Annotated in this window: 56 protein-coding genes and 2 pseudogenes (1 of these 58 running past the window's edge); 31 read left to right on the top strand and 27 right to left on the bottom strand. The window is 65.5% G+C overall.

Annotation, left to right across the window (positions count from 1 at the left end):
- Positions 1-222 precede the first annotated feature (222 nt).
- The 3 genes from AC1MLT_RS07530 (at position 223) to AC1MLT_RS07540 (ending at position 3,259) form a co-directional block, all read left to right on the top strand.
- Positions 223-1,905 carry a thiamine pyrophosphate-binding protein gene (locus tag AC1MLT_RS07530; RefSeq protein WP_481034769.1) on the top strand — a complete coding sequence of 561 codons (1,683 nt, stop codon included), beginning with the start codon at positions 223-225 and terminating at the stop codon, positions 1,903-1,905.
- A gap of 187 nt (positions 1,906-2,092) precedes the next feature.
- Positions 2,093-3,106: a hypothetical protein gene (locus tag AC1MLT_RS07535; protein WP_481034771.1), complete on the top strand. Its 1,014-nt coding sequence runs from the start codon at positions 2,093-2,095 to the stop codon at positions 3,104-3,106.
- Positions 3,107-3,127: 21 nt separating this feature from the next.
- Positions 3,128-3,259 (top strand): hypothetical protein, encoded by a 132-nt coding sequence (locus tag AC1MLT_RS07540; RefSeq protein WP_481034772.1) that lies wholly within the window; start codon positions 3,128-3,130, stop codon positions 3,257-3,259.
- A gap of 116 nt (positions 3,260-3,375) precedes the next feature.
- Here AC1MLT_RS07540 and AC1MLT_RS07545 read toward each other — a convergent pair whose 3' ends face one another.
- The 4 genes from AC1MLT_RS07545 to AC1MLT_RS07560 all read right to left on the bottom strand — a co-directional run bounded on the left by AC1MLT_RS07545 (position 3,376) and on the right by AC1MLT_RS07560 (position 8,505).
- Positions 3,376-4,503 (bottom strand): NAD(P)/FAD-dependent oxidoreductase, encoded by a 1,128-nt coding sequence (locus tag AC1MLT_RS07545; RefSeq protein WP_481034774.1) that lies wholly within the window; start codon positions 4,501-4,503, stop codon positions 3,376-3,378.
- 22 nt (positions 4,504-4,525) lie between these two features.
- The gene (locus AC1MLT_RS07550; RefSeq protein ID WP_481034776.1) at positions 4,526-6,046 is read right to left on the bottom strand and encodes an amidase; all 1,521 of its coding nucleotides are present in this window, start codon (positions 6,044-6,046) and stop codon (positions 4,526-4,528) included.
- 25 nt (positions 6,047-6,071) lie between these two features.
- Positions 6,072-7,052 (bottom strand): Bug family tripartite tricarboxylate transporter substrate binding protein, encoded by a 981-nt coding sequence (locus tag AC1MLT_RS07555; RefSeq protein WP_481034778.1) that lies wholly within the window; start codon positions 7,050-7,052, stop codon positions 6,072-6,074.
- 82 nt (positions 7,053-7,134) lie between these two features.
- Entirely contained in the window at positions 7,135-8,505 is a 1,371-nt protein-coding gene (locus tag AC1MLT_RS07560; protein ID WP_481034779.1) for a D-serine ammonia-lyase, read from the bottom strand.
- A gap of 82 nt (positions 8,506-8,587) precedes the next feature.
- Between AC1MLT_RS07560 and AC1MLT_RS07565 the strand changes: the two genes are divergently transcribed.
- The 3 genes from AC1MLT_RS07565 (at position 8,588) to AC1MLT_RS07575 (ending at position 12,322) form a co-directional block, all read left to right on the top strand.
- The gene (locus AC1MLT_RS07565) at positions 8,588-9,643 is read left to right on the top strand and encodes a LysR substrate-binding domain-containing protein (RefSeq protein ID WP_481034781.1); all 1,056 of its coding nucleotides are present in this window, start codon (positions 8,588-8,590) and stop codon (positions 9,641-9,643) included.
- A gap of 7 nt (positions 9,644-9,650) precedes the next feature.
- Complete coding sequence (locus AC1MLT_RS07570) at positions 9,651-10,322, top strand: nitroreductase (protein WP_481034783.1); 672 nt, start codon at positions 9,651-9,653, stop codon at positions 10,320-10,322.
- Positions 10,323-10,402: 80 nt separating this feature from the next.
- On the top strand, positions 10,403-12,322 hold the full coding sequence (locus tag AC1MLT_RS07575; RefSeq protein WP_481034937.1) for a potassium transporter Kup: 1,920 nt from the start codon (positions 10,403-10,405) through the stop codon (positions 12,320-12,322).
- A 22-nt stretch (positions 12,323-12,344) separates the two neighbouring features.
- Here AC1MLT_RS07575 and AC1MLT_RS07580 read toward each other — a convergent pair.
- From AC1MLT_RS07580 to AC1MLT_RS07590, 3 genes and pseudogenes are all read right to left on the bottom strand, one after another.
- A pseudogene (locus tag AC1MLT_RS07580) lies at positions 12,345-13,751 on the bottom strand (GDSL-type esterase/lipase family protein).
- 52 nt (positions 13,752-13,803) lie between these two features.
- Positions 13,804-14,112: a hypothetical protein gene (locus AC1MLT_RS07585; protein WP_481034784.1), complete on the bottom strand. Its 309-nt coding sequence runs from the start codon at positions 14,110-14,112 to the stop codon at positions 13,804-13,806.
- Positions 14,113-14,173: 61 nt separating this feature from the next.
- Positions 14,174-14,656, bottom strand: coding sequence for a hypothetical protein (locus AC1MLT_RS07590; RefSeq protein ID WP_481034786.1), 483 nt, complete (start codon positions 14,654-14,656; stop codon positions 14,174-14,176).
- Between the two features lie 257 nt (positions 14,657-14,913).
- On the opposite strand from AC1MLT_RS07590, the gene AC1MLT_RS07595 reads away from it, so the two are divergent.
- The 5 genes from AC1MLT_RS07595 (at position 14,914) to AC1MLT_RS07615 (ending at position 22,255) form a co-directional block, all read left to right on the top strand.
- Positions 14,914-15,570 (top strand): hypothetical protein, encoded by a 657-nt coding sequence (locus tag AC1MLT_RS07595; protein WP_481034787.1) that lies wholly within the window; start codon positions 14,914-14,916, stop codon positions 15,568-15,570.
- A gap of 1,157 nt (positions 15,571-16,727) precedes the next feature.
- Complete coding sequence (locus AC1MLT_RS07600; protein ID WP_481034789.1) at positions 16,728-19,022, top strand: hypothetical protein; 2,295 nt, start codon at positions 16,728-16,730, stop codon at positions 19,020-19,022.
- A gap of 395 nt (positions 19,023-19,417) precedes the next feature.
- Positions 19,418-20,758 carry a tyrosine-type recombinase/integrase gene (locus AC1MLT_RS07605; protein WP_082370866.1) on the top strand — a complete coding sequence of 447 codons (1,341 nt, stop codon included), beginning with the start codon at positions 19,418-19,420 and terminating at the stop codon, positions 20,756-20,758.
- Between the two features lie 33 nt (positions 20,759-20,791).
- Positions 20,792-21,430 (top strand): DUF2026 family protein, encoded by a 639-nt coding sequence (locus tag AC1MLT_RS07610; RefSeq protein WP_054470674.1) that lies wholly within the window; start codon positions 20,792-20,794, stop codon positions 21,428-21,430.
- Positions 21,431-21,439: 9 nt separating this feature from the next.
- On the top strand, positions 21,440-22,255 hold the full coding sequence (locus AC1MLT_RS07615; protein ID WP_240503010.1) for a TIGR02391 family protein: 816 nt from the start codon (positions 21,440-21,442) through the stop codon (positions 22,253-22,255).
- An 83-nt stretch (positions 22,256-22,338) separates the two neighbouring features.
- Here AC1MLT_RS07615 and AC1MLT_RS07620 read toward each other — a convergent pair whose 3' ends face one another.
- From AC1MLT_RS07620 to AC1MLT_RS07665, 10 genes are all read right to left on the bottom strand, one after another.
- Positions 22,339-23,268: a phosphotransferase family protein gene (locus AC1MLT_RS07620; protein ID WP_047219835.1), complete on the bottom strand. Its 930-nt coding sequence runs from the start codon at positions 23,266-23,268 to the stop codon at positions 22,339-22,341.
- A gap of 15 nt (positions 23,269-23,283) precedes the next feature.
- The gene (locus AC1MLT_RS07625) at positions 23,284-25,086 is read right to left on the bottom strand and encodes an ABC transporter ATP-binding protein (RefSeq protein ID WP_296737825.1); all 1,803 of its coding nucleotides are present in this window, start codon (positions 25,084-25,086) and stop codon (positions 23,284-23,286) included.
- The gene (locus AC1MLT_RS07630) at positions 25,083-26,909 is read right to left on the bottom strand and encodes an ABC transporter ATP-binding protein (protein ID WP_054470671.1); all 1,827 of its coding nucleotides are present in this window, start codon (positions 26,907-26,909) and stop codon (positions 25,083-25,085) included. Before AC1MLT_RS07630 ends, AC1MLT_RS07625 begins: the two co-directional genes overlap by 4 nt.
- Before the next feature lie 34 nt (positions 26,910-26,943).
- Positions 26,944-27,366 (bottom strand): hypothetical protein, encoded by a 423-nt coding sequence (locus tag AC1MLT_RS07635; RefSeq protein ID WP_239009612.1) that lies wholly within the window; start codon positions 27,364-27,366, stop codon positions 26,944-26,946.
- A complete protein-coding gene (locus AC1MLT_RS07640; RefSeq protein ID WP_046987173.1) occupies positions 27,363-28,265 on the bottom strand; it encodes a DUF1259 domain-containing protein in 903 nt (300 codons plus the stop codon). The genes AC1MLT_RS07635 and AC1MLT_RS07640 overlap by 4 nt, the downstream gene beginning before the upstream one ends.
- A gap of 72 nt (positions 28,266-28,337) precedes the next feature.
- Positions 28,338-28,718 carry a hypothetical protein gene (locus tag AC1MLT_RS07645; RefSeq protein ID WP_046987172.1) on the bottom strand — a complete coding sequence of 127 codons (381 nt, stop codon included), beginning with the start codon at positions 28,716-28,718 and terminating at the stop codon, positions 28,338-28,340.
- 24 nt (positions 28,719-28,742) lie between these two features.
- Positions 28,743-29,201, bottom strand: a complete 459-nt coding sequence (locus AC1MLT_RS07650) for a chromate resistance protein ChrB domain-containing protein (RefSeq protein WP_046987171.1) — start codon at positions 29,199-29,201, stop codon at positions 28,743-28,745.
- 4 nt (positions 29,202-29,205) lie between these two features.
- Positions 29,206-30,114 (bottom strand): Fe-Mn family superoxide dismutase, encoded by a 909-nt coding sequence (locus AC1MLT_RS07655; RefSeq protein ID WP_046987170.1) that lies wholly within the window; start codon positions 30,112-30,114, stop codon positions 29,206-29,208.
- Between the two features lie 61 nt (positions 30,115-30,175).
- Positions 30,176-31,372: a chromate transporter gene (locus AC1MLT_RS07660; protein ID WP_296737803.1), complete on the bottom strand. Its 1,197-nt coding sequence runs from the start codon at positions 31,370-31,372 to the stop codon at positions 30,176-30,178.
- A 39-nt stretch (positions 31,373-31,411) separates the two neighbouring features.
- On the bottom strand, positions 31,412-32,374 hold the full coding sequence (locus AC1MLT_RS07665) for a chromate resistance protein ChrB domain-containing protein (protein WP_017406218.1): 963 nt from the start codon (positions 32,372-32,374) through the stop codon (positions 31,412-31,414).
- 428 nt (positions 32,375-32,802) lie between these two features.
- Between AC1MLT_RS07665 and AC1MLT_RS07670 the strand changes: the two genes are divergently transcribed.
- The 5 genes from AC1MLT_RS07670 to AC1MLT_RS07690 all read left to right on the top strand — a co-directional run bounded on the left by AC1MLT_RS07670 (position 32,803) and on the right by AC1MLT_RS07690 (position 37,399).
- Positions 32,803-33,153 (top strand): DUF2958 domain-containing protein, encoded by a 351-nt coding sequence (locus AC1MLT_RS07670; protein WP_017406217.1) that lies wholly within the window; start codon positions 32,803-32,805, stop codon positions 33,151-33,153.
- A gap of 52 nt (positions 33,154-33,205) precedes the next feature.
- Positions 33,206-33,484: a hypothetical protein gene (locus tag AC1MLT_RS07675; RefSeq protein WP_054470669.1), complete on the top strand. Its 279-nt coding sequence runs from the start codon at positions 33,206-33,208 to the stop codon at positions 33,482-33,484.
- A gap of 701 nt (positions 33,485-34,185) precedes the next feature.
- Complete coding sequence (locus AC1MLT_RS07680; protein WP_296737777.1) at positions 34,186-35,010, top strand: DUF932 domain-containing protein; 825 nt, start codon at positions 34,186-34,188, stop codon at positions 35,008-35,010.
- 78 nt (positions 35,011-35,088) lie between these two features.
- Positions 35,089-37,119: a ParB/RepB/Spo0J family partition protein gene (locus AC1MLT_RS07685; protein WP_296737776.1), complete on the top strand. Its 2,031-nt coding sequence runs from the start codon at positions 35,089-35,091 to the stop codon at positions 37,117-37,119.
- Positions 37,120-37,180: 61 nt separating this feature from the next.
- Positions 37,181-37,399 (top strand): hypothetical protein, encoded by a 219-nt coding sequence (locus tag AC1MLT_RS07690; RefSeq protein ID WP_126313142.1) that lies wholly within the window; start codon positions 37,181-37,183, stop codon positions 37,397-37,399.
- A gap of 100 nt (positions 37,400-37,499) precedes the next feature.
- Here AC1MLT_RS07690 and AC1MLT_RS07695 read toward each other — a convergent pair whose 3' ends face one another.
- Positions 37,500-37,751 (bottom strand): hypothetical protein, encoded by a 252-nt coding sequence (locus AC1MLT_RS07695; RefSeq protein WP_126313143.1) that lies wholly within the window; start codon positions 37,749-37,751, stop codon positions 37,500-37,502.
- On the opposite strand from AC1MLT_RS07695, the gene AC1MLT_RS07700 reads away from it, so the two are divergent.
- The 4 genes and pseudogenes from AC1MLT_RS07700 (at position 37,750) to AC1MLT_RS07715 (ending at position 40,248) form a co-directional block, all read left to right on the top strand.
- The gene (locus AC1MLT_RS07700; RefSeq protein ID WP_126313144.1) at positions 37,750-38,022 is read left to right on the top strand and encodes a metal/formaldehyde-sensitive transcriptional repressor; all 273 of its coding nucleotides are present in this window, start codon (positions 37,750-37,752) and stop codon (positions 38,020-38,022) included. The genes AC1MLT_RS07695 and AC1MLT_RS07700 overlap by 2 nt on opposite strands.
- Before the next feature lie 46 nt (positions 38,023-38,068).
- Positions 38,069-39,028, top strand: a complete 960-nt coding sequence (gene dmeF / locus AC1MLT_RS07705; protein ID WP_296737759.1) for a CDF family Co(II)/Ni(II) efflux transporter DmeF — start codon at positions 38,069-38,071, stop codon at positions 39,026-39,028.
- 2 nt (positions 39,029-39,030) lie between these two features.
- Positions 39,031-39,138: pseudogene (locus tag AC1MLT_RS07710) on the top strand (VOC family protein); the annotation flags it as partial.
- A gap of 801 nt (positions 39,139-39,939) precedes the next feature.
- Positions 39,940-40,248, top strand: a complete 309-nt coding sequence (locus AC1MLT_RS07715; protein ID WP_296737755.1) for a DUF736 domain-containing protein — start codon at positions 39,940-39,942, stop codon at positions 40,246-40,248.
- A 46-nt stretch (positions 40,249-40,294) separates the two neighbouring features.
- On the opposite strand, the gene AC1MLT_RS07720 is transcribed toward AC1MLT_RS07715, so the two are convergent.
- Positions 40,295-40,591, bottom strand: a complete 297-nt coding sequence (locus AC1MLT_RS07720; RefSeq protein ID WP_296737753.1) for a helix-turn-helix domain-containing protein — start codon at positions 40,589-40,591, stop codon at positions 40,295-40,297.
- 442 nt (positions 40,592-41,033) lie between these two features.
- Here AC1MLT_RS07720 and AC1MLT_RS07725 point away from each other — a divergent pair, with 442 nt between their 5' ends.
- The 4 genes from AC1MLT_RS07725 (at position 41,034) to AC1MLT_RS07740 (ending at position 43,801) form a co-directional block, all read left to right on the top strand.
- The gene (locus tag AC1MLT_RS07725; RefSeq protein WP_296737750.1) at positions 41,034-41,384 is read left to right on the top strand and encodes a DUF2958 domain-containing protein; all 351 of its coding nucleotides are present in this window, start codon (positions 41,034-41,036) and stop codon (positions 41,382-41,384) included.
- Positions 41,385-41,756: 372 nt separating this feature from the next.
- Positions 41,757-42,551: a DUF2285 domain-containing protein gene (locus AC1MLT_RS07730; protein ID WP_296737747.1), complete on the top strand. Its 795-nt coding sequence runs from the start codon at positions 41,757-41,759 to the stop codon at positions 42,549-42,551.
- A gap of 84 nt (positions 42,552-42,635) precedes the next feature.
- On the top strand, positions 42,636-42,920 hold the full coding sequence (locus tag AC1MLT_RS07735; RefSeq protein ID WP_371434474.1) for a helix-turn-helix transcriptional regulator: 285 nt from the start codon (positions 42,636-42,638) through the stop codon (positions 42,918-42,920).
- A 26-nt stretch (positions 42,921-42,946) separates the two neighbouring features.
- A complete protein-coding gene (locus tag AC1MLT_RS07740; protein ID WP_371434473.1) occupies positions 42,947-43,801 on the top strand; it encodes a replication initiator protein A in 855 nt (284 codons plus the stop codon).
- 162 nt (positions 43,802-43,963) lie between these two features.
- Here the strand turns inward: AC1MLT_RS07740 and AC1MLT_RS07745 are convergent, their stop codons facing one another.
- Positions 43,964-44,092 (bottom strand): hypothetical protein, encoded by a 129-nt coding sequence (locus AC1MLT_RS07745; protein WP_371434472.1) that lies wholly within the window; start codon positions 44,090-44,092, stop codon positions 43,964-43,966.
- Between AC1MLT_RS07745 and parA the strand changes: the two genes are divergently transcribed.
- The 5 genes from parA (at position 44,091) to AC1MLT_RS07770 (ending at position 48,588) form a co-directional block, all read left to right on the top strand.
- Positions 44,091-44,729: a ParA family partition ATPase gene (gene parA, locus AC1MLT_RS07750; RefSeq protein WP_371434471.1), complete on the top strand. Its 639-nt coding sequence runs from the start codon at positions 44,091-44,093 to the stop codon at positions 44,727-44,729. The genes AC1MLT_RS07745 and parA overlap by 2 nt on opposite strands.
- Complete coding sequence (locus AC1MLT_RS07755; RefSeq protein ID WP_371434470.1) at positions 44,726-44,989, top strand: chromosome partitioning protein ParB; 264 nt, start codon at positions 44,726-44,728, stop codon at positions 44,987-44,989. Before parA ends, AC1MLT_RS07755 begins: the two co-directional genes overlap by 4 nt.
- A gap of 32 nt (positions 44,990-45,021) precedes the next feature.
- The gene (locus AC1MLT_RS07760) at positions 45,022-45,531 is read left to right on the top strand and encodes a DUF2840 domain-containing protein (protein WP_371434635.1); all 510 of its coding nucleotides are present in this window, start codon (positions 45,022-45,024) and stop codon (positions 45,529-45,531) included.
- Entirely contained in the window at positions 45,528-46,091 is a 564-nt protein-coding gene (locus AC1MLT_RS07765) for a S26 family signal peptidase (protein WP_296737729.1), read from the top strand. The genes AC1MLT_RS07760 and AC1MLT_RS07765 overlap by 4 nt, the downstream gene beginning before the upstream one ends.
- A gap of 550 nt (positions 46,092-46,641) precedes the next feature.
- The gene (locus AC1MLT_RS07770; RefSeq protein WP_371434469.1) at positions 46,642-48,588 is read left to right on the top strand and encodes a DUF3363 domain-containing protein; all 1,947 of its coding nucleotides are present in this window, start codon (positions 46,642-46,644) and stop codon (positions 48,586-48,588) included.
- Between the two features lie 35 nt (positions 48,589-48,623).
- Here AC1MLT_RS07770 and AC1MLT_RS07775 read toward each other — a convergent pair whose 3' ends face one another.
- Genes AC1MLT_RS07775 through AC1MLT_RS07790 form a run of 4 tightly spaced genes read right to left on the bottom strand, consistent with a single transcriptional unit; the run spans position 48,624 to position 51,396 of the window.
- Positions 48,624-49,574, bottom strand: coding sequence for a metal ABC transporter solute-binding protein, Zn/Mn family (locus tag AC1MLT_RS07775; protein WP_296737727.1), 951 nt, complete (start codon positions 49,572-49,574; stop codon positions 48,624-48,626).
- 2 nt (positions 49,575-49,576) lie between these two features.
- Positions 49,577-50,446, bottom strand: a complete 870-nt coding sequence (locus tag AC1MLT_RS07780; RefSeq protein WP_371434634.1) for a metal ABC transporter permease — start codon at positions 50,444-50,446, stop codon at positions 49,577-49,579.
- A gap of 14 nt (positions 50,447-50,460) precedes the next feature.
- Positions 50,461-51,234, bottom strand: coding sequence for a zinc ABC transporter ATP-binding protein AztA (aztA, locus tag AC1MLT_RS07785; RefSeq protein WP_296737715.1), 774 nt, complete (start codon positions 51,232-51,234; stop codon positions 50,461-50,463).
- 3 nt (positions 51,235-51,237) lie between these two features.
- Entirely contained in the window at positions 51,238-51,396 is a 159-nt protein-coding gene (locus tag AC1MLT_RS07790; protein ID WP_371434468.1) for a hypothetical protein, read from the bottom strand.
- Positions 51,397-51,526: 130 nt separating this feature from the next.
- Here AC1MLT_RS07790 and AC1MLT_RS07795 point away from each other — a divergent pair, with 130 nt between their 5' ends.
- On the top strand, positions 51,527-51,997 hold the full coding sequence (locus AC1MLT_RS07795) for a Fur family transcriptional regulator (protein WP_296737705.1): 471 nt from the start codon (positions 51,527-51,529) through the stop codon (positions 51,995-51,997).
- Positions 51,998-52,012: 15 nt separating this feature from the next.
- Here AC1MLT_RS07795 and AC1MLT_RS07800 read toward each other — a convergent pair whose 3' ends face one another.
- The 3 genes from AC1MLT_RS07800 to AC1MLT_RS07810 are packed head-to-tail and all read right to left on the bottom strand — an operon-like array spanning position 52,013 to position 54,101.
- Positions 52,013-52,450 (bottom strand): YqaA family protein, encoded by a 438-nt coding sequence (locus tag AC1MLT_RS07800; protein ID WP_296737702.1) that lies wholly within the window; start codon positions 52,448-52,450, stop codon positions 52,013-52,015.
- The gene (locus AC1MLT_RS07805) at positions 52,450-53,775 is read right to left on the bottom strand and encodes an MFS transporter (RefSeq protein ID WP_296737699.1); all 1,326 of its coding nucleotides are present in this window, start codon (positions 53,773-53,775) and stop codon (positions 52,450-52,452) included. Before AC1MLT_RS07805 ends, AC1MLT_RS07800 begins: the two co-directional genes overlap by 1 nt.
- A gap of 47 nt (positions 53,776-53,822) precedes the next feature.
- Entirely contained in the window at positions 53,823-54,101 is a 279-nt protein-coding gene (locus AC1MLT_RS07810) for a metal-sensing transcriptional repressor (protein ID WP_296737697.1), read from the bottom strand.
- Between the two features lie 545 nt (positions 54,102-54,646).
- On the opposite strand from AC1MLT_RS07810, the gene AC1MLT_RS07815 reads away from it, so the two are divergent.
- A protein-coding gene (locus AC1MLT_RS07815; RefSeq protein WP_296737694.1) for a HupE/UreJ family protein crosses the window boundary here: on the top strand, positions 54,647-54,721 show its start. Its footprint extends 663 nt past the window's final position; only the first 75 of its 738 coding nucleotides appear in the window; its start codon is at positions 54,647-54,649; the stop codon falls past the right edge of the window.

The raw sequence follows: 54,721 nt of genomic DNA on the forward strand, positions 1-54,721 counted from the left end.
CCCGCTGTCGGCGGATGGCCTCAGTCTGTCACACAGGCGAGTCATCGACGTACCCGGATGTAAAAGCGGCGGCGTCGACGTTGCTCGCGCATCGAGTCGTGACGGCCTGTCGCGAAACCTCACGGTGAGACATGATGCGCATTCCACCGACGCCGATCCCGCCGGCCGAGGCCTGGCGCCACGACGTCGCTCCCCATGAATCCGATCCTCATGCCTGTTCCGATGAACACCACCTCCCCAGCGCGTACCGGTGGCCAGATCCTGGTCGACCAACTCATTCTCCATGGCGTGAAGCAGCTCTTCTGCGTGCCGGGCGAGAGCTTCCTGGCGGTCCTCGACGCGCTGCACGATGCCGCCATCGACGTCACGGTGTGCCGTCAGGAAGGCGGCGCGGCCATGATGGCCGAGGCGCAGGGCAAGCTCACCGGCCGTCCCGGCGTGTGCTTCGTGACGCGCGGACCCGGCGCCACCAACGCCGCCGCCGGCATCCACATCGCGCACCAGGACTCGACACCGATGCTGCTGTTCGTCGGCCAGGTGGCGCGCGGCGCACTCGGGCGCGAAGCCTTCCAGGAGCTCGACTACGGCGCGGTCTTCGGCACCATGGCCAAGTGGGTGGTGGAGATCGACGATCCGGCGCGACTGCCCGAACTGGTCTCGCGCGCCTTCCACGTCGCCTGCTCGGGCCGGCCCGGCCCGGTGGTGATCGCCTTGCCGGAGGACATGCTCACCCAGGCCGCCACGGTGGCCGATGCCCTGCCCTTCGCCATCGCCGAGACGCACCCCGGCCCGGACGACATGACGCGATTCCAGGCCCTGCTCGAAGGCGCCGAGCGGCCGGTGGTGATCCTCGGCGGCAGTCGCTGGTCGGAAGCCGCCACCCGCGACCTCGCCGCCTTCGCCACCGCATTCGACCTGCCGATCTATTGCTCGTTCCGCCGCCAGATGCTGATGAGCGCGGAGCACGCGTCGTACGCGGGCGACCTGGGCCTGGGCGCCAATCCGAAGCTGCTGGCGCGCATCCGTGCCGCCGATCTCGTCGTGCTGCTGGGCGGGCGGCTGTCGGAAGTGCCCTCCCAGGGCTACGAACTGCTGGAGATCCCGGTGCCGCGCCAGACGCTGATCCACGTCAACGCCGATGCCGACGAGCTGGGCAAGCTGTACCGGGCGACGCAGGCCATCCACGCGACGCCGCAGGCCATGGCCCCGGCACTGGCCGCCCTGCGCCCGACGACGGCCACGCCGCGCTGGTCGGACCACACGCGGTCCGCGCGTGCCGAGTTCCTGGCCTGGAGCGATCCGGCGCCGATCCGCATCCCCGGTACGCTGCAGATGGGCGAGGTCATGCGGCATCTGCGCGAGGTGCTGCCGGCCGACACCATCTTCTGCAACGGCGCGGGCAACTTCGCCACCTGGGTGCATCGCTTCTGGCCGTTCCGCGCCTTCGCGAGCCAGCTCGCGCCCACCAGCGGCTCGATGGGCTACGGCCTGCCCGCCGGCGTCGGCGCCAAGCGGCTGTGGCCGGCGCGGGAGGTGGTGGTGTTCGCGGGCGACGGCGATTTCATGATGCATGGCCAGGAGTTCGCCACCGCCGTGCAGTACGGGCTGCCGATCATCGTGGTGCTGCTGGACAACGCCATGTACGGCACCATCCGCATGCACCAGGAGCGCCACTATCCCGGCCGGGTCAGCGCCACCCGGCTGCGCAATCCCGACTTCCGCGGCTATGCCGAGGTCTTCGGCGGCCATGGCGAGCGTGTCGAGTCCACGGGCGAGTTCGCGCCCGCCCTGGCACGGGCCCGGGCCAGTGGCAAGCCGGCCGTGCTGCACTGCCTGCTCGACGCCGAGGCCATCACGCCCGGCAGCACCCTGCAGTCGATCCGGGACGCCGCGCTCGCGCGCTAAACATGCACGACGGCCGGCGTCGGGCGAAAAACCCCACAGCCGCGAGGCCGAATTGCCTTGCCCGATGAGCGACGCGGGCCTACGTGAGCAGACGCTCGCGCAGCCAGGTCGCGGGGAGGGTTCGACGTGATGATGCGCCCTGTTCCCAACCAGGGCCACAGAGCCTCAACACAACGTCGATCCATCCATGAACACTCCCTACGCCTCCACCACCGCCGCCAACCGCGCCATCGAACCACCCGCCTGGAAACGCGTGTCCTGGGGGGCCATCCTGGCCGGTGTCGTCATCGCGATCGTCGTCCAGATGGTCCTGAGCCTGCTGGGCGCGGGCATCGGGCTGAGCACCATCGATCCGCTGCGTTACAGCAGCCCCGATGCGTCCACGTTCGGCATCGGCGCCGGTGTGTGGTGGGCCGTGAGCAGCATGATCTCGCTGTTCGCCGGCGGCTGGGTCGCCAGCCACCTGGCCGGCGTGCCCGAGAAGGCCGACGCCCTGCTGCACGGTCTGGTGACCTGGGGCCTGGCCGCCATCGTCACGGCCTACCTGCTCGCCTCGGCCGTGGGCGCCGTCGTGCGCGGTGGTGCCAGCGTGGTCGGCACGGCCGCCTCGGTCACCGCCACCGGTGCCGCGGCCGCCGCCGCGCCGCTGGCCGGCATGGCCAAGGAGCAGCTGCAGTCGAGCGGCATCTCCTTCGACGCCATCAAGAACGAAGCCGAAAAGCTGCTGAAGCAGACCGGCAAGCCGGCCCTGCAGCCCGAAGCCATCGCCAACAAGGCCGAGAACGCGGCCGACCAGGCCACCGGCGCTGCGTCCAGCGCGGCCAACGGCCAGGCCTCGGGCGAAGACCTGAAGACCGTGATCCAGCGCATCATCGATTCCGGCAAGGACACCGTCGACCAGGTCGATCGCGATGCCGTGGTGAATGTCGTGATGGCACGTGCCGGCGTCGACCGTGCCGAAGCCGAGTTGCGCGTCGATGGCTGGATCAAGAACTACCAGCAGGCCCGCGCCAAGTTCGAAGAGCAGAAGGCCGCCGCCGAAGCCAAGGCCCGCGAAGTGGCCGATGCCACCGCCAAGGCTTCGTCGCAAGCCGCGCTGGCCGCCGCCGTCGCGCTGATCCTGGGTGCCATCGCCGCTGCCCTCGGTGGCCTGGCCGCCCGTCGCGATCCGATGCTGCGCACCACCCGTGCCTACAACTGATTCACTGAAAGGAAGCTCACCATGTTCGGAAAACTCTTCAAGATCGCGACCGTCGGCTGGATGGCGCTGAAGTGGTATCGCTCGCGCAACGGCGGCGTGCGTGGCGCCACCCGTTCCACGACGGGCGTGGACTCGCCATTCCGGCGCCGCTGAGCGCGGACCGCGTGGCCCCGCCACGCACCTGACGAGAAAAAGCCGGCGCCATCGCCGGCTTTTTTTTCGTCTGTCGGTATCGCGCTTCGCGAATCGGAGGAGCGGAGGAACGGCGGCTAGCGCAGGCGCTGCGGCGACAGCATCGCCGCCGCCAGTCCCTCGGCTCGCAGTGCCTCGGGCAGTTCCTGACCCAGCAGCAGGCTGCGCGCCAGCAGGGCCGCGCCGGCGGCGCTCTGGATGCCATAGCCGCCCTGCCCGGCGAGCCAGAAGAAGCCCTCGCGCTCGCCGTCCCAGCCGATCACCATGTCGCCATCCGCGACGAACGATCGCAATCCGGCCCAGACGCGATGCGGGCGGCGGATGGTCAGGGTGGTCGCCTGCTCGATGTGGTGGATGCCCAGCGCGACATCGAGCTCCTCGGGCACCACGTCGTGCGGATGCACCGGATCGGCATTGGCCGGCGAGCCGAGCAGCTGGCCGGCATCGGGCTTGAAGTAGTAGCTCTCGTCGATGCCGACCACCGCCGGCCAGCGCGCGGCATCGACGCCCTCGGGCGGGGCGAAGGTGAAGGCGGTGCGCCGGCGCGGCTCCAGGCCGATGCGCCGGGCGCCCGCCAGGTCGGCCAGTTCGTCGGCCCAGGCGCCGGCCGCGTTGACCAGATGGCGCGCCCGCACGGCGCGGCCGTCGGCCAGGGTCACGGTCCACAGACCGGCGTCGCGCGTCAGACCGGTGACGTGCGCATCGGTCAGGACGCGGCCGCCGTTCTGGCGGAAGCCGCGCAGGTAGCCCTGGTGCATCGCATGCACGTCGATGTCGCTGGCGCCGTCCTCGGCCAGTCCGAAGGCGGCCGCCTCCGGCCGCAGGCAGGGCACGGCGGCCAGCATCTCGTCCTGGCCCAGGCGGCGCACGTCGCGCGAGCGTCCGGACAGCTCGCGCCAGGCGGCTTCGAGGAGATCGGCCTGCGCGGCCGCGGCGACATGCATGACGCCGCGCGGCGTCAGGATCGGATCGTCGCCGAAGGCCGCCGGCGGTTGGTCGAAGAAGGCCCGGCTGGCGCGCGTCAGGGCCCGGATCGCCGGCGTGCCATAGGTCTCCATGTAGAGCGCGGCCGAGCGCCCGGTGGTGTGGTAGCCCGGCTGGCTCTCGCGCTCGAGCAGCACCGTGGGCGCGCGGGCCGACAGCTCCCAGCCGGTGGAGGCGCCGGCGATGCCGGCGCCGACGATGGCGAAGTCGTAGGTGTCCATGAACGGGGCTCCGGTCGGGGGTTCAGACGGCCGAGGCGCTGCCGTCCGAGGCGGCACCGGCGTGGATCGGCGGCGCGGTGACGATCGAGTCGAATGCCGGCACCGGGGGACGCAGCCGGCTCGCGTCGGGACGCGGGCGGCGCAGTTCGGGCGAGCCGGCGAAGGCCTGCTCCATCGCCTGGGCCACGCCCAGGGTGTGGCGATCGGCGCGGAAGCGGCCGACGATCTGCAGGCCGAACGGCAGGCCGGCCGCGTCGGTGCCGCACGGCAGGCTGAGCGACGGATGCGTGGTCAGCGTGGTGACGTAGGTCAGCGACAGCCAGCGGTAGTAGTTGGCCTGCGCCCGGCCCTCGACATGCGTCGCGTGGGGCTCGGTCCAGGGGAACGGCGAGACCGGCGTGGTCGGCGCCAGGATGATGTCGAACTCGCGATACGCGGCCTGGAAGCGCGCCAGGATGCGGGTCTGCTCGGCCTGCGCCCAGGCGCAGTCGAGCAGGCTCATGGCGGCGCCCATCTCGTAGTTGGCGCGCGGGTTCGCCCCCAGGCTGGCCGGATCGCGCTCGTAGGCCGCGCGCGTGCCGGCGACGAAGGCCTCGGCGCGCAGCACGTCGAAGCAGCGGTGCACCTCGCCCAGTTCGAGGTCCACCGGCTCGCAGCTGCGGAACAGGTGGCGCATGGCGGCGATCCTGGCGCGGAAGGTGGCCCGGATGCCGGGGTCGACGTCGCAGGCGCCGAAGTCCTCGGTCCAGCCCACGCGCAGGCCGCCCAGGTCGACCTCGGGCGGTCGCAGGAAGGACAGCGGATCGAGGTCGTAGGTCAGGGGGTCGGTGGCCGAGACGCCGGCCGTGGCGGCCAGCTGCAGGCAGGCATCGGCGACCGTGCGACCCATCGGCCCGACCACCGAAATCGGCGTCCAGCCCAGCGGCTTGCGCGAGCTGGGGACCACGCCCGGCGAGGGCCGGAAGCCCACCACGCCGCACTTGGCCGCCGGTATGCGCAGCGAGCCGCCGGTGTCGGAGCCCGTGCACACCGGCAGCATGTCCAGCGCCAGCGCCGCCGCCGAGCCGCCGGAGGACCCGCCCGCGTTCAGGCGGTTGTCGAACGGATTGCCGGTGGCCCCCCAGACCGGGTTGCGCGTGTTGGCGCCGGCGCCCATCTCGGGCACGTTGGTCTTGGCCGCGACGATCGCGCCGGCCGCGCGCAGGCGCTGCACCAGCACGTTGTCGGCCACCGGCACGTTGCCGCGATGGATCGGCGAGCCGAAGGTGGTCAGCAGACCGGCGGTGTCCTCCACATCCTTCACGCCCAGCGGCAGGCCGTGCAGCAGGCCCAGCGGCGCGCCGGCCGTCACGGCGGCCTCGGCGGCGCGGGCCTCGGCGCGGGCGCGATCGAAGCAGGTCGCGGTCACGGCGTTGACGAGCGGATTGACCGCCTCGATGCGCGCGATGCAGGCGTCGAGCAGTTCGACGGGCGAGAGTTGCCGGGCGCCGATCAGGCGGCGCAGTTCGGTGGCGGGCAGCGCGATCAGGTCGCTCGGATTCATGGTGCGGTGGTCTCCCGGGGCTGGTTCATTCCGCCTTGATGTTGGCACGCGCGGCGATGGCGCGCATCACCGGCAGCTCGCGCTCGATCAGTGCGGCCACGGCCGCGCCACCCTCGAACTTCGGCTCCAGGCCGGCGGCCAGCAGCTTCTGGCGCACCTCGGGCACGGCCACGGTGTCGGCCAGGGCCTTCTCCAGGCGGGTGCGCACGGCCGGCGGCAGGCCGCGCGGCGCGACGATGGCGATCCAGGTGTCGGCATCGACGTCGAAGCCGGACTCGGCGAAGGTCGGCACGTCGGGCAGCAGCGCCGAGCGCTTCGCGGTGGTCACGGCGATGGCCTTGATCTTGCCGGTCTTGAGCTGCGGGATGGCGGCCGAGACGGTGTCGACCGAGAACGGCACCTGCCCGCCCATGAGGTCGGTCATGGCCGGCGCGCTGCCCTTGTAGGGGATGTGGACCAGCTGGGTGCCGGTGGCGCGCAGGATCTGTTCGCCGGTGAACTGCGATGTCGTGCCGGTGCCGTAGGAGGCATACGAGTACTTGCCCGGCGCCGCCTTGGCGAGCGCGGCGAACTCCTTCGGATTGGCGGCCGGCACGTCCTGATGGGCCAGCAGCACGAGCCCGGTGCGACCGACCATGCCGATCGGCTCGAAGCCCTTGACCGGGTCGTAGGGCAGCTTCGGCTGGATCGCCGGATTGACGGTGAAGGTGGTGCCCGAGCTGATCAGCAGCGTGTAGCCGTCCGGCGCCGCCTTGGCGACATAGCTCGCGCCGATGATGGTGCCGGCGCCGGCGCGGTTGTCGGCCACCACGTTCTGGCCGAGCTTCTCGCCGAGCGTCTTGCCGATCAACCGCCCCACCACGTCGGTCGCGCCGCCCGGCGGAAACGGGATGACCAGTTGCACGGGCTTCGACGGATAGGCGTCATCGGCCCGGGCGGCGTGTGGAGCCAGCAGGGTGGCGGCGACCGACAGCGCGGTACCGGCCAGGAACAGGGAGGATTTCATGGGGAGGTTCTCGCGATCGGAAGAAGGTGGGGTGGGAGGTGGGGGAGCGAAGCGGACGAGCTGGGCGCCGGGTGGATGGGCGTCAGGCGGGAGGTCGGAGCGACGCCGCGCCACGCGCCCGGAAGCGCGCGTATTCGTCGTCGGGCACGAACAGCCCGCCCGTGGCCCAGGCGATGTGCGTGGACCGCGCCAGGTGGCCTTCGAGCCCATGGCGCAGCAGGTACTCGCGGCCAGCGGCGGTTGCGGTCACCAGGCCCGGACCGCCGAGGCCGGCCGCGGCCGAGGGCTCGATGCGCAGGTCCTCGGTCGCGGCGGCGAGTTCGAGCCACGGGAACAGCGCCTCGTCGTCGACCGTGTAGACACCCGAGAGCAGCGGCGCCATCGCCTCGGCCGCCAGCAGCGAGGCGCGTGGCACGGCCAGGCCATCGGCCTCGGTGCGGTTGTCCAGTCCGATGTCGTAGACCGAGGGATGCGGCCCCAGGTGCGCGCCCTCGGGCGTGCCGGCGAGCATCTGCACCAGGAAGCATGGGGAGCGCGTCGGTTCGGCGAAGAAGCAATGCACGTGGGGGCCGTAGATCCGTGCCAGTCCCAGCGCGATGCCGCCCGGTGCGCCGCCCACGCCGCAGGGCAGGTAGACGAACAGCGGATGCGTCGCATCGACGCGCCGGCCCAGCGCCTCCAGCTGATGCGCCAGGTGCGGCGCCGCCGCCGCATAGCCCAGCAGCAGCGACAGCGAACGCTCGTCGTCGACGAAATGGCAGCGCGGGTCGGCGGCGGCGGCCGCGCGGCCGGCCGCCACGGCCTGCGCGTAGTCGCCAGCGTGCTCGACCACCGCGACACCCCGGCGGCGCAGGCGCTCCTTCTTCCACGCCTTGGCATCGGCCGACATGTGCACCACGGCCCGGAAGCCCAGCGCCGCGGCCATGACGCCGATCGACAGACCCAGGTTGCCGGTCGAGCCGACGGCGATCTCGTGCGCGGCGAACAGCGCCCGGGCGGCCGGCGACACCAGGGCCAGCGGGTCGCGGTCGACCGGCAGCCCATGGCGCAGCGCGAGCGTCTCGGCATGCTCGAGCACCTCGTGGATGCCACCACGCGCCTTGATCGAACCCGCCACCGGCAGCGCGTGATCGCCCTTGACCAGCAGCATGCCCGAGGCGGCGGGCAGGCCCAGCGCGGCCTGCAGGCGCGGCACCGGCCGCAGCGCGGATTCGATGACGCCGGCGCTCGACGCCAGCTCCGGAAACAGGTGCGCCAGCGCGGGCGCGCAACGGCGGAATCGCTCCACGGCCGCATCCACATCAGCATCGCTAATGATCGAAGGTGTCGCGGCGGGGGCGGCGTCGGCGGTACTGCGACGGTCGGCGCGGGAGGTCCACAGCACCGGCCTGCCGGCACCGAGAGCGGACAGGGAAAAATCCACGACGGCGGGAGTGAGGGAGGAATGAGGCATAAGGTGGAGGAATTCTGCGTTCCGACTCCCAAGCGCACAACGCATTCCTGATGCGTTGGCCATTAGCCAGACTCATCGATCCATGGACATTCGCCTCACGCCCTCGCTGCTTGCATGGTTACGGTGCTTCGAAGCCACCGCACGGTGCCACAGCTTCACCCGCGCCGCCTCGGAGTTGTGCGTGACGCAGGGCGCGGTCAGCCAGCAGGTCAAGCATCTGGAGGACTGGCTCGGCCGCGCGCTGCTGCTGCGCACGCCGCGCTCGCTGGTTCCCACGCCCGAGGGCCAGTGGCTGGCGGTGGTGCTGCGCGAGTCGTTCCAGGCCATCGAGGGCACGCTCGGCCAGTTGCGGGAAGTCCGGCCCGACCAGCCCACCGGACTGAGCTGCGCGCCCTCCTTCGCCATGGGCTGGCTGACGCCGCGGCTGGGCGACTTCTATCGCGCCCACCCGGATGTCGGCCTGCGTGTGGTGGGCGAGTTCCACGCGCTCGACCGCGAGCGCATGGCGCGCGACGACGTCCAGGCGGCGGTGCGCTTCGACCTCGGCGACTACCGCGACCTGCAGGCCGTGGCCTTCCTGGACGAGTGGCTGGTGCCGGTGGCGAGCCCGGCCTTCCTGGCCGCCCATCCCGACCTGCGCGAACCCGGCGACCTGCGTCCCGCCATGCTGCTGCACGACGACAGCCCCTGGGCCGGCGCCGGCCCGACGGAGGAGTGGCGCGACTGGCTGCGGCATGCCGGCGTCGAGCCGGCCGACCTGGCGGCCGGCCACCATTTCAATCTCTCCCAACTCGCCGTCGGCGCGGCGCTGGCCGGCCAGGGCATCGCCATCGGCCGCGCCGCGCTGGTGCTCGACGACCTGGACAGTGGACGTCTGGTGGCGCCCTTCGGCCGGCCGCTGCGCGCGCGCGCTTCCTACTTCTTCGTCACCGGCATGGCGCCACCGCCGCAGGTCCTGCAGGTGCAGGCCTGGCTCACCGCGCAGGCGATGCGATTCCGGTTGCGACGCGATGCCGTGTTCGCCGGGCTGCGGCCCCGGGCTGTCGCGCACGCTACCGGCGAGCCCGCACCCGGCGGCGCCGTCGCGCCTACGATCGCCCCTCCCTTCCCCTCCGTCCCGCCACCCGTTCCCCGATGAGGCGCCCATGAACATCCAGGAAGCCGTCGCCAGCCGCCGTTCGGTGCGCAATTTCCTCGCCACGCCAGTGCCCGCGCCGGTCATCCGCCGCGTGCTCGAACAGGCGCTGCGTGCCCCCTCGGGCGGCAACCTCCAGCCCTGGCACCTGCATATCGTGGGTGGCGAGCGGCTCGACGCACTCAAGGCGCTGATGCGCGAGCGCCTGCAGGAGACACCGCGCGGCGAAGGCAGCGAATACGACATCTATCCGCGCGAGCTGGCGCCACCCTATCGCGATCGCCGCCATGCCGTGGGCGAGCAGATGTACGAGCGCCTGGGCGTGCCGCGCGAGGACCGCTTCGCGCGCCTGCGCTGGTTCGCCCGCAACTACGAGTTCTTCGGCGCGCCGCTGGCATTGTTCTGCAGCGTCGACCGCCGCATGGGACCGCCGCAATGGTCCGATCTGGGCATGCTGCTGCAGACCGTGATGCTGCTGCTGCGCGCCGAGGGGCTCGACAGCTGCGCGCAGGAATGCTGGGCAGCCTTTCCCAAGACGGTCGGCGAGTTCCTCGCGCTGCCACCCGAGCGCATGCTGTTCACCGGCATGGCGATCGGCCATGCCGACCCCGGCCACGTGCTCGATGGTTTCCGCGCCGAGCGCGCGCCGCTCGACGAGGTGGCCGAATTCATCGGCCTCTGAAGCGGCGGCCGCGGCGCATCGCCACTATCCTCGGCGCCATCTCCCGCATTCCTGGTGCATCCATGACCTCCTCCCTCCCGGTGTCCGAGCCCTCGTCGCCCCAGGACGCCCACATCGCCGGGGCATCCGCGCACGCGCGCGCGGGCATCGGCGTCACCGTCACGGCGCTGGGCGTGGTGTTCGGCGACATCGGCACGTCGGTGCTGTATGCCTTCAAGGAGACGCTCAACCCCGCGCATGGCGTCGGCTTCTCGCCCGGTGCGGTGCTGGGCCTGCTGTCGCTGATCTTCTGGGGCCTGATGGTGGTGGTGACGCTCAAGTACGTGGTGTTCGTGCTGCGCGCCGACTACGACGGCGAAGGCGGCATCCTGGCCCTGCAGGCGCTGGCGCGGCGGGCCCTGACCTCGCGCGAGGCCCATCCCCGTCTGTGGCGCCTGGTGGGGCTGCTGGGACTGGTGGGCGCGGCCATGTTCTATGGCGACAGCCTCATCACGCCGGCGATCTCCGTGCTGTCGGCGGTCGAGGGCCTGGAAGTCCAGGCCCCGCAGTTCGAGCGATTCGTCATCCCGGTGACGATCGCCATCCTCGTGGCGCTGTTCGCCGTGCAGCACAAGGGCACCGAGCGCGTCGGCCGGGTCTTCGGCCCGGTGATGCTGCTGTGGTTCGGCCTGCTGGCGCTCAGTGGCGTCCTGCAGATCGTGCAGGAGCCGCGCGTGCTCGCCGCGCTCGATCCGCGCCACGCCATCGGCTTCCTGGGAACGCACGGGCCGCAGGCGCTGGCGGTGCTGGGGGCGGTGTTCCTGGCCTTCACCGGCGGCGAGGCGCTGTACGCCGACATGGGTCATTTCGGCGCCCGGCCGATCCGCCTGGCCTGGCTCTTCGTCGCGCTGCCGGCGCTGGTGCTCAACTATTTCGGCCAGGGCGCGCTGGTGCTGGCCGATCCGGGCGCGGTCGACAACCCGTTCTTCCGGCTCTTTCCGTCCTGGGCCGTGCTGCCGATGGTGGTGCTGGCCGCCATGGCCACCGTCATCGCCTCGCAGGCGGTGGTCTCGGGCGCCTTCTCGCTGACCGCGCAGGCTCTCCGCATGGGGTATCTGCCGCGCCTGCGCGTGGTGCAGACCTCGAGCGCGGCGATCGGCCAGGTCTACGTGCCGGCGATCAACTGGCTCCTCATGACCGGCGTGATCCTGCTGGTGCTGGGCTTCGGCAGCTCCAGCGCCCTGTCCGCCGCCTATGGCATCGCGGTGTCGATCACCATGGTGACGACCACGCTGCTGGCCGGCATCGTCGCCTTCGGGCTGTGGCGCTGGAACCGGCTGGCGGTGGCTGGCGGCGTGGCGGTCTTCGTCGCCATCGACCTCGCCTTCGTCACCGCCAACAGCCTGAAGATCGCCGATGGCGGCTGGCTGACCCTGGTCGTGGCCATCGGCGTGATGGCCATCTTCACGACCTGGGCCAAGGGCCGGCGCATCGGCCTGGGGCTGGTGGCGGCCGACAGCATCGCGCTCGCGCCGTTCGTGGCCTCGCTGGCGGCCCAGATGCCGCATCGCGTGCGCGGCACTTCGGTGTTCCTGCATCCCGACGAGGATTCGGTGCCCTATGCCCTGCTGCACAACCTCAAGCACAACCAGGTGCTGCACGAGCAGGTCGTGATCCTGGTGGTGAGATCGCGGCCCGTGCCGCGCGTGGATGCGCGCGACCGCATCCGGGCCCATACGCTCGGCCATGGCATCTGGGTCGTGACGGCGCGCCACGGCTTCATGGAGACCCCGGACGTGCCCGAGTTCATCCGCGTCTTCGCCTACCAGCAGGGCCTGGCCTGCGAGGCCATGACCACCTCGTACTTCATCTCGCGCGCCTCGCTCACGGTCGGCGAGCTGCCCGGCATGAGCCGGCTGCGGCAGGCATTGTTCGGCTGGCTGCAGCGCAACGCGGGACGCGCGTCGGACCACTTCCGGCTGCCGGGCAACCGGGTGGTCGAGATGGGCCAGCGGGCCTGAACCGGCGCCGTGGCCCGCTCGCTCAGGGCCGGCCGAACAGCACCCCGAGGTCGATCGCGCGACCCATCGCCAGATAGCCCGTGCGATTGGGATGGAGCCTGTCGCCGGGTCCGCCCGTCGTGCTCTCGGGAACGAATTCGTCGCGCATCGCGCCGGTCGCCGGATCGAGCGTGGCGGCGTCGAAGTCGGCCACGCCGTCGAACAGGCCGGAGGTGCGGATGAAATCGTTGAGCATCCTGCGCCTGTCGTCCTGCTCGACATGGCCATGGGCGGCGCTGCTGCTGCCCAGTGCAGAGGTCAGCGTGGCGCCGATCGCGCGCACGCCGGGCAGTCCGGCGCGCAGCCGCGCCACGCCCTCGACCATGCCGTCGCGCACGGTCTCGAACGAGGCATTGCCGTTGCGGCTGAAGTCGTTGATGCCCTCGAACCAGATCACCGTCGAAACGCCCGAGAGCGAGAGCACGTCGCGCTGCAGCCGGTCGCGCGCCGACGGCCCGCCGGGGAACGGCTGTGCCGGCGAATAGGTGGCCGGCCCGACCACCTAGTTGCCGCCGATGCCGGCGTTGGCGACCGCGACGCGGTTGCCATGGAGGGCATGCAGCCGGCGCGCCAGCACGTCGACCCAGCGGTCGTCGCCGTCCAGGGTACTGGCCGTGCCATCGGTGATCGAATCGCCGAAGGCCACCACGACCCGCGCGTCGGTCGATGCGCGCATGTCCACCGCATCCAGGAAGTACCACGATGTCGTGCTGAACGGAAAGGCCGACTCGTCCTCGGCGGCTCCGACCGCCCCCGCGCCCGGCCGGCTGACATGGGAGGTGTTGAGCGCCTTGGCATGCCACGTCATGGGGCCGCTCTCGCCGGCCACGTGGAAACTGACCGCCAGGCGGCGACCCGCCAGCATGGCCATCCCGGCTTCACTCTCCGGATCGCGTACGAACGGCAGGGTCACCGCATCGCTCCAGACCGATTCGCCGGGCGGTACCGTCACGGCCCTCCGGCCACCGAAGGTCACCGGCCGCTGGGTGCCGGCCACGACCGCCGCGCTGCCGCGCTGCAGTCCGACGAACGCGCCATCGAAGGTCACCGGCCGGGTGCCCAGCGCGTTGGAGAAACGCAGGCGCGCCTGACGGCCCCAGAGATCCGGTCGGACGATCAGGCGGAAGCTCTGGTCGCGCGCGCCACTGGCCGGCACCGGAAAGGCGAAACGCATGTCGGGCTGCGCGGACGGATTGCCGACCGGATAGGGACCCTGCACCGATCCTGTCCAGGCCGTGACCCATATCCCGGCCGATGCAGACCCCGGTCTTGGTGCAGCGCCCTGCGCCAGGGCGGCCGAACCGATCAAGGCGGTCATCGCGATGGCGAAGCGGCGCGTGAACCATGGAGACATGGCGTTCTCCTCTGTCGAAAGGAAAAAAGGGTCCATGACGCATCGTCATGGACCCTGGACCGGGTTGTACCGACCTGGCGACCGATCGTCAGTTGATCTGCTTGAGCGAGGACAGGTCGACGCTGCCGTTCTGGCTGGTGAAGCTCGGCGAGCCGTCGCCGGAACCACCCTGGGACTGGCTGACGCCGGAAATCTGGTGATCACCCGTGTCGTACTGGGTCACCTTGCCATTCTGGTCGATGGCCAGACGATGCTGATCGGGGAAGAACGCATAGCGCATGCCATTTTGCGAACCACTGCTGGAAGGGTTCGACAGGCCTTGCGGCCACCAGCTCGAATCGGGTGGATCCATCGGTTTCATGGGCTTCATGGGAGCCATGGGCTTCATCGGTTCCATGTCGTTTCCTTGACTGTCTTGGATGTTGGAATGGAGAAGGGAGAACGGGCGCGAGGTCGCGTCAGTAGCGGCGGCCACCGCCGAGGAATTTGATGAACAGGGCCGTCAGCAAGGCACCGCCCGCGGCGGCGATCAGCACCGATTTCACGGGCTCGTCACCGACGTACTGGACGCTGGCGCTCTGCAGATCGGCCGCCTTGTGCTTCAGGTCGGTGATCTTCTTGCCAGCGGCGTTCACCGCGTTGGCGGCATAGGTCCGCGTGCTGTCGGCCGCATCGCTGGCGATGTCCTTGGCATCCGCGGCCAAACCCTTGGCCGTGTCGACGGCTTCGCGACCGGTCGCCTTGGCGTCTTCCACCACCGGGCGAAGGGATTGAGCGGCATCGGCTCCCAGCGCCCTGGCTTCGCCTGCCAGACCATTGACGGCCTGTGCGGCATCGCGTCCCACGTGCCTGGATTCGTCGGCAAGTTGCGAGGGTGTCTTGAAATCGTCTGCCATGAAAATCCTTTGAAGTGTTTGTTTCTGATGACGCGTGAAGGTCAAAGCTTTTTTTTACATCAAAGTCAAATCTTCCGTGTGAGGGATTTCAATAGATGGATGTAGGCAAACACCAACTAAAAGCTTTGCTCAAAATATCAATTCATACATTTTTGACAGAAGTCACAATTTATTTCAGGAATCTGTGCGATTCACCACATGTCCTCCGAAAACGCTCTTTCATCGGGTTGCAAGCACGCACCCGTCGCTGGGCGACAACGCATTGTCAGAATTCGGGCGTTGTCCAACACAAGGGGTCTGACTTGAAAAAAGCATTGAAGAGTGCCGGTCTAAGCGCATCTTTTGTCATGGCAGGCCTTTCCTCCCTCCATGCGAGCGCGGCAGATTTTCTGGAACTGACCGTGGAAAATCAGAAATTCACTCTGGTTGCGACCACGGTAGTGAGCTATGGCGCCAATGACGTCTTCACGCAGAAGACATTGCAGCCGGGCACCTACTCATGCAGCAATGATTTCTTCGGAGATCCTCTCAGAGGCGTCAGCAAGGCATGCTTCATGCCCAATTCGCCACAGAATTCCCAATTGCAGCGCCTGGTGGGCCAGCACTCCGAGTTCACCCTGACGAAGACGACGGTGGTCAGTTATGGCGCCAATAATTCCTTCAATCAGAAAACGCTGGCGCCTGGCAGATACGTGTGCAGTGACAAATTTTTTGGCGACCCGATCTTGGGTATCGTCAAATCCTGCTATGCCCAGATCGACAGCGTCTCCCTCCGACAGATCATCGGGGAGGCGGGCTCGTTTGAGTTGACCGTCCCTATGCTCGTCAGCTACGGCGCCAACAACATATTCTTCAAGAAATTGCTTCAGCCGGGCACTTATCTATGCGGCAACGCATTGTTCAACGATCCACTCTGGGGTGTTGCCAAGGCTTGTTATATCGGTGTCGCGGCGACCTGATGGACACCTGCGTGATCCTGCAGGTGCTGGGCTTGGGCAGTTCCAGCGCCCTGCCGCCCCATATGGCATCGCGGTGGCGATCAACAGCGTGACGATCATGCTTCTGGCTGGGTGACGCGCTCGGCGAGACACCCTCGACTGACTGGCGCCGGAAATCAGGTGGTCTCCCGCGTCATATGACCCGACCTTGCCGTTCCCGTCGATGGCCAGACGACGGCCGTCGGAGAAGAACGCATCGCGCATGCGGTTCTGCAAGCCGCTGCTCAACGGCTTCGACACGAGTCCGACCCGCCTTGCGATCACCCGCTCGAGTCGGGCGGACGCATCGACTTCATCGGACCATGGGCTTCATCAATTCCATGTCGGCTCCTTGATCGTCTTGCGTGTTGGCAAGGAAGGAAAACCGCGTCGACAGCGGCATCCATCCCTCGGGAACTTGATGAACAGGGCGGCCGGCAAGGCACCCGCCCATGGATTTCTCCAACGGCAGCATCCACCGCATTGGTGGCACAGGTTCGTGTGCTGTGCCCCCATCGCTGACGATGTCCCTGCCATCTGCGGCCAGGACCTTGTCTGAGGCTTCGCGGCCAGTGGCTTTTGCATTCGCCATCCCTGAACGCAGGGATGGTCATGAATCGACGCAAAAAAATGAAATAGAAATATTTGACCAAGGCATCAATTCATACATTTCCAACAGAAGTCACAATGAATTTCATGAATCTGCGCGATTCGCCACATGTCGTTCCAGACGGCTCTTTCATCGGGTTGTAAGAAGTCGCCCCTCTCTTCGTCAGACAGCACCCCGCCAGAATTTGGGCATTGTCCAACACAAGGGGGTCAAATTGAAGAAAGCACTGAAGCGCACATGCCTGAGCGCATCCTTATTCATGGCAGGCCTTGCATCCACCGCCGCATGGTCGGCGGATTTCTTGCAACTGGCCGTGGAAGGTCAGAAATTCACCCTGGTCGCGACCACACTGGTGAACTATGGCGCCAATGACATCTTCACGCAAAAAACGCTGCAGCCAGGCACCTATTCATGCAGCAATTCCTTATTCGGAGATCCCCTCAGAGGGGTTGGCAAGGCATGCTTCATGCCCAGTCCGCCGCAGAATTCCCAATTGCAACTTCTGGTGAATCAGCACCAGGATTTCACCTTGACGAAAACGACGGTGGTGAGTTATGGCGCCAGTAATTTCTTCAATCAAAAAACACTGGCGCCTGGCAAGTATTCGTGCGACGACGGCTTCTTCGGCGACCCGATCTGGGGCATCGTCAAGGCTTGCTACGCACAGGTCGATACTGTCGCGCTCCGGCAGATCGTCGGAGAGTCGGGCTCGTTCAAGCTGACCGCCTCCACCATCGTCAGCTATGGCGCCAATGGCGTGTTCTTCAAGAAAGTGCTGCCGCCAGGCACCTATTCCTGTGGCAACGCGTTGTTCGGCGATCCACTGTGGGGCGTCGCCAAGGCCTGCTACACCAGTAGCGTGGTCACCGAAGAGCCGACGGGCAATCCGACATCCGGCACGCCGGACGGCACGATCTCGGGCGACGTGATGATCAATGGCGCGGTCTCCAATGCCGAGTACCAGGCGATGGCGCGCCAGATGGGCACCGAGGCGTCGATCGCCTACCGCTACGGCCCCTCCTCGGCCGAGTACGGCACGGCGTCCCAGGGCGGCCTGCCCACGTACGCCAAGCGGGCGAGCCAGTCGTTCAACATGATCTCGATCCAGAACCCCAACGGCCAGGGCAACCGCGGCTGCGGCTGGACCAGCTGGTGCGGCAACTGGCAGGTCGGCGGCGCGCTGGAGTACTACTGGGGCGACTACAGCTCCAACATCATGAACTTCGCCTACATCGCCGACGCGACGCCCGAGGCGAGCTTCTTCAAGCGCTCCTACGCGGCGGCCGTGGGCTCGATCCAGACGCTCAACGTGGGCCACAACACCACCTCCATCGAGCCCGAGCCGAGCTGGACGAGCTACGAGGGTGCGCCCAGCGACGGCGGCACGATCGACTCCAACATCGAACGCTACATTGGTCGCCGTGGGGGATTCGCCAACCCGGTGACGCTGGAGAAGCCGGTGGCGCTGGCCAAGTGCTACGGTCGCGGCGGCTGGTGCACCAACTCGCTGGCGGTGTATGCCGACGGGCGCATCGTCGGGGTGGGCAGCAACACCTCGCACAACCTCTTCACCACCCAGCTGCCCGCGGGCAAGGTGCCCACGGCCCTCACGATCACCAACAGCGGCGAGTTCGCCCTGGTGACGGTCTGGGACACCGCCGCGATGCGTGGCCAGATCGCCGTGCTGGCGCTGGGCGACGGCTGCCAGGGCTGCAGCCCGGCCAACGAGGGCAGCGCCTGGTATGCCAACTGGGGCAACTGGAAGCGCACCTACCCGGGCGCTCCGGGCCTGGGCAACTACAACTACGCCAAGCTGATCGGCTTCGTCGACCTGCCCGACACCCTGAAGGCACCCACCGAGATCTCCGCATCGACGGGCCTGTTCTGGCGCGACTACGAGAACGTGCAGAACTTCTGGAACACCGATCTGGACAACCCGAGCGTGCGGGCCCGCTACGCCAGCGGCAACCTCTCGAACGCCTATGCCCGCGCCGGCATGGCGGTGGTGATCTCCAAGTCGGAGAAGCGCGCGGCCTTCGTCGACCTGCGCCCGCTGTTCGCCTACTACAAGCAGCAGTACTTCGTGCAGCCGCAATCGGACTTCAACGCCATGATCGCCAACCGTGGCGACGGCCCGAGCCAGTGGCCCTACACCTTCGACGCCGCCCCGGCGCAGAAGCCCGGCGTGATCAAGGTCGTCGACCTGCCCAATCGCCCGACGGCCGTGCGCCTGAGCCTGAGCGCCCCGCACCGCGCCTACATCGCCACCCAGGAGGGCAAGCTGCGCGTGTTCGACCTCGGCACGGGCTACCTCAACCAGGCCGGTGGCGGATCCCCCTCGGACATCGCGGAGAAGTTCGCCGTCGACGTCGGTCGCAACCCCACCCACCTGGGCTACCTCAAGGAGCACGCCACGGGCAACAACTCCTCGGTCAAGACGATCTTCCCGAACACGCCCCAGCGTGAGATCCTGGTCACCTCGCGTGGCGACCGCAAGGTCCAGTGGGTGCGCTTCGACAACGACATCGCCTCGGGCTCGGTGGTGCGCACCTTCCAGGAGAGCCGCGTGATCGACCCCATCGCCACCGAGGACGGCGAGAACCACGGCACCGAGAGCTACATGGTGAGCATCGCCGACTACGCCGGCAAGGGCATCCACAGCTTCCTCTACGGCCCGATCATCTGGCACACCTACGACAGCTCCAAGGCCTGCGCCCCGGCCAAGGGCGGCTGCCAGATGCTCAACGGCGCGCCCTACGAGTACGGCGGCACCTTCAAGGTCCCGGGCAAGCCCTTCCACGCGGCGCTGGCCAACATCAACTGAGACTCCGGGCCTTTCCAGGCCTTCTTCGGAAAAGCCGCTGCATCGTGCCGCGGCTTTTTCGTTGGCGCTCCATGCGCCCCCATGCGCGCGCTCGATGCCTTCTCATGGCGGAGAACACGGAGCGGTGCCGATTCTGGTTAGGATTTTGGTCCGGTAAGCCTCCCATAACCGCGAACCGTCTCGCGACCGGACCGGCTCCCGCCACCCCATGAAAATCGCCACCTGAAGTATGCATTGGTGTTTCATGCGATCTCACAAATTCTCAGAAGGCACGAAAATATCAATAGCGACAATGACTTATCGTCCATCTATGTCTCAAGCGATCTAAGGATTTTTCTTGACAGCGCGACCATTTGGGGGCCTCATTGGGGGCCTCGCCAATCAAAAGGCCCCCAATGCTCACTACCGTCAAGATCAAGACAGCCAAGCCCCAGGAGCGCCCCTACAAGCTTGCGGATAGCGGCGGGCTCTACCTGCTCGTCCAGCCCAATGGCTCGAAGCTGTGGCGCTACAAGTTCCGCATCAACGGCGTCGAAGGTAAACGCGCACTGGGCGCCTTTCCGGAAGTCAGCTTGGCGGATGCCCGTGGGCTCCATGCAGAGGCACGGCTGTTGGTAGCCCAAGGCACCACCCCCTTGCAGGCACAGCAAGACAAGGAGATCGCACAAGCGCAAGAGCAGTTGGAACGAGTCAAAGGAACGTTCTCTGCCATCGTGTCGGACTGGAATACAGCGACGTCGGCAGACCTGCGAGCGTCTACGGTGAAGCAGCGCAACCGCGAGATCGACAATGACTTGCTGCCGACACTGAAGAATCGAGCGATCGGCAGCATCACGCGGCTCGAACTGACCGCGCAGTTGAAGGTGGTCGAGCAACGCGCGCCGGAGGTCGCACGCAACCTGCGCAATCACTTGTGGGGCATCTTCGAGTACGCCATCGATTCAGGACTGATCGAGAACAATCCGGTTCCACCCGTGCGCGTGATGAAGAAGCGCACCCAGACCAACCACCCTGCCCTGTCCGAAAAGCAGATCGGCGTCTTTCTGCGGACGCTGGATGGCAGCGGCAGGATTAACGAGGAAACGCGCATCGCGATGCTGCTGGTGCTTCTGACCGCCTGCCGCAAAGCCGAAGTCATCGAGGGCCGATGGGATGAAGTGAATCTGAAAGGCGCGCAATGGGAAATTCCTGCCGAGCGAATGAAGGCCAAGCGCGCTCACTGGATACCGCTGTCTACACAGGCAGTTGCGCTGCTCACTCGTTTGCATGAGCTTGTGCCCGCAAACAGGGAACACCTGTTCCCCAACCGCGTGGACCCGCATCGGCCAATGGCCAATCGCAGCCTGAACGCCTTGATGGAGCGACTGGGCTTCAGCGGGGAAGGAACGCCGCACGGCATGCGCGCGTCGTTCAGCACCCACTTCAACAGCCTCGGCGGCAACATCGACGTGATCGAACACTGCCTCGCGCACGTGCCGGCGAATGCCGTGCGTGCGGCCTACAACCGCCATGCCTACCAGGATGAGCGGCGCGCGATGCTTCAAGAATGGGCGAACCGTCTGGACCAACTGCGCAGGGAATGCGTCCCCATCGAACATGAATGCGGCTCAGCCGCTCCCTTGAATCCCACGAACACGACCGAATCCAAGCCGCGCCACACCCGCACTCGTTCTGCGAGAGCCGTTGCGCGCCCAAGCGTCAAAGCCGTATCGTTGCCGGCCACGGTCGTAGCCTAGCCACGTCGGCGCTCCCCGCAAAAAACAAATCCAATGAAGACCAAACCACTTATCCCGCTGCTCGACTATCTGCGCATTCATGCGGTCATCAGGTCAGTCCTGGACAGCGTCGATGCGCATACAGCCCACGCTTGCATGTTCTTCAGCATCGCGGGCGCTGCCATCCTGCGCGAGTTCTACAAGAAGGATGCCGTGCAGCTCGCCGGTGCTGCATTCTTCCTCGTCAACGAACAACAGCGGAATGTCATCTCTTTCGCCACATTGACAGAAGGACAGGTTCAAAGCTCGGACACGTCGTTTCACGCGTGGATACAGTGCGATGAATATGTGATCGATTTCATGGCGCCGATGTTCCCGGAAGCCTGTACGTCCGCCGGCCACCCGTTCATCGCACCGCGGCGCATGTTTCAGAAGAAGTGGGCCGACATGGCTCCCAGCCATGAGCATCTGGATCAAGAAGGTGATTTCCACCTGGTGCCAAATCCCGAACTGACCGTCAACCTCCGGCAATCGTTTCTGAAGAAGCCTGCCGGGGCAGATCTCGTCAACGTCTGCCTGCACTGGTACCGGAGACCACCGAAATCGATTCTTCCCGAGTTGCGGATGCAAAACGACTTGGGGGAAGTGACTCGGATCAAATTGAACAACAGCGCGGTTTCAGGCGCTTGGTGAATTCACTCCGTGGCTCACATCGATCCCTTTAGTTCGCAGCACATGGAGGCAGCTTGCCGGGTGCTTGCAGACACCGAACGAGGTCTGACGGGCGCGCAGATCGAGCGACTGCTGCAGGAAATCAAAATCGCCGATGTGTCGCCTGGCATCACCAAGTGGAAGCGCCTTTTCAACGCGCTCGCGGAAGCACAAAACCAGCACCAAATCGGCAATCACTTGATCTTGCTGATCAACCTTGCCATGAACCCCGTCAACTACGCGCGCGACCCGGGCGCTTTCCGATGGCGGCGCGATGAGCTGAACGTGGTGCTTGCTTTCTCGGGCTTCTTCGTGCGCGACGATGGCCGCGTGGGTTACGCTGACAAGGCCACGACCCTGGACGCAGCGCGTGCCCGCGCCGGTCGGCTGAAGGCAGCACTGGAAAACCGCAACGTCCATGTCGAAGTGCTCAACTACTGCCGCGCCGAACTGCTGGATGAAAACTACTTCCATGCCGTCTTCGAGTCGACCAAAGGCGTCGCCGAGCGCATCCGTTCCATGTCGGGCCTGACCATGGATGGAGCCGAGTTGGTGAACCGGACGTTTTCGACGCAAAACCCGATCCTGGTTCTCGGTTCTCTCGCCACCGAATCTGAGAAGAGCGAGCAAAAAGGCTTCGCCCATCTGCTGGTAGGCCTCTTCGGCGCCGTGCGCAACCCACTCGCCCATGCCCCCAAGACAAACTGGCCGATGTCCGAACAAGATGCCCTGGACATCCTGACACTGGTATCACTCATTCACCGCAAGCTGGATCGCACGCTGAAAGCGAATACCGCGGCGTTGTAGCGGCTCCCCGTGTCTCCAGAGGATGGGGGTACTACTCTTTCGCGGGTGATCGGCCGGCGCCAAGACAGCCATCACGTAAGCCGTCAGTGCAACTGCTCGACAAGCTCTTCCAACTCGACGAGCCCTGCAGCGCGGCATTCCAGATCCTGCGCAATGGCGAGCATGTCGGTGAGCACGCAGGCCACGCGCCATGTCTGATTGAAGCTCTCGCTCATCTCCGCCTCGCTGCAGTACCCAGCGTGAACTGCGGCCCGATCGATGGGCCGAGGCCATCGGCGCAGATCGAGCGCCGGGTGGCTGAAATACGCATCGCCGAAGTCGATGATGCCAGTCAACTGCCCGGTCTGCGGATCGACGAAGACGTGCTCGAGGCCGGGGTTGCTGTGCAAGGCCACCCAGGCGTCTGCGTCCGGCAAGGCGCGCATCGCGAGGCGCGCCAACTGCAACGGGTCGACCGCAAATGGCCAGGGCTGGGCCGCCCGAGCCACGGCTGCGACAGCGTCGTCGAAGAGGCCGCCGAACCGTGTGCGAACGTCGGCCGCCGTGTGGTCGCCGGGGATCAGGCGCGCCTCGAACACGGGTTGCTGAGGGATTGCGTGAATGCGACGCAACATGCGCCCCAGGTCAACCAGCGTACGCCGGCGGAGGTCACCGTCGAGCCTTGCCGAGTGTATCGGCTCGCCGGGCATGCGCGTCATCAAGGTGTACTCGATCCCGGGCTTGGCAACGCCCCCACCGAGGACTCGTGGAACGCATACGCCCTCCAGGCCTGCCAACTGCTCCAAAAGGAAACGCTCCTTCGCCAGGCTCGTTCGCGCGCGCAGCTGTTGTGGTCGCTGAACCTTCAGGATCAGGCCGTTGTCGATGGCATAGGCGCGCGCTTCGCCGCCGCTCTCGTCGACGGCCCTGACGGCCTTCGCGCCCGCCGCATGCAAGCGCACGATCGCGAGCACCGCGTCGGGATCGAGCACCGGGTCGGCCGCGTCGGGTTGTATGTAGAAGTCCTTGCCCATGTCTGTCCTCCAACGTCAACGTTGATGCCAATCCCAGCCTGCCGTCTCCATGGCCAGCAGCGCGGCGAAGCGACCCCGGCACCGAATCAACTCGTCCGGCGCGCCTTGTTCGAGGATGCGACCGTCCTCGATCACGATGATGCGATCGGCCTCCAGCGCCGTTGACAGCCGATGCGCCACGATCAGAACGGCACGGCTCGAGTCGTGCGCGTCGCGGCGAAGAGCGGCGCGGAACGCAGCGTCGCTGGCGTGGTCGATCGCGGCTGTCGCTTCGTCGAGCAGCAGCACGCGAGGCTGGCGCACCAGCGCGCGCGTGAGCGCGAGCAATTGCCGTTGGCCCGCGGACAACGCGGCGCCGGCCTCACCCGCGTCCAGGGGCGTGTCGTAGCCCTGCGGCAGTGCCCGGATGAACGCATGCGCGCCCGTTGCCTTGGCCGCGGCTTCGCAAGCAGTCCGGGTCACGAGGACGTCGCCCATCGTGAGGTTGTCGAGCACGCTGCCGCTGAACAGTTGCAGCGTCTGCGGCACGACGCCCAGGCGCTGACGGCGTTCCTCGTCCGTCATGGCGCGTGGATCCGCGCCCGCCACGTGAATTTCACCGGACCAGGGCGCATACAGGCCACCGGCGAGGTGCATCAGGCTGCTCTTGCCAGCGCCGGTGCGTCCGACCAGCGCGACGTGCTCGCCTGCGCGAACGCTCAAGGAGACGCCTTTCAGCACGAGGCGATCGGCGACGTAGCCGAAGATCACATCCTTCAACTGGATCAACGGCTCGGGTTCGCTCCTGGCCTGTTGCACGGAATGGGCGGCCGGTGTTTCCTCGACCGGCAGCGCCAAGACCTGGAACACGCGCTCAGCCCCGGACAGCGCGCTCTGCACGGTCTGCCATTCCTCGCCCAGCGTCGTTATCGGCGCGAAGAAACGGCGAAACAGCAGCACGAAGGCCGTGAGCGTACCGATGGAGACACCCGAGTCCGTCAGCGCGCCCTCGGCACCTGCCCACAGCAGGCCGCAGACGATCAGCGACGCCAGCACGGCCATCAACGGCGTGTAGACCGCCGAATAGCGTGTGGCCGCGAGATAGGCGTATTGCGTGGCCTGCAGGGCGCCACGGAAGCGGTGCTCGAAGAATTCCGTTTGCCCGAATGCACGAATGACCTCCGCGCCACCGAGGGTCTCCACGAGTGCGGTGTTGACGCTTCCAACGGCCTCCCGGCTGGCCCGTTCAGCGGCCAATACCCGCAGTTGGAACCGGCGCGTGAACCACAGCAGAGGCGGCGCGGCCAGGCCGCAGAGCAGCGTCAGCGAGGGACTGAGCACGAGCATCGTCACCGTGATCGTGACCAGTCGCACGAGGTCGGCAACAAGGCTCGCGATGCCCGACGAGAAAAGGCGGTCGATGGTGTCGATGTCGGCGGTGCAGCGACTGACGGTGTCGCCCAACGGGGTCGTGTCGAAGTAGCGCGCAGGCAGCCGTTGCAGATGGCCGAACAGGCGCGCGCGCAGGTCGCGCAACGCCCGTTGGGCTGCGATCGCGGTGCCGTACGCAGACGCGAAGCCCAACGCCTGCTGCCCGGCTACGACCAGCAGGTAGAGCACGCCCAGCAGCATCAGGCCGTCGCCACGGCCCCCGGCCAAGTGCGCGTCCACGGCCTGCCGTACGAGGAGCGGCGGCAGCACCTCCAGCGCCGCACCGGCGAGCACGCAGGCTGCGATGGCCACGAGCAGGCGTCTCTGCGGCGCCAGCAGCGAGCCCACCTGGGCGGTCGTGAGTCCTTGGCGTGCTGTCGGTGCCCGCGATGACTGTGTTGCCGTCATGCCTCCTCCGGCTGCGCCATCGCGGCCTGCGCCGCGTAGATCCGCGCATACAGGCCGCCCGCCAGCATCAGCTGTTCATGCGAGCCTCGTTCGACGATGCGTCCTCCATCCAGCACGACGACGAGATCCGCCTGCGGGAAGGCCGCCAGCCGGTGCGAGCACAGGACGATGGTGGCCTGTCGCGCGGCCGGCGCCCCGCGGCCGAACTCCGAGCGCAGGCTGGCAATGATCTGTGCTTCCGTCGCGACGTCGACCGCCGAGAACGGATCGTCCAGCACCAGCAGCCGGGGCCCCGCCGCCGCCGCGCGCGCCAGCGCAACGCGCTGGCGCTGCCCGCCGGAAATGCGGATGCCGCGCTCGCCGATCTCGGCATCGACGCCGTGCTCGAAGCCCGCTACGTCCTTCGCAAGCGCGGCGATTTCCAGGGTGCTCATCGTGGCGAGGTCGGCCTGCTCACGTCCCATGGCGATGTTCTCGCGCACCGTGCCCGAGAACAGGAAGGGCTCCTGCGGCAGGTAGCCGATGTCACCGCGATGTCGTGCGGGCGCGTCGCCGTCCAGGGAAACGGTACCGCCGGCGAGCGGGTACAGCCCCAACAGAGCCTTCGCCAGCGCACTCTTGCCCGAGCCGACCGGCCCGGTTACCGCCACGAACGCGCCTGCCGGAATCTCGAGCGAGACCTGGTTCAGCGCAGTGAGGGTGGCGTCGGCGTTGCCGTGAGAGAAGCTCACGTCGTGCAGGGAGACGGCGATCCCTCGTTCGGCTCGTGACGCCGGCTGGGTGAGGGTCGAGCGCGGAGTCGTTCCGGCCAGGTAGCCGGCGCGAAACGACGCGAACCGATGCTCCACGCGAGCAGGCACGGCCGCAGCGAGCAAGGGGGCGAGCCGCGCGTAGGCTGCGCCGCCTGCTTGCACCGAGTTCACCAGCTGCGGCACCCGAAATCCGCGCCCGGTGAAGCGCAGAAAAAGGTCCAGATAGGTCACGAACGCCCCCAGCGTCCACGCGCCTGCGATGACTTTTTCGCCGCCTTGCCACAACACCAGCACGATGCCGGCCGCCATCAGCGTGGTGTAGACCGCGGGCAGGCCGGCGCGGGGCCGCGCCACCGCGAGATTGGTGTGCGCCTGTGCATCTGCGAGCCGCTCGATCCGCGTCTGTGCGGCCTGCTTCATCCCCAGTAGCCTCGCGACGCGGATGCCGGACAGTTGCTCCTGCAGTCCCGCGGTCAACGCGCCGTTGGCTTGTCGAGCCGCCGTCGTACGTTGGTGAATAAAGCGTCCGGCGGCCCAGGCCAGCACCATCGCGAAGGGCACGGGAATCAGCGCCTGCAGGGTCAACGACCAGTCCAGCACCAGCATGGCGACGAAGAACGACATCAAGAACAGGAGCGTGTCCCAGGTCTCGACGATCACCTCGCGGATGCCGATGCCCAGCACCTCGACGTCACCGATGACGCGCGCCATGGTGTCGCCAACAGGCGTGGCAGTCAGCTTTGCCATCGGCCAGGCGAGCACCCCGCGCAGCGCATCCGCGCGCAGATTGGCGCGGATGCGCGCGTTGGCCGTCATCAACCACCAGCGCTTGCCCAGTCGAGGCAGTTCTGTGGCGAGGGTTGCCGCGGCGAACAACGCGACGGCCTGCAGCAGCGTCGCGCGCGTCGCCTGGCCATGCGCGAAGTGCGTCGCGGCGTCGATCGCGCGCCCGAGGCACACGGCGGGCAGGACCACGGCTGTGTTCATGACGACGCCTGCCAGGGAGCCGAGGACAAGCTGCCCGGCGGTCTGCCGGTAGTAGGGACGCAGTGTCCAGAGGTAGTGCGCCATGTCAGTCGCCTGCGTGCATGCAATCCCTAACCGTTCACGGCTCTCGTTTGGGCATGGGCCGCACCAGCCCCCGATACACAACGAACTGCGCATCGTCCTTGTATTGCAGCTTCTGTCCGTCGCGCAGGACTTGGTAGCAGATCGGTTCGTCCTTGCTGATTTCCGGCTGCAGCAGGCATAGCTGATTGCCTTTGACGGACCAGCGCGCAGACCGCTGGCGGCCGTTCTCTAACCGTTCGACGCGCCCGTCCGCGAAATACTTGTGCCCCCAATGGTGTTCATCAGTCACGTACTTGCCGCTGATGGCGGCACGGATCTGCGGGCCAGTCAGCGGCACCTCCTTGGCAGTCGCGGCAAGTGCGCAGAACACGGCTCCGGCGGCGGTGAGGCGCGCGAGGTGCCGGGTGGGGCTGCTTGGGAGGCGCTGCGGCACCGAGCTGAAGGTTTTCTTCGTCATTTCGCAGCCTTCTGCGCGTCCAATGCCTTCTTTACCGCCAGGGCCAGATCCACGGCTTTGCCCTTGCCCCAGTAATGCAGAAAGACGTAGCGCGGTTCCTCGTGGGTCATGTGCTGGTGGATTGCCACGATGTTGATGCTCTGGCCACGCATGGTCTTCAGGACCGTCTGCAGTTCGTTTTCATGCATGGCGAAGTCGCCATCAACCACCGCATGCTCATCGTCGCCGGCAAAGGCCGCCCAGGTATTGATGCCCATTTCATTGCCGACGGTGGTTCCATGCATCTTGGCTGTGCGGCCAAGGGTTACTTTCACCATGCCATCCTTGACCTGCGCCTTGCTGCCCAGAATCTCCTCGATGGGTGCAGCAGTCACATGGCTTGGCGATGCGATGTCACCCGCGAAGCTGCTGGCCGGCGTGCCTTGGGCGGCGCGCACCTGCGCGATGCGGTCGTACACCGCCTTCACGCCTGTGGCGAGCTTGCGTGCATCCCCCATGCCGCCGATGTGCATGAAGAAGACCTTGGGTTGGTCGAAGAAGAAGTGGTTGTGCAGCGCAGTCACTTCCAGGCCGTTGTCCAGCGCGGCGCTCATCGCCGGGTTGACTTCATCCTCGAACAGCACCGTATCGCCCATCATCATGGTGGACGAGCCCATTGGCGTGAACGCGGCCCAGGAGGTGAGCCCCATGAACGGTGGCATGGTCCAGCGATCGACATTGATCTTCACGTCGTCGCGTGGCTTGCTGACCTTGAAGACGTTTTCCGCCCGGTTGTAGCTGCCCTTGAGGCCGGTGGCCGTTTCGATGGCAGCCGTGTCGATGGCCTGGGCCATGGCCGGGGCGCCTGTAGTAAGCAGGCCCGCGGCCAGGGCCAGTGTGGAGAGGGTTAGACGCAGCATGGTGTTTCCTTGGTAGTTGGCGGGATGCAGCTCCGGGGGCTGGCCGGAGCGGGTAATCGAGGCAGGTGCCGGTCAATCGAACGGATATTTCGACGACAGAGGTTCCGGAGTGACCTCGTAGAGGTCTTGGCCGTGGGCGCGCAGCAGATAGGCCTTGCCTTTGCGCAGTACCGTCCAGCATTCGGGCTCTACACCCGTGCTGATGCTTACGCACAATTCCTTGCCCACGATCTTCCAATGCCCCTGGTGCGGCCGCCCCAGTTCAATGGACTTCGTGCGTCCATCGGGAAGGAGGTAAGCGGACCAGTGCGCGCCTTCGGATATGACATTGCCGACGAAGACTGTCTTGATCTGCGCGCCGGTGAGTTCGCTGGGGCCGGGCGCTGCCGATGTCGCCACCAGGCTCAGGGACTGAATGAGTGTGGCGAAGGCAAGACGGGGGATTGCGGACATTTAGTGCATTTTCAATTGGGCGGATCAGGCTGGCATGACCGGCGGCCAGTTGTGTGTCTCGGCCTGGCATGCGCGGCACCACGCATAGAGGGCGTCGTACATCACCATGCCGTGCTGGAGCATTTCGTGGTCGTCGCTAAAGTTGTGCGACAGCCCGAGCGAGAGCGCATAGAGCCCTGCTGATTGCGGCGTCAGGTCAAGCCGGGAGGTGTCGGCGCCGCGCACGATCTCGGCTAACTGGCGCAGCGCTGGGTCGTCCAGGTGGTACTTCGACAGGAAGGCATCGAAACTGCACAGCTCACCCACATGGCTTAGTTCGACATTCGGGATGTCGTAGGGGATGGCGCCGGTAGCGTTGGCGGTTTTCAGCACCTCGCTGGCCGGCACATAGAGAAATTCCGCCTGCTGGTCGATGAAGCGCGCAACCAGCCAGGGACAGGCGATGCGGTCGATCTTGGGGCGTTCGCGTGTAATCCACTTCATGGTGCTACTCCTTTGCTTCAAATGTCACGCCAGCAGCGCGACAGGCTTCGATGCCTCCGGCCACGAAGCGTGCATCGAGGCCATGCGCTCGTAGCGCGAGCGCCACCGACTGGCTGACTTCATGGCCGTGCACGCAATACACAAGGACGGGTTTAGAGGAATCGATTTCACGGCTCCAATTTGCCAACTGCACGGGATCGCGCCGAATGGCCCCGGCGATGCGATCAGGCGCTTGTGCGTAGCCTGCCGTGCGTCGCACGTCGATCAGTTGGAGGTCACCGCCGACTTTCTCTGGTGCGGCCGACCAGGGCAGTGCATCAGCCTCGATGGCGGCAGCGTAGCGCTGCATCACGGCATTCCAGCGGATGTTTTGCATGAATGCGTCAACATACGCGGCCGCCTTGGCACCGAAATCCATGTGGTAGGCGTGCTCGTACATGTCCAGTGCCAGCAGCGGTGTGGCGCCGGCCAGCAGGTTCGTATGGTCAGCCGCCCAATGGTTGATCAGCCGCGCCTCGCGTGTGGACCATGACAGCAGCGCCCACCCCGAGCCGCCGCCCATGGCCTTGGCCAGTGCGGAGAATTCCGTGCGCCAGCGGTCAACGCTGCCAAAGTCGCGGGCCAAGGCAACTGCCAGGCCGGAGTCCGGCAATGCACCGTCGCCTCCCAGCGTGTCGAAGTACAGCTCGTGGAGCCAAGCGGAATTGGCGGCGATCAGCTCTTCGCGCTTCAGGCCATTGATCATGAAGACCGGAGCGGTCGGCCAATCCAGGTGCGCCAGTTGCTGGCGAATAGCATCCAGGCGCTTGACTGCACCGGTGTAGTTGTTCGCGTGATGGCTGAGGATGAGTTCCTCGGACAGCCCGTTGAGGGCAGCGAGGTTGATGGTAAGGGGGCGTAGTTGTAAATCCATTGGAGTGTTCCTAGAAATGTGGCAAGTCATGGGTTAAGGCGTGGACTCCTCTCGCTTCTATTCAGCTGTGGGTCACCAGCGGGTAGACGACCAGCCCAATCAGTGCCGCGGCAGCGACAACGATCGGCTCCGGCAACTTCTTGAATTTCCAAAGCAAGGCAGCAGTCCCCAGGGCGAGTAGCGCCGTGGGAACGTCCTTGATCGAGCGCACCCCGATAACTACCACGGCTCCGGCCAACGATCCGATGGCGGCTGCCGTCACGCCATCGACGAATGCCACGATTCCCGGTTTCTTTCCGTATTTCTTGAAGTACGGGGCTGGCAGGACTGTGAAGAGATAGCACGGCAGGAAGGTTGCCAGCGCCGCAGCAACCGCGCCCCAGAAGTCCGCGACCAGAAAGCCGATGAACCCGGTAGTGATGACGACAGGACCGGGAGTGATCATGGCGACTGCGACAGCGTCTAGGAACTGGTGATCGGTCAACCATCCGTACTCTTTGACTACTCCGCTATACAGAAACGGGACGATAGCTAGGCCGCTACCAAAAACAAAACTGCCCGCGTAGAAGAAATACTTGGTGATCTGCCACAGCTTGGTCCAGTCGACGTTGGACAAGCCAAGCAAGGCCAGCAAAGGAATAGCACTGCTGTGCAGCGTGCTGGACGGCTTAATAAATTTCGGCGGCGCGCGCAACAACCACACGAGAACGCCTGCGCCCAGGAACAGCCACAGTTCCTCGGATTGGGTGATGATCGTCACCGCCGCCGCTACTGCAAAGATGGCCCATTGCAGTTTGTCTTTGCCGATGTTCTTGGTAGAGAGCTTCCAGGTGCTGATAGCAATGATCCCAATGACAGCGGAACTCACGCCATAAAACACGGCCTGCATCCAACCCAGACCGCCGAAATGCGTATAGGCCCAACCCAGTCCGATCACCATCAGAAACGAGGGCAGCACAAAAGCGAGGCCCACCAGGGTGGCCCCTAGGAAGCTGTAGTGAACAAAGCCCAGGTAGATGGCCAACTGCGCGGCTAACGGTCCTGGCGCGAGCTGCGCCAAGGCCAGCCCTTCCTTGTAGTCTGCCTCGGTGAACCATTGGCGCCGCTCCACCAAGTCGCGGTCCATGTAGCCAGCCAGGGCCACGGGTCCGCCGAAGCCCAGTGCTCCGAGCCGTAGGAAATAGGCAACCAATTGCCACAGCGTATAGCTGCGAGGCGCCCCACTGCTGATGGCTGCGGCTGGAATGGTTTCATTCATGACGATTCTTTCTACAAAAAAGTGATCTGAGGTGAGCCGTCAAGTTTTGCGGCTGCTGGAGAAGTGGGCGTGGAGCGAATCCAGTACCCCGCCGATGTCGGCCAGTAGTGCGTCGTCGTCTGGCCAGCGTCGGCGTGCGCCGGCCAGAACGGCCTCGAAGCCGCTGGCCTCCGGCGTGGCCGTCCCGCCCACATCGAGCGCATGCACCATCGCGCTCAGGCGCGAGAGGCCGCGATCGTTCTCCAGGCCGAAGCTCGCCAGCAGTACCTCGAACGTCACCCGCTCGCCCACGTGCGAGAAGGTCGCACCGTCGAAGTCGAACCCCAGTGCATCGGCTGGGCTGTCGGCCGGGGCGTCCAGCCACAGAAAGCGCGCATGCGGGTCGATAAAGCGCTGGATCAGCCAGGCGCTCGCCACGCGGTCCACCCAGAGATGGCGGCGCGTGGCCCAGACTCGTCCCTGGTACTGCATGCGATCACGCCGAGCAATGTTGCCCGCTGTTGGCTGCGGCTCACCGGGTGACTGCATGGCTTCGAGGGCGTTGGCGAAATCGCGCCACTGGGCGTCGGCGCGGATCGACGTCTCACCGGGAAAGAAGTCGATTTTGCGGATGACCTCATAGGCACGCGCATGCTTGCGCTGTGTACGCTGGAGTTCGGCTGCGCTCAGGGCGGAGAGCGTCTGGCGTGCTTGCGCCAGTTCCTCTAGCCAGGGGGTGTAATCGGCCGCCCGGTCGAACAACGCCTGAAAGGTGGCCTGTTCGGTCATGTTCCGGGCTTGCACCTGCAGCAGCCAGGCTTGCCCGCCTTCCTGCAGCGCCTCGTCGGCCAATACCTGCAGTTGCGCAGCCTGTTCGGCTTGGGCGGGCAGTAGATAGGCGCCGTCGCGCAAGGCGGCACAGCCGAGCGTCTTGACCGCGCGCCAAATCCGCATGCGTGCCGTGGCGCTCGCGGAGGGGAGGCTGACGATGAGGGTCAGCCAAGAGTCGGAGGTGAGAGTCATGGCAACAGCTTAAATCCATGTCACGGTCGTTGCAATGATGTAGCGATCTCTACAAAATAACTGCTACTGGGTTCAGAAGATTTGCACCCCGCGCTGGGGCGTGTCGGCGCGCGGCGCCGTCAGGCTCTCGGGCGTTGCCCCGTGCTTCGTGCCGAATCACGGCCATGCGGCGTCGATCCTTCACGCAACTGCGGCCCTGATCGCAGATCCGGGCCTGCGCGCTGCGCTTGCTAATACCGGGTGTGCCTGGGTGGCGGGGTGTGGCGGCTTGCTGCTTCTCCATCGTGCCACGGCGTTCTCGCCGTGCAAGGGCGGCGCGTGCTCGCACGCTTGCGGCCTGCGGCCGTCGTTGACCCTTGACTGCTTGCGCTGCGCCGTGCCCCGAAAGGGTCGGGCAATTCCGCCCGGCAACCTTTCAGGAGTTCACCATGAACAACGCACTCATCACTGACGAGCAGCGCATCGTGCTGCTGGCCAACGGCCGCGAATCTTTGGAGAACCCGGACTTCGATCCGGCGCCCGTGGTCAAGCTGTTCACGCCGGACGCCGGCGCGACCTGGCTGCCGACCGAGATTGATCCCTATGACCATGACCACGCCTTCGGTCTTTGCGACCTGGCCCTGAGGATGCCGGAAATCGGTTGGGTCAGCCTGGACGAGTTGACGACGGTGCGCGGCGGGCTGGGCCTGCCGATCGAGCGTGATCTGTCGTTCCGGGCCGAGAAGCGGTTGAGCGCCTACGCGCGCGATGCGCGGCTGGCCGGGCGGATCGCTGTCTGAGCGCCGCAAGGCGCTCCTTGCGCTTTCTCAACCATCGAAGGAGATCAATGCCATGAGCAGCCATCACGACTACATCATCGAAATCACGGCGCAGCACGAGGCGCTCAAGCCGTTCGCGCCGGAGAACGGCCAGCCCTTGCGCTTCAAGATCGGCGACGCGGTGATCTACACCAACGAGTTTGGCGCACAGTTCCGGAGCCGCGTCACCGGGTTCTACCGGCCCGCCGGTCTTTCGGGGCTGTACGCGCGCGGTGCGCGTTATCTGGTGAACTCGTCATCGTCGTGGATGCCGGTGTCGGAATCCAGCCTGCGCCCTGACGACTCGGCGTGATGCCTTCGCGCCCCTAACGGGGCGCTGCGCGCTTTGCTTGCCTCCAGGGGAAAGCCCTGCGGGCTATCCCCGCCGCGCGAGCCTGGCGCCCCTCAAAGGCCGCCGAACCGGCTGCGCCGGATCGGCCAGACCACAGCAGCCGCTGGCCCAATCGAGCCTGCTTCCCGATGCCTGGAGCATGAGCTTGTGCATCGAGCCTTGAAGTCCGGGCGTCCCCGGCCAGGAAACATGGCCGGTCGCGCTGTCGTGCTGCGCATCGAACCCCCTGCGGGGTTTCGCCCCTGTCGGGCTTCCATCATTCCCTCGCGCTGCTCGGCTGACGCCTCCGGCCCGGCTTCCAGCTTCGGACCTGCGCGCTTCGCTTGCCGTGCGGTCGGCGCATGGGGAAGGCCGTTGCCTTGTCCAGCCGTCTCCCCTGACTTCATCACCTTGTCCGCGACTGTAGCCCGCTCCCGTGCGCCGTCAAGGCGCGCAGGGCCGTGTCCTCGCTGCGCTGCGGGCCGCACCAACCCTGCGCTTGCCTCCTTGACGGCTCCCGTCCGCGCGCTCCTGACCGTCGCGGGCGATGAACTCAGGAAAGACGGTGGCAACAGGGCCAACCGGGTTCCTCGTGCCGACCGCACCGAACAGCCGAAAGGCTGGGCTCCGAATCTAGGAATCCGGTGTGCGGTTTTCTTCAACAGCCAAGTCAGGAGAAAGACATGCTTGCATCCCGTTTTGCTTCCCATTCCCCGGCGCTGCGTTCCGATTACCCCTTGTCGGATGACCAAATCCGGCGCGTGGCCCCGTCCATCTTTGCAGATGCCCCGCATGAGAGCCGTTCCGAGCGGTACAGCTACATCCCTACTGCCACGGTCTTGACCGAGCTGCGCAAGGAAGGGTTTCAGCCGTTCATGGTGACGCAGACCTGCGTACGCCGCGAAGACCGACGCGACTTCACCAAGCACATGATCCGCCTGCGCCACGCCAGCCAGATCAACGGCGCCGAGGCCAACGAAATCATCCTGCTGAATTCGCACGATGGCACGAGCAGCTACCAAATGTTGGCGGGTCAATTCAGATTCGTTTGTGCCAATGGGCTGGTGTGCGGTGACACCGTGGCCGATGTGCGTGTGCCCCACAAAGGTGACGTGGCGGGCAAAGTCATCGAAGGCGCGTTCGAGATGTTGCACGGCTTTAACCGGGTGAAGGAATCACGCGACCTGATGCGCGGCATCACCTTGGACGATGGCGAATCCGAAGTGTTCGCCCGCGCCGCGCTGGCTCTCAAGTACGACGACCCCGACAAGCCCGCACCCATCACGGAATCGCAAATCCTGATGCCGCGCCGCTTTGAAGACCGCCGCCTCGACCTGTGGAGCGTGTTCAACCGCACGCAGGAGAACCTGACCAAGGGCGGCTTGTCCGGCCGCTCTGCCAATGGCCGCAGGCAGCAGACCCGTCCGGTGCAGGGCATCGACACGGATATCCGCCTAAACCGCGCCCTATGGCTGCTGGCCGATGGCATGCGCCAACTCAAGGCTTGATTTCTCCGGAGGGGCGCAGCCCCTCCATTCATTCCCTTTCTTTCGCCGTTTTCTTTTCGTACCAATAGGAGTTACATCATGAACGCCGTTACCCATCAAGAAACCCAAGCCCTGCATGCCGTCATCCCGGCGCAGCCCTCGCAAAACATGCTGCTGGTGCCGCTGTCGCAGCTTCGCCCCTCGCGCCGCAACGTGCGCAAGACCGGAGGCCAATCCATCGACCCGCTGGCATCGAGCATCGAGCGCGTGGGTCTGCTGCAAAACCTGACTGTGATTCTTGCCAGCGATGGCGAGCATTACGAAGTGGTGGCCGGTGGCCGTCGCCTTGCCGCCTTGAAGCTGCTGGCGAAGAAGCGCCGCATTGCCAAGGATTGGCAAGTGCCTTGCCTGCTGGTGGCCGATGCGTCCGCCCGCACCGTGAGCCTGACCGAGAACGTGCAGCGCGAAGCCATGCACCCCGCCGACCAGTTCGAGGCCTTCGCCGCCTTGATCGCGGAGGGTCGCCCCATCGAAGACATTGCCGCAGACTTCGCCGTCACGCCGCTGGTGGTGCAGCGCCGTCTCAAGCTCGCCAACGTGTCGCCCCGGCTGATGGCCGACTATCGCGCCGATGCCGTGACGCTCGATCAGTTGATGGCCCTTGCCATCACCGACGGCCACGCCGCGCAGGAAAGCGCGTTCTACGATGCGCCGCAGTGGCAGCGCAGTCCGTCCGCCTTGCGCGAGCGCCTGACCGAGCGCGAGATTGGGGCATCCCATGCGCTGGTGCGTTTCGTGAGGCTGGATACCTACGAAGCCGCAGGCGGCGGCATCCGCCGTGACCTGTTCGCGGAAGGCGATTCGGGCGTGTATGTGACCGATACCGCACTGCTGGAAACACTGGTGCGCGAGAAGCTGGGAAGCCACGCCGCCGCCGTCCGCGCCGAGGGCTGGGCATGGGTGGACGCCACGCCTGCCATGACCTATGCCGATCTGCAAGCCTTCCAGCGCGCACCGAGGGAACGGCGCACGCCGAGCAAACGCGAGGCGCAGCGCATCGAGAAGCTGGAAGCCAAGATGCAGGCCATTGGCGAGGCCGTGGATGCCGCGCTGGAAGCCGACGACGAGGACAAGGCCGAAGTCTTGCAGGAGGAAGGCGAGCGCCTGGGCCAGCAGTTGCAGGCGCTGGAAGATGGCTTGATGGACTACAACGCGAACGCCCGCGCAGCCGCCGGGGCCATCGTCACCATCGACCGCAACGGGGAGGCAGTGATTCATCGCGGACTGTTGCGCGAGGCCGAGGCGAAGGCTCTGCGCACCTTGGAAAAGCTGCGCCAAGGTTTTGGCAACGCGGAAGGCGAAGCCGAGAACGATGATGAAGGCGAGGCTGCCGAGCAGCCCAAGGCCGTCAACTTGTCCGACCGGCTGGCCCAACGCCTGAGCGCCCACCGTACGCCGGCGCTGCAAATCGAGATGGCCCGGCATCCGCATGTGGCGCTGGCCGCGCTGGTGCATGGCATGGTGCAAACCGTCTTGCAGGACGGCTACGGCCATGATCTGCCGCTGGGCGTGCGCCTGACGGTGCAGGACAGGCTGGAAGGCGTGGCCCCGGACTGGCCGGAGTCTCCCGCCGCCGTGGCTTTGCGTGAACTGCAGCAGGCATGGGGCGAGAAGCTGCCCGAGAACAGCGCCGAACTGTTCGCCGTACTGCGGGCAATGGAGCAAAGCGAACTGGTCAAGCTGCTGGCGGTATGCGTGGCATCCACGGTGGACGCGGTGACGCCCCGCGCCACGCTGCACCAGCCCGGCGAGGAACTGGCGCAGGCCGTGAGACTGGATATGGCCGCATGGTGGAAACCGACCGCCGAAGGCTACTTCAAGCACGTGTCCAAAGTCGTGATTCTGGATGCCGTGGGCGAGTTCTCGCCGGAGCACGTCAACCGACTGGCGAAGCTCAAGAAGGCCGACCTTGCCGGCGAAGCCGAGCGGCTGGCCAAGGGGACAGACTGGATGCCTGCCCCTTTCAAGGCCGAAGGCCTGCAAGAGGTGGCGCAGAAGGACGCGGCAGCAGATGCGGAACCGAATTCCACCGCAACGGCAGATAAACCGGCCGAGGCATTGGTCGCTTGACCCTCATCACAGGACAGCGCCCCAATGCAAGCCGGGGCGCTTGCCTGCAAGGAGCCAGACCATGCCCGACACCAGCCCCACGACCATGAGCCGCCCGCGCATGGCGGCGATCTATGCGCCCGGCACGGTGCGCGCCCGCCGCTGGCACGGTGAGGGCGATGTGCGCGGCCACCGTCCGCCTTCGGGCTGGAAGGCACGCGCCGACCTGACCGACATTCATCCCATCACGGGCCACGCTTTGCCGCGTGCCGTGTGGTGGATCATCGAGACGAAGGAGTAAGGGGTCAGCACCGGCCCGAGGGCGTGGTGCCCTCGGGCCGGTGGATTCAAAAAATCCGGGCGCGGCAGTGGCCGCGCCCGGTGTTGAAGCCCAAACCACCCTACCGCCGCCTTCGCTTCTGCTCGGGCGGCGGCATTGAAGGCATCGCTGTATTGGCGATGCTCTCTGGCACTGGCACGTGCAAGGCCAGTTTCATGAAATGCGCAGGCGGCAACACCGCGCGCTGGCGCTTGCTTTCGGACATCAACCCGAAACCCATCGGGGTCACCATGCTTTGCCGAAACTTGAATGCAGCATCTGTCACAGGTGATTTAATATAGTCCCCTAGACTATATTGATTGCTCTCTGCCATGTCCCACACGTCCCGTGAAAAAGCCAAGTTGATCGCGCGTGTGCGCCGTATCAAGGGCCAGCTGGAGGGCATCGAGCGTGCTCTGGAGGCCGATGCCGCATGTGTCGAGGTGCTGCGCCAAATCGCTTCCGTGCGTGGCGCGGTTAGCGGGTTGACCGTGGAGGTGATGGAAGACCATTTGCGCGAGCACGTGCTGGCGGCCTCGACCGACAAGGAGCGCCAGCAGGGCGGAGAGGAAATGGTCGAAGTCATCCGGGCCTATATGAAATGAATCGGCACCCCGCAGACAGGCTCCACCCAACCCAAGGAATCCGCGGATGACCACCAGCAGACTCTCGACACCAGACCACGAACACGTCTTTCTTGGTGCTGATCACCAGCGCAATGAACGCAAGGTGTGGCTGGTGATTGCGCTCACGGCCAGCATGATGCTGGTCGAGATCATCGCCGGCACGGTCTATGGCTCCATGGCGCTGGTTGCCGACGGCTGGCATATGTCCACCCACGCCGGTGCGATGCTGATTACCGCACTGGCCTATCGCTTCGCGCGACGGCACTCCAACAATCCGCGTTTTAGCTTCGGCACTGGCAAGCTCGGGGACTTGGCAGGTTTTGCCAGTGCGGTGGTTCTGGCCCTGATCGCCTTGCTGATTGGCTGGGAGAGCCTGGTACGCCTGACCCAGCCGATCCAAATCAATTTCGAGCGGGCGATTGCCGTGGCCATCGTGGGATTGGTCGTCAATCTGGTTTGCGCATGGCTGTTGAAGGATGACCACGCGCATCATGGCCATCACGGTCATGGCCATCATCATCACAGTCACCATGACGACCATCATGAGACGGGCAAAGCCCGGGACAACAACCTGCGTGCCGCTTACCTGCATGTGCTGGCCGATGCCATGACTTCCGTTCTGGCCATCGTTGCGCTGCTGCTGGGTCGCAGCTATGGCTGGCTGTGGGCCGATCCCATCATGGGCGTGGTCGGCGCGCTGGTGATCACCCGGTGGTCATGGGGGCTGATGCAAGATTCTGGCAGCGTGTTGCTCGACGCCGCCGCCGAAGGGCAGGAAGTGCGGCAAGAGATTCGGGAAGCGATAGAGCCCACTGGAAGCCAGGTCGCCGATCTTCATGTCTGGCAGGTTGGCCCCGGCCATTTCGCGGCCATCATCTCGCTGATGGCCCAGGAGCCGAAGGAACCTGCCCACTACAAGGCGTTGCTCGCGCATATTCACGAGTTGTCGCATGTCACTGTCGAGGTGCAGCGGCCGGCAGCATGAACACGGCTGCAATCACTGATTCAGATCCAGCGGCGGCCAAGCGTGCGTTTGAGGCCATGATGGAGGTCAAGATCGACATCGCTGTGATCGAGGCGGCACGGCGGGGTTGAGTTTCCGCCGCATGTCCTGCTGGCCTTGGGCGTGTCGGCGCGATGCGCCGCCGGGCTTTCGGGCTGCGCCCCGTGCCGTCTTTGCCGTCACGGCCATTCGGCTTCAATCCCTCACGTCTTCGCGCCTGCGGCGCTGCGCGCTTTGCTTGCCTCCAGGGGATCGACACAAGGTCCATCCCCGCCGCGCTGTGCTTGGCGCCCCTGCAAGACCGCCGAACCGGCTTGCGTCGGATCGGCCAGACAAACGCCCCGCCACAGTGGGCAGTGCGCTGGGGCTACGCCTCGATTTGCTGCGGCAGGTTGTGCGAATGCGTACCGTCCTCGACGCTGGCGGTTCTGTCATCGCGTCACGAAGGACGGTTCACGGACATGCGGCTCGGCCTCACTCTGGAGCTTCCACGTCGCGCCTCCAGCACAGCGCCGCAAGGGTGGGCCGGGAGCGTTCCCGCTTGTCGTAGGGGAGTTGGCCTTGCCCGTGTCAGGGCGCGAGCCGGTAAAGCCTTCATGCGGGGATGCCGAGTCGGCCATGCTCCCTTTCGATGCGGTTCGGCCCAAGGCGTCCTTGTCTCGTTGTGAATCCTGACGGTGGCGCGGCTGCGCCTCGGGCTTCATGGCTGCAACCGTCCGACGCAAACAATTTCCCCGCCGCGTTGCGGCTTCCTCGCGCAGCAAATTCTTTGCGCCTACCGGCCCTCCACGGTGTTGCGGCCGCAAGCGGTGCAGCCAGCCCGTCCCCCACCGGACGGATCACAACAAGGACGCGATGGGCGCGGACTTGCAACCCCGAAAGGAAACTTCATCATGGCAAACATCGGCACCTTCACCGCAGACAAAGATGGCTTCACCGGCACGCTTCGCACCCTGACGCTCAACGTCAAGGTCAAGTTCATCCCGAACGCCAAAAGCAGCGACAACGCCCCTGACTTCCGCATCCAGGCAGCGACCGGGCTGGAAGTCGGCGCGGCGTGGAAGAAAGTCAGCCAGGCCGAGCGGCCCTATGTGTCATGCAGTTTGGACGACCCTTCGTTCCCTGCCACGATCTACGCTCGCCTGATCGAAGGCGAAGACGGCACGCACAACCTGATCTGGTCGCGCAGCAAGGGCGACTGACGCCGCCCCAGCGCCCCGCCCACTGTGGCGGTGCGCTCCCTGACGGTCAGTGCTCCGGCTCGGAAGCCGTCAGACGGCTTTCCGTCGCCGTCATCAATTCGGCCGAACTGCACCCGAGCGCCCGCGCGATCTTGAGGATGATCGCCAGCGTGGGCATGTGTTCTCCGCGCTCGATCTTTCCCATGTGCGAGCGCTCGATGCCGGCCAAGTGGGCCAGCGTTTCCTGGGCAACCCCTTGTTCCGTTCTGGCCGCGCGCACCGCTGCGCCGAAGGCTTGTGCCGGTTCGGCCTCGAAAGTGGTGGCACCGGCCGGGCGGCCACGCTGGATTGATCGCTTCTGCATACACAGAAGGGTCAATTCGCAGCACAATTAAAACCACGTTATCTTTAACTCATTTCCTAATTTCAACCTACCATGTCGGGCGACGTTTTCTCATTCGTTCTTGTGCTTCTCCGCTTAAACCCTAAGCCGGTTTCGTATCTCTGCGTTTTCGTGTGTTCGTTGACTTCCGTCTCTACTGTTTTGCGGATTTCCGTAAACCCGCAATCGCACATCTGAGGTTCCCAGTGCATCCACCAATGCGGCTTCGTGCATCGTCTGCTTTGTGGGCATCCTGGCCGCTCCCAGGTTCATCCCGCAGCGGAAAAGTGCGCGAGTCTGGCGCACGCCGCTTGCCGTCAACCCCGGCCCGCACCGGACCGTGTTGGGGTATGACGGCCGCGCTTGGCGCGTGCGCCCCAGTCACCTCGCTCCGCCGTGGAGCGAACCCTTCAAGGAAGCGACCATGACCCAACTTCTCCTCACCGACGAACAACGCTCGCAACTGCTCGCCAATGGCCGGATCACCGCCGAAGGCGGCGACCATGATCCGCAGCCCGTCGTCAAACTGTTCACGCCGGACGCACATGCAACCTGGCTGCTCGCCGAACTCGATCCCGTCGATGGCGATACGGCCTTCGGCCTCTGCGACATTGGCATCGGCATGCCCGAGTTGGGTAACGTGCGGATTTCGGAACTGGCGTCCATCGTCGGGCCGCTCAAGCTGCCCATCGAACGCGACCTGCATTTCGTTGCGAAGCGCACGCTGTCGAAGTACGCACGGCTGGCCCAAATCAACGGTTCGATCATCGACTGATCGAACCCGATAGCCCGCTTCGGCGGGCCATCAAGGCACCGCCAAGCCGGGGCGATGGCAGCGCATTGTGTCTATTTCGGTCTGAGTTCAGACCCTGCGCGCATCAATCCGCACTCTGCACCACAGCGGTGCAATGACGACCCAAACAGTCACGATCACTAGCGCGGTTTGCGGCACCGTTTGTAGATGCCGCGCACCAAAATCGGTTGCGCAGCCGTCGCATTCGGACGAATCCAGCAACGCTTCGGAACTCATCGGTCTTGGCACAGCCAATTATCGAATATCGACAAGACGTTCTTCCAATGACTCCGTAGCTTTGTGGTGCCGGTGCCCGTGGCGACTGTTCCTGCTTGTTTGACAGGAGGTTGCCTCATGGCAGAAGCGAATCTTGAGCATTGGCACCCGAGCGCCGCGTATCTCTACGTCCTGCACCTGGACGGCCCGGCCTTGGCTTGGGAGTACCTGCGACGTGATCCCGACTACCGGCGCGACTGGCTGCGCCGTCGCCGACATCCGGATGCGGCACAGCGATGGGGCCTGCGCCAGCTGGAAGATCCCGGCCTGGATGCGCGGGACGCGCACCCGGCTTGGTTCCCCGACCACGACACGGTGGTGCAGCTCTACCCCGATGTCGATCCACCGCCCGATGCGTTGTCCTTCGAGTTTTGGCTTATCCCTGGCCACAAGCAACTGATCCATGACGGCCGCCGCCTGCTGCTGATAGCACGTCTGCCGGGCTGCTGCCTGCGCCTGGCGCTCGCGCCCGCGTTGGATGAAGGCATGGCCTATGTCCACGCCTTCCGCGCCTGCCAGTCGCCCTGCGCCCGCTACCGCACCTTCGCGGGCGAACTGGACAAGCTGGCCGCAGCGCGTGCCGAACCAGCCGCGACGGCGAAGCGCCGTCCAAGCCAGACCATGCTGCTGGAGCTGCACACCCTGCAGGCGCTCGACGGCACCTTGGCAAGCGCGTCATTGCGCACGGTGGCCGACGTGCTGTACGGCCCCGATGCCGTGGCCGCGGACTGGCACGCGGACGGCGACCTGCGCGCCCGTGTGCGCCGCCTGGTGCAGCGGGGCAAGAAGCTGATGCGTGGCGGCTATCGCCGCCTGGCACAGCTTCCGCCGCTTGAACAGGGACGTTCTGCGTTCGATGCAAAACGTCCCTGAACAGGACGCCGCCCTTTCTTGAGACTGGCCTCCATCCGGTCGCGCTGTTGCGGCCGGCGACCCTGACCGATGGAGGTTCACACCATGAGACCAGCTCCCTTGCGGCCTGCCGCCGTACCCGCACGTGCGACCACGCAGCCAGCCCGTTACCTGACCAACGACGAGGCCGCCGACTTCTTGCGGCTGTCGCCGCGCACGCTGGAGAAGCAGCGTGTCATCGGCGGCGGACCGCGCTTTCGCAAGTTCGGTCGGCGCGTCATGTATTCCGTAGCCGATCTGGAAACCTGGGCGGACGCTCGCAGCTTCGAGGCCACGTCCGACCCGGAATACGCAGAGCGCCATGCGGGCGATCACCGTGATGGCCGCTGACCCTGGGCGTGCGGATCGCCATCGCCATGTCCCGTCCATCGCTGCCGCAGGTGCAGTCGATGCCGCAGCGCGAACAGCTCGACCTGTTCCGTGCGCTGCCGGGCGACATGGCGCCGCGCGACGCCCAGGACTTGATGGCCTATCCCTTCTTCTCTCTGGCGAAGTCGCGGCGCATCGCGCCAATCGACTTCCGCAGCGGAAACATCACCATCCGGGTGGAGGGAACGCAGGAGCACGGCATCGCCACGATCTGGGATGCCGACATCCTGATCTGGGCGGCCAGCCAGATCGTCGAAGCCAAGGATGCCGGCCTGCGCCCCTCGCGGCTGATGCGCGCCACGCCCTACGAGATCCTGCGCTTCATCGGGCGCGGCAAGTCGCTGCGCGACTACCAGCGCCTCAAGGCCGCACTGGATCGCCTGCAATCGACCACGATTGCCACGTCGATCCGCGAGACGACCGGCAGGCGGCTGCATCGCTTCTCGTGGATCAACGAGTGGAAGGAACTGGCCGACGCGAATGGCGTACCGCTGGGCATCGAACTGATCCTGCCGGACTGGTTCTATGCCGGCGTGCTGGATGCGGCACTGGTGCTCACCATCGATCCGGCGTATTTCAAGCTCACCGGCGGCATCGAGCGCTGGCTGTACCGTCTGGTGCGCAAACACGGTGGCAAGCAGGCGCATGGCTGGCAATTCGACTTCCGACATCTGCACCGCAAGTCGGGCAGCACGGCCAAGCCCTACGACTTCGCCTGCGATCTGCGCGCCCTGGTGGCGCGGCAATCGCTGCCGGGCTACGTCCTGGGCATCGAACGCATGCCGAACGATGGAGCGGAGTTGTTGACCTTCCGGCCCGTGCCGCCCACGGCACGGGGATAACTCCGGGACAGCTTGTGAATGGCGTCGTGCTATCAGGCGTGCGAGGTATCGTGCTATCAGGCGTGTCCCTGTCGTGCTATCAGACGTGCCAAACGGCCGCAAAGCCAATAACGGCGCGGGTTTCGGCATCCCTTAACTTCCCTAACTTCAAATACCTAACTTTTAGTAGGAGCGCGCCGTTTCGGTGGACAACTGCTGAAAACCAAAAACAACGGCAAAACCGAAGCCAGAAACAAAGACGTTTTGCAAGGCAGAAACAGCCCCGCTTTCCAAGCGGGAGGGCTGCGCCATGATCGTCGCCTTGCTCAACCAGAAAGGCGGAGTCGGCAAGACCACGCTCGCCACCCACATCGCCGGTGAACTGGCGATGCGAGGGCAATCGGTCATCCTGCTGGACGCCGATCCGCAAGGGTCGTCCCTCGACTGGACGCAGCGGCGCAGCCAGCAAGGATTGCCACGCCTGTTCAGCGCTGTCGGTCTGGCAAGGGAAACCCTGCATCAGGAAGCCCCAGAACTCGCCAGGCGGGCCGATCACGTCGTGATCGATGGACCACCCCGAATCGCAGCCTTGGCGCGCTCTGCGCTGCTGGCTGCGGATTGCGTGCTGATCCCGGTGCAACCCAGTCCCTATGACCTGTGGGCCTCTGCCGAGATGGTGGCGCTGATCCGCGAGGCTCAGGTGTTCAGGCCTGCACTGCGCGCTGCCTTCGTCATTAACCGGCGTGTCAGCACGACGGTGATCGGACGCGAGGCGCGCAGCTCACTCGCCGATCAACCATTGCCCGCGCTGCGCGCCGAGGTGCGCCAGCGCATCGTCTTCGCCGACAGCGTGGCCGCAGGGCGGCTGGCGCGCGAACTGACACCGGACGGTGCGGCCGCACGCGAAATCACTGCGCTGGTCGATGAACTGCTGCGGTGGCCGTCATGAGCAACGGGCCAGACAAACGCACCGGCAAACGCATCGCCATCGGCGCGCGTCCGCCTGCGAATCCGCACGCCGAGGCGTGGATTCGCCAAGGCGACGGCGCTGACCTCAATAAGGGCGATCTGTACACCGCCCGCCTGACCCTCGACGTGACGCCCGCGCTGCGCGCGCGCATCAAGGTTTCCGCCTTCACGCAAAACACCACGGTGGCAGAGTTGCTGCGCACTTTGCTGGAACGCGAGTTCCCGGAGAAGACACCATGACTTCAAACAACCAGGCGCAAGAAACTACCGACATGGCTACGCCATCGCCCTCGTTTTCCACACTCGCAGGGCAATCCGGCAACACGCCGCTGACCCGCGTGGCGCTCGCCTTCGTGGACCAGCGCATCAATCTTTATCTGCGCTTCGGCGAGCCGGCGCGCACCATCCAGCTCGACCGCTGGCGACGCAGCGCGGTGTTCCTTCCTGCATCCATCTTCTGCCGCATCCGCTGGGAGTCCAACGACTACGGCACCACGCGCTGGCAGCTCATGGTGATGCAGGGCTGCACGCCATTGGATGCCGTGCAGCGCATCCCCGGCGTGCAACCCGGCGCGCGCCTGCTGCTGCATGCCGAGGGCGAACAGAAGGTGCACGCTGTACTGGCAAGGATCGACGCCATCGAGGCGCGGGGCATCGGCGCCATCGACGTGTCACCCGCGTACTGGCGCACGCTGGGCAACCGTCTGGCGGCTGGCCTGCCGCTGCCCGAATACACCGCCGAGCGGCACGCCGCATGGCTGGCCGGGAGGGAACTGCAATGACGGCCACTACGACGACCATGACTCGTTCAGGCCCGCCCGCTCGCATCGTGCTGGCCATCCTGTCTGCCTGCGGCCTCGCTGCACTGGCCTGGGCATCCTTCGTGCAGCCTGCGGCGCGCGTTGTCTACAACCCGTCCAACAGTGTGCCGGTCGGCTGGTATCGCATAGCGCCTGCCGGCTCGCCACGACGTCCTTTGTCCGTGGGCAGCATCGTGCTGGTCCGGCTACCGGCAGATGCCGCCGCACTCGCCGCGCAGCGTGGTTACTTGCCGGCGCACATCCCGCTGCTTAAGCGCGTGGGCGCGGTCGCACCGCAGAACGTCTGCATCGTGGATAGAGAACTGCGCATTGACGGCGTGCCGGTGGCCTCCTTGCTGCCTACGGACCGGATGGGCCACCCACTGCCATCCTGGCAGCAGTGCAGGCCACTCGCAGACGGTGAACTGTTCCTCCTGAGCGGAAGCAATCCGGCATCGTTCGACAGCCGCTACTTTGGACCGATCTGGGCATCCGCCGTGATCGGAACCGCGCAGCCGATCCGCGTGGAGCAACGGCCATGAGATTGCCCGATTTCCAGCCTCGCGGGTACGTTGGCCATCATCCTTTCTGCGCCACATTTGGCGCGCTGCCGCACGTCATTGACGTGCTATCAGGCGTGTCGTTGCGCGTACGTTCGCCGCGTCACCGTACGTGCAGCGAGAGCCCATTCGGGCAGCACTTCGCACGGCATCCGCTGCGGCATTTGAGCCGCATCGTTTTGCACGCCGTTGCGCATATCCATGCGCGTTCCGACGTGCGCTCCAACGTGCAGACCGCTTGCCCCGAACGCGCCATGCCTGCGGCGTGGCGGGCATTCGCCGGCCGGTCGGCTGCGCCCTGCGCAGCACCGCCGGGGCATCGCATCCCCGTGCCGTCAGGCCGGGGAAAGATGCAGGGCAAGATAAAAGGTCGCGGCACTTCGTTGCGCGAAAAGCCAGTCTGCACGTGGGGTTGGCGCGGCACGCGCCTAATAGCGGCACCGTGCCGCGTGGATAGCCAATGCCTTGTCGCTATTGAAAAATGCGCGTGCCTCGCACGCTTGGCTGCGACCGTCTTGGATGGAGGCACCGTATGAGCCGCAACGACGATGACCGCTTCCGCATCCGTCCGGGCGCGCCTAAGCAGCGCGGCGATTCCTTCATCAACCAGGTGGTTCGCCAAACGAGCAAGGCGGGCGCAAAAGTCGCCAAGGCGGGCAACCGTCCTGGTGCTCGGCTGGGGCGTGGCCACGTCGCGGCCCGCTTTACCGGCGCCTCCCTCACCGCCAATTTCCGGCGCGTGACGATCAAGACCCGGCTGATCAATTTCGCCAAGGCGGGATCACGCTCGACCGTCACGCACCTGCGCTACATCGAGCGCGAAGGCGTGGGTCGCGAGGGCGAATCGGGCAAAGCCTATGGCCCAGCGACCGACGATGCCGACCTGGCTGCCTTTGAGGAACGGGGCCGGGAGGATCGGCACCAGTTCCGATTCATCGTGTCGCCCGAGGACGCCGAACAGCTCGACGATCTGCGCACCTACTCCCGCCACCTGATGGCGCGCATGGAAACCGACCTGGGCACCCGCCTGGAATGGGTAGCCGTCGATCACTGGAATACCGACAACCCGCACACCCATGTCGTCCTTCGAGGCAAGGACGACACCGGCAAAGACCTCATCATCTCCCGTGACTACATCGCCGAAGGCATGCGTCACCGCGCCAGCGAACTGGCCACCGAATGGCTCGGCCCACGCACCGAACTGGAGATCCAGCGCGGCATGCAGCGCGAAGTCGATCAGGAGCGATGGACGGGGTTAGATCGCACCTTGCAGCGCGAGGCTGTAGATGGCGTGATGCGCACCGAGCGGCTGGAGGCGGAACCCCGGCTGCAACGCCAGCGCCTGCTGCTGGTGGGACGCCTGCAACGCTTACAGCGCATGGGGCTCGCGAGCGAGATGCAGACTGGTGTGTGGGCTGTCCATGCCGATGCCGAACCCACGCTGCGCGCGATGGGCGAGCGCGGCGACATCATCCGCACCATGCAGCGGACCATGAGCGGCAAGCAGCGCGATCTGGCCGTGTTCCAGCCCGGCGAGGATGACCGCATCGTTGTCGGTCGCGTGGCCGGCAAGGGGCTGGCCGACGAGCTGTATGACAAGGGTTACTTGATCGTCGATGGCACCGATGGCAAGGCGCACTATGTCGTTCTGCCGCCCAGGACGGAGCTGGAGCACTACCCGACTGGTGCGGTGGTGGAGATCAAAGGATCGGCCGCCGTCCGTGCGGCGGACAAGACCATTGCAGCGATGGCAGCCGATGGCATCTACCGCACCGATCATCATCTGGCGATTGCCAAGGCCCAGCCTCACCCAGACCGCGATCCGCACGAAGTGGTCGATGCCCATGTCCGCCGACTGGAAGCCCTGCGTAGCGCTGGCCTTGTGGAACGGCTAGCCGAAGGCGTCTGGAAGGTGCCAAACGACTTGCCCGAGCGGGGTCGCCAGTACGACACACAGCGCCTGGGCGGCATGGCGGTGGAGCTGAAATCGCACTTACCCATCGAACGGCAGGCCCACGCGATCGGCGCGACTTGGCTGGATCAGCAGTTGATCGGCGGCGGCAAGGGCTTGGGAAACCTCGGCTTTGGTAGCGAGGTCAAAGATGCACTACAGCAGCGCGCCGACTTCCTCGCTGAACAAGGGCTCGCAGAGCGGCGTGGTCAGCGGATGATTCTGGCGCGCAATCTGCTGGCGACGCTGCGCGGGCGCGAGCTCGCAAAGACCGCGCAGGACATTGCGGCGGAAACCGGCCTGGAGCATCGCCTGGTGGCGGATGGACAGCGCGTGGCCGGCACCTACCGGCGCAGTGTGATGCTCGCCAGCGGGCGCTACGCGATGCTCGATGATGGCATGGGGTTCAGCCTGATGCCGTGGAAGCCGGTGATCGAGCAGCGTCTGGGGCAGCAGCTCGCCGCGACGGTGCGCGGTGGCGGGGTATCTTGGGAGGTTGGGAGACAGCGTAGATTCGGAGTAGCCTAGCCCACAACACGTCTTGATGCAGTCTGCAGCCAACATCACCGCCCGTGGATGGCAGCGATCAGTTCCTGGGTGTTGTGCCGCATCATGGCAATGTAGGTGGATGCTGGACCGTTGGGCGCCGAGAGGGAATCGGAATACAAAGAGCCCGATGGTTTGACGCCCGTCTCGCGACCGATCTGCTCGATCAATCTCGGATCGGCGATGTTTTCCACGAATAAGGCCTTGATCTGCTCGGCCTTGATCTGACGCACTAGGCGAGCGATTCCTTTGGCGGACGCTTGCGCATCGGTGCTGGTACCTTGCGCGGCGAGGAAGCGCACCCGATGGTCGTGGGCGTAGTAGGCGAACGCGTCGTGCGAAGTGATGACTTTGCGACTCTCTACAGGAATGGCGGCCCAGGCCGTTGCGATCTCGGCATCGAGCCGCACGAGTTCTGCGCTGTAGCTCTGTTCGTTTTGTCGGTACGTGTTGCAGCCTGCCGCATCGACCGCGCACAAGGCATCGGCAATGTTCTTCACATACTGCCGTGTCAGTTTCACGCTCTGCCAGGCGTGTGGGTCTGCCTCGTCGTGGGCATGCCTGTGTTCCTGGCTATGACCCGCTTCACCCACTGGCTTGATATTCAGCGGCCCGATGCCCTGGGTCGTGACCACATGCCGGCCTTTGAAGCTGGCCGACTGCAACAGGCGCTTCACCCAGCCCTCATAGCCCAGGCCATTGGAGAACACCAGCTGCGCTTGCGACACGGCCCTGGCCTGGGTCGGGCTGGGCTGGAACACATGGGCGTCAGCACCCGCGTCCACGAGCACACTCACCTGCACACGGTCGCCGCCCACTTGGCGTACCAGATCACCCAGGATGCTGAAGGTGGCCACCGCTTTGACTTCGTCCGCGGCATGGGCGAACGAGGTGCACGTCAGCAGGACCAAGATGAAAGAGGCACGAACCGCGCGATCGGCCGTTCGACGTAGATGAGTAAGTTTCATGATCAGGCTTTCAGGTGATGTCGTGAAGATCGGAGTTGCAGTAGCCCTTGCCGACCGAAGGCCAGCGAGAGCAGGTACAGAACGCCCAGACAGAGAACGATGGTCGGCCCCGTTGGAAGGTCGGCGTGGTAAGAGATCAATAGTCCACTTGCGCTGCCCACCATGGCAATGGCCGAAGACAGCAGCAGCATGGGAGTGATCTCGCGCACCCAGAAGCGTGACGCCGCTGCAGGCAGCACCAGCAGGCCAACCGACATCAAGGTGCCCAGCGCGTGAAAACCCGCCACCAGGTTGATGACCAGCAAGCCCAGGAAGCCGTAGTGCGCCACCGGGCTCCATCGGCTGACAGAGCGCAGGAAGGCCGGGTCCAGGCACTCCATCACCAGCGGGCGGTACAAAATAGCCAGGCTAAGCAGCGTAAAGCTGGTAATGGCCCCCAGCAGGATCAGCGCGTCGTCGTTGAGTGCCAGCACCGTGCCAAACAGCACGTGCAGCAGATCCACGTTGCTGCCGCGTGTGGAGACGATGAGCACGCCCAAAGCGAGCGAGAGCAGGTAGAAGGCCGCCATGCTCGTGTCCTCCTTGAGCACGGTGCTGCGGGCGACGAGGCCGGCTGCCACGGCCACCAGCACACCCGCGACGATGCCGCCCAAGGTCATGGCCCCCAACGACAGCCCGGCGTAGAGGTAGCCCAGTGCCGCTCCCGGCAGGATGCCGTGCGCCATCGCATCGCCCATCAAGCTCATCCGCCGCAGCATCAGGAAGACACCCATCGGGGCGGCGCTCAGCGACAGGGCCAGGCAACCGGCCAAAGCCCGCTGCATGAAGCTAAATTCGGTGAATGGCCCGACCACCAGGGCACCCAAACCCAACCAAGCGCTCTCGATCATGATGCAACCGTCTCCGCTGGGGCGGCGCTATGCACATGTTGGGGCGCGTCGCACAACGACGCTTTGTCGTCGAAGGCTTCATGCAAGCCCCGCGCCCGCAGCAGATTGTTCGGGGTCAGCACGTCGGCGGGCGAGCCCCATGCGATCATCTCGCGCGCGATCAGCAAAGCGTGCTCGAAGTGACGGTGCACCAGCTCCGCGTCATGTAACACGGCAATCACGGTCTTGCCGGCCCTGTGCCAACCTTGAAGCACGGCGGTGAGCTCGCTGATGGTGCGCTCGTCGACTGCAGCGAAAGGCTCATCCAGCAACAACACCGACGCGTCCTGCAGCATGAGCCGGGCGAACAGCGCGCGCTGGAACTGCCCACCCGAGAGGGTGTCGAGCGTTCGCTCGCGAAAATCGCCCAGACCAACGGCACCCAGTGCATCGATGCAGCGGTGGCGCTGCGACTTGTTCAGCCCACCGAGCGCGCCGACCTCGTGCCACAAGCCCATGGCCACCATGTTCAGCACGCTGATCGGAAAACTCCGGTCCACCTGCGCGAGTTGGGGCATGTATGCCACGCGCTGCCGCGCCAGCCCGTCGAACTGGCCCTCCAGTGGCTTGAGCAGGCCTGCCAGACCCTTGAGCAAGGTGCTTTTGCCGGCGCCATTGGGGCCCATCACCGCCACCAGAGACCCCGGTTCGATGCGCAGGCTCAAGTGATGCACGGCCGGGTGTTGCTCGTACCCGAGCGTCACGTTGTCGATCGAGAGTGCTGCAACCATCGATCACACTCCCTGCACGGCCAGCCAGAGCACGACCCACATGAACACACAGACCAATCCGACACCCAGCAAACGGGTCTTTGCCGATCCCAAAAGCGTATCCACGCGATGGGTTGCCATCGGGTCGTTGGGGGTATGAAAATGTGAGTGGAATTGGGGCATGGATCTGGTCATAATTGCAACTCGGTTGCGTCAACCTTGGATCATAACGCAATCAAGTTGCGTTAATGAATCATTCCCTTCGCTATTTCAGGCTCGGCGCCCACGGGCTCAGCCCCACCAATTGATGCCCATGACCATCGCTCGCGATAACGTCACCGTCGAAGACCTCCTCAGCAGGATTGGACTGCGGCGGACGCGTGCAACCGAAGCGGTGTTGGACTTCTTCTTGAGCAACTCGGAGCTAACGGTCACCCATGCGGACTTGGAGGCTCAGCTTGCTGGTCATGGTTTGAATGTCAACCGCGTGACGCTCTACAGATTGCTGGACCGGCTGGTTGTCGCCCAAGTGCTGGAGAAACATCCCGACGAACTGAGCCGCAACTGGCGCTTCGGATGGCGTGTGAGCGCGTCTGGTCCCACGCTGCCGCGTTTCGAGTGCGACGAGTGCCATCGGCACTTTGACCTGCCCGAGGCAAGCGGTCCCACGAAGGCCGTCGCTGAACAGCTCCTCAGCACCATTTCAAGCTTGGGTTATGTAGGCCAGCGTGTGGATTTGTCGATCCACGGCACTTGCGCCGGTTGTAACTCGCCGCATCCGTAGCGCCGATCCTCTCTTTCACCGAAGGCCGAGCACGATGCCTGAAAGGACAAGGTACCGCCCGAATTTGGCCAGCGTGACCAACAGGAGAAACACGCCGAACGGCTCGCGCATGACACCAGCCACGACAGTGAGCGGATCGCCCACCACGGGCATCCAGCTCAACAACAGCGTCCACTTGCCATAGCGCTGATACCAGCCCTGCGCGCGACCCTGTGAATCGGGTTTGACCGGAAACCATGGCCGATCACGGTAGCGTTCGATGCAGCGACCCAGCAACCAGTTCACCACTGACCCGAGCACGTTGCCCAGGGTTGCCACCGCCAGCAGCAGGCCGACCGAATGGGTGTCGGAGAGCAGCAAACCCACCAGCACGGCCTCGGATGCGGTGGGCAGCAAAGTGGCGGCGACGAATGCACTGAGGAACAGTCCGGCGTAGGCACCCAGTTCCGACATCAGCCACCCATGCTGGGCCAGTGGGGGTGGTGGTCATCGACCACAAAAGGGTGCGCATGGCGCACGCCATCGCCGGTGACGATCGCACCTTGGGTGTGGGCGTGCCCGGCTGGCAACTCCGGGTGCTCGTGCTCGATCACGTCTGGATCCCGGGACGGCCAAACCGTCACGGCGATCCAGACAGCCATTGCACCCGCACCGCCCAGGACCGAAAAGCTCACGGGCATGCCATAGCGAGTGCCGAGCCATCCGGCCAAGGGATAGAACAACAACCAGCAGGCATGCGACAGCGCGAACTGTGCGGCAAACAGCGCGGGGCGATCCTCTGGGTTCGAGGATCGTCGCAACAAGCGCCCGGAGGGTGTCTGGGCGGTGGAGTAACCCAAACCGAGCACGAACCACAAGGCCATGAGCGAGATATGTCCGACCACCAAGGTGCCAGCGAACATACCCGCGACCATCAACACGATGCCGCCCAACATCACGCTGCGATCCGCCAGTTTCTCCAACATGCGTGGCAAGACCAGCGCAGCCACCATGGAACCCGCCCCGAAACTGGCCAACGCCCAGGCCACCGCAATCTGGGTCAAGCCCATTCCGGCCTGCACGATGACCACCGTGTTGACGAACACCATGGAGCCTGCCGCTGCCACTGCTGCATTGACGGCCAGCAGCCCGCGCAGCCGGGGTGTGGCTAGGTAGATTCGCAATCCGCGCGTGGTTCGGTCGTAGATGCCGCGGCGCTGGGGCGCTGGATGCGCCGGCAGGACCACCGACACCACCAATGCGGCCGACGCCAGGAATCCCACCACCGTGCCGGCGAACAGATCGTGAAAACCGATCACCGTGAGCAAGGCAGCAGCCAACATCGGACTGACCAGGCTCTCCATGTCGTACGCAAGACGTGAGAGCGACAAGGCCTTGGTGTAGTCCTTTTCCTGCGGCAGCACGTCGGGGATGGTGGCCTGGAAGGTGGGCGTGAAGGCCGCCGACGCCGCCTGCAGCACAAAGATCAGTACGTACACCTCCCAGATCTGGGAGACAAACGGCAGCAGCAGGGCAACGCCCGCACGCACCAGGTCCAGCGTGACCAGCATGGTGCGCCTGGGCAAGCGCTCGGCAAATGCGGCTGCGACCGGCGCCACGCCGACGTACGCGATCATCTTGATGGCCAGTGCCGTGCCCAGCACCATGCCCGCGTTGTCGCCGGCCAGGTCGAAGGCCAGCAGCCCCAGCGCCACCGTGGCCAGGCCGGTCCCGATCAAGGCAATCACCTGCGCGGCGAACAGATGGCGGTAGGTGCGGTGGGCAAGAATATCGAGCATGGTGTCTATCGGGGTCGAAGGGCTCAGGAATATTGGGAGCCCACGGCTCAGAGGTAGCGTGTGATTTCTCTGAACTCGTCCATGGAATGGCGCTGGCCAACACCCAAAGGGCCCACAAGATCCTCAAGGCAGTGATCCAGGTGGTCTTGGATCAGGGCTTTCTTGGCTTGCTGAATCGCTTTCTCCACCGCCTGCAGCTGCTGCGCGACTTCGAGGCAGGTTCGTCCTTGCTCCAGCATTTCTATGGTGCTGCCCAAATGTCCGCTGGCTCTGCGCAGGCGTTTGATTACGGCAGGATGGGAGGCGTGTATGTGCGGCTGTTTCATGGCTAATCATATCCTCTTGGGGGGGATACTATAATCGGCTTCACCGGCCTTGAAACTCAACTGCAACCCATGCCCCTTCGTGCCTCATCCTCATCCTGCTTGCGCCCCACCGGGGCAGCGCTGGGCATGCGATGGCTGGTTCTGGTCGTGATCATGTTCGGGACGGTCATCTCTTCGATGGGGTTGACGAATTCCCATGGCCTTGCTGCCATCGCGGCAGCGCACCATCCCGCGCCATCCTCTTCTGACGAATCTCACGGACATGCGCACGGGGACCAAGGCGACGAATTCGAGGCGGTTGATGCCAGCGCAAGTGCTGGCCATCCCCACCATGCAATAGATCACTCGCACGACACGCCCCACGCCCTGCCCGTCGCCTGGAGTTCTGCAGCACCGCAGCTTCCGGGCTGGTGGGTGCTGGTACGTCCATGGGTTGAAATGGTTCGGGCGTCCCGGCTGGAACGCCCACCCATGGGCTGAGACGCTTCTCGCTCTCGCGCTGCTCCACGCAGCGCTTCCCATTCTTTCAGACTATCGGAGTCTCCATGCACAGCCATGCTCACGACAGGCTGCCACGTTCGCCATGGGCGATCTGGCAATCCCGTCTATTGCTTCTCTCG

The organism is Variovorax sp. PEI5, from assembly GCF_056679935.1.

Bases quoted from the DNA above. Each gene is read 5' to 3' on its own strand.
- AC1MLT_RS07530 (WP_481034769.1), top strand. From the start codon at position 223: ATGAACACCACCTCCCCAGCGCGTACCGGTGGCCAGATCCTGGTCGAC.
- AC1MLT_RS07535 (WP_481034771.1), top strand. From the start codon at position 2,093: ATGAACACTCCCTACGCCTCCACCACCGCCGCCAACCGCGCCATCGAA.
- AC1MLT_RS07540 (WP_481034772.1), top strand. From the start codon at position 3,128: ATGTTCGGAAAACTCTTCAAGATCGCGACCGTCGGCTGGATGGCGCTG.
- AC1MLT_RS07545 (WP_481034774.1), bottom strand. From the start codon at position 4,503: ATGGACACCTACGACTTCGCCATCGTCGGCGCCGGCATCGCCGGCGCC.
- AC1MLT_RS07550 (WP_481034776.1), bottom strand. From the start codon at position 6,046: ATGAATCCGAGCGACCTGATCGCGCTGCCCGCCACCGAACTGCGCCGC.
- AC1MLT_RS07555 (WP_481034778.1), bottom strand. From the start codon at position 7,052: ATGAAATCCTCCCTGTTCCTGGCCGGTACCGCGCTGTCGGTCGCCGCC.
- AC1MLT_RS07560 (WP_481034779.1), bottom strand. From the start codon at position 8,505: ATGCCTCATTCCTCCCTCACTCCCGCCGTCGTGGATTTTTCCCTGTCC.
- AC1MLT_RS07565 (WP_481034781.1), top strand. From the start codon at position 8,588: ATGGACATTCGCCTCACGCCCTCGCTGCTTGCATGGTTACGGTGCTTC.
- AC1MLT_RS07570 (WP_481034783.1), top strand. From the start codon at position 9,651: ATGAACATCCAGGAAGCCGTCGCCAGCCGCCGTTCGGTGCGCAATTTC.
- AC1MLT_RS07585 (WP_481034784.1), bottom strand. From the start codon at position 14,112: ATGGAACCGATGAAGCCCATGGCTCCCATGAAGCCCATGAAACCGATG.
- AC1MLT_RS07605 (WP_082370866.1), top strand. From the start codon at position 19,418: ATGCTCACTACCGTCAAGATCAAGACAGCCAAGCCCCAGGAGCGCCCC.
- AC1MLT_RS07610 (WP_054470674.1), top strand. From the start codon at position 20,792: ATGAAGACCAAACCACTTATCCCGCTGCTCGACTATCTGCGCATTCAT.
- AC1MLT_RS07620 (WP_047219835.1), bottom strand. From the start codon at position 23,268: ATGGGCAAGGACTTCTACATACAACCCGACGCGGCCGACCCGGTGCTC.
- AC1MLT_RS07625 (WP_296737825.1), bottom strand. From the start codon at position 25,086: ATGACGGCAACACAGTCATCGCGGGCACCGACAGCACGCCAAGGACTC.
- AC1MLT_RS07630 (WP_054470671.1), bottom strand. From the start codon at position 26,909: ATGGCGCACTACCTCTGGACACTGCGTCCCTACTACCGGCAGACCGCC.
- AC1MLT_RS07635 (WP_239009612.1), bottom strand. From the start codon at position 27,366: ATGACGAAGAAAACCTTCAGCTCGGTGCCGCAGCGCCTCCCAAGCAGC.
- AC1MLT_RS07640 (WP_046987173.1), bottom strand. From the start codon at position 28,265: ATGCTGCGTCTAACCCTCTCCACACTGGCCCTGGCCGCGGGCCTGCTT.
- AC1MLT_RS07645 (WP_046987172.1), bottom strand. From the start codon at position 28,718: ATGTCCGCAATCCCCCGTCTTGCCTTCGCCACACTCATTCAGTCCCTG.
- AC1MLT_RS07650 (WP_046987171.1), bottom strand. From the start codon at position 29,201: ATGAAGTGGATTACACGCGAACGCCCCAAGATCGACCGCATCGCCTGT.
- AC1MLT_RS07655 (WP_046987170.1), bottom strand. From the start codon at position 30,114: ATGGATTTACAACTACGCCCCCTTACCATCAACCTCGCTGCCCTCAAC.
- AC1MLT_RS07660 (WP_296737803.1), bottom strand. From the start codon at position 31,372: ATGAATGAAACCATTCCAGCCGCAGCCATCAGCAGTGGGGCGCCTCGC.
- AC1MLT_RS07665 (WP_017406218.1), bottom strand. From the start codon at position 32,374: ATGACTCTCACCTCCGACTCTTGGCTGACCCTCATCGTCAGCCTCCCC.
- AC1MLT_RS07670 (WP_017406217.1), top strand. From the start codon at position 32,803: ATGAACAACGCACTCATCACTGACGAGCAGCGCATCGTGCTGCTGGCC.
- AC1MLT_RS07675 (WP_054470669.1), top strand. From the start codon at position 33,206: ATGAGCAGCCATCACGACTACATCATCGAAATCACGGCGCAGCACGAG.
- AC1MLT_RS07680 (WP_296737777.1), top strand. From the start codon at position 34,186: ATGCTTGCATCCCGTTTTGCTTCCCATTCCCCGGCGCTGCGTTCCGAT.
- AC1MLT_RS07685 (WP_296737776.1), top strand. From the start codon at position 35,089: ATGAACGCCGTTACCCATCAAGAAACCCAAGCCCTGCATGCCGTCATC.
- AC1MLT_RS07690 (WP_126313142.1), top strand. From the start codon at position 37,181: ATGCCCGACACCAGCCCCACGACCATGAGCCGCCCGCGCATGGCGGCG.
- AC1MLT_RS07700 (WP_126313144.1), top strand. From the start codon at position 37,750: ATGTCCCACACGTCCCGTGAAAAAGCCAAGTTGATCGCGCGTGTGCGC.
- AC1MLT_RS07695 (WP_126313143.1), bottom strand. From the start codon at position 37,751: ATGGCAGAGAGCAATCAATATAGTCTAGGGGACTATATTAAATCACCT.
- dmeF (WP_296737759.1), top strand. From the start codon at position 38,069: ATGACCACCAGCAGACTCTCGACACCAGACCACGAACACGTCTTTCTT.
- AC1MLT_RS07715 (WP_296737755.1), top strand. From the start codon at position 39,940: ATGGCAAACATCGGCACCTTCACCGCAGACAAAGATGGCTTCACCGGC.
- AC1MLT_RS07720 (WP_296737753.1), bottom strand. From the start codon at position 40,591: ATGCAGAAGCGATCAATCCAGCGTGGCCGCCCGGCCGGTGCCACCACT.
- AC1MLT_RS07725 (WP_296737750.1), top strand. From the start codon at position 41,034: ATGACCCAACTTCTCCTCACCGACGAACAACGCTCGCAACTGCTCGCC.
- AC1MLT_RS07730 (WP_296737747.1), top strand. From the start codon at position 41,757: ATGGCAGAAGCGAATCTTGAGCATTGGCACCCGAGCGCCGCGTATCTC.
- AC1MLT_RS07735 (WP_371434474.1), top strand. From the start codon at position 42,636: ATGAGACCAGCTCCCTTGCGGCCTGCCGCCGTACCCGCACGTGCGACC.
- AC1MLT_RS07740 (WP_371434473.1), top strand. From the start codon at position 42,947: ATGTCCCGTCCATCGCTGCCGCAGGTGCAGTCGATGCCGCAGCGCGAA.
- parA (WP_371434471.1), top strand. From the start codon at position 44,091: ATGATCGTCGCCTTGCTCAACCAGAAAGGCGGAGTCGGCAAGACCACG.
- AC1MLT_RS07745 (WP_371434472.1), bottom strand. From the start codon at position 44,092: ATGGCGCAGCCCTCCCGCTTGGAAAGCGGGGCTGTTTCTGCCTTGCAA.
- AC1MLT_RS07755 (WP_371434470.1), top strand. From the start codon at position 44,726: ATGAGCAACGGGCCAGACAAACGCACCGGCAAACGCATCGCCATCGGC.
- AC1MLT_RS07760 (WP_371434635.1), top strand. From the start codon at position 45,022: ATGGCTACGCCATCGCCCTCGTTTTCCACACTCGCAGGGCAATCCGGC.
- AC1MLT_RS07765 (WP_296737729.1), top strand. From the start codon at position 45,528: ATGACGGCCACTACGACGACCATGACTCGTTCAGGCCCGCCCGCTCGC.
- AC1MLT_RS07770 (WP_371434469.1), top strand. From the start codon at position 46,642: ATGAGCCGCAACGACGATGACCGCTTCCGCATCCGTCCGGGCGCGCCT.
- AC1MLT_RS07775 (WP_296737727.1), bottom strand. From the start codon at position 49,574: ATGAAACTTACTCATCTACGTCGAACGGCCGATCGCGCGGTTCGTGCC.
- aztA (WP_296737715.1), bottom strand. From the start codon at position 51,234: ATGGTTGCAGCACTCTCGATCGACAACGTGACGCTCGGGTACGAGCAA.
- AC1MLT_RS07790 (WP_371434468.1), bottom strand. From the start codon at position 51,396: ATGCCCCAATTCCACTCACATTTTCATACCCCCAACGACCCGATGGCA.
- AC1MLT_RS07795 (WP_296737705.1), top strand. From the start codon at position 51,527: ATGACCATCGCTCGCGATAACGTCACCGTCGAAGACCTCCTCAGCAGG.
- AC1MLT_RS07800 (WP_296737702.1), bottom strand. From the start codon at position 52,450: ATGTCGGAACTGGGTGCCTACGCCGGACTGTTCCTCAGTGCATTCGTC.
- AC1MLT_RS07805 (WP_296737699.1), bottom strand. From the start codon at position 53,775: ATGCTCGATATTCTTGCCCACCGCACCTACCGCCATCTGTTCGCCGCG.
- AC1MLT_RS07810 (WP_296737697.1), bottom strand. From the start codon at position 54,101: ATGAAACAGCCGCACATACACGCCTCCCATCCTGCCGTAATCAAACGC.